Genomic DNA, 57671 nt, shown 5'->3' with positions numbered 1-57671 from the left:
AAAAAGAGAAGCATGCTACGCACCTAAGAACCTACTTTCAAACTGCAATGATATTATCAAGTCTCATACTGTTTCTAAATCTAGTGGCTTGTCTGACATTGCTGATAATAGCAACCATGTCTTAGGATTGAAGCAGAATCTAATAAACTTTCAAAAGAACAAGGACAGCCTTAGATTTGAAAAAATTGGTATTAATAAGGCTTCTACTTTTAAAGGATTTTGTGCAAGACATGACAAATTACTATTTGCTTGTTTTGAAGATAAACCATTTATAGGTACAAAAGAGCAATGTATGGCCTTAACGTACAGGTCTGTGGCAAAAGAGATTTATGCGAAGGAAAATGCTTTAGAAACTACAAAACTTATGAAAAATATGGATAGAGGAACATTACTTATTTTTCAGATAATGAAGCAACAAGACCTTTATTATTATGAGCTAGGTCTAGAAACATCGGCTAATGAGCTATACAAAATTAAGAGCAGTTTAGACGCCGAATTATCAGATAACAGTGATAACTCTTATAGCTTTTTAGTCATAGAGTCTTCAAATCCTCTACCAGTTGTAGTGTCATCTATAACTAACCCTACGCATGATTTCAAAGCCAAATATTTGCAAGACCTAGCAGATTTAGAGACGATACCTGACTATCTAATTTTCAACGCATTTACGAGCAGTGGCAAAGGCCTTGTAGTTTTCAGTTGGTTAAAAAAGGCAGAAGTGATAGATGAGTTCATAAACTCTTTACTAGAGATAGATAAAAAAGATATGTTCAGCTACTTAGTCAACTTCTTCTTTAGCTCTGCTGAAAATACTTTCATTTCTCCTGACTGGTGGAATACCTTAGGTACAGAACAACAGCAGAAAATAGAAGCGCTTTTCAAAATAGGTTCCAACCATACTGAAGAAAGACCAAAAAACGTACTTGCTGATAACAGCATCATTTTTACAGGCTGGGAGGTAGAAAATTTCTATAGAGTCACTTAATGATTTATAGTTTCTGTAAGAGTGCAAACCCGCCCTTTTCTCGTTACAATACGCGTATAACATGCACGCTGCATAACTGAGCAACGCACCGCCTTTTATTTATCCATTATTCGAGAATCCTATGAGCCATAGACCCCCTGCTGACCTGTTGAAAAGTGCCCAACATTGGCGCGAAGACATTAACTTTCGCCAAGATGTGCTAGGCAAGCCGTTTGATTTTTCGACCACGTGGGGTATTTTTTCACCGCAAAAGCTCGATGATGGTAGCTTGATGCTGCTTGATTATGTGGATTTTCAAGTGGATGATGACTCAATCGATTTGGGCTGTGGCTATGGCGTGCTTGGTATGACGGCAGCGCGTGAATGTCCAAACGGTCTGCATACGTTGATTGATAAAGACTTTATGGCGGTAGAATATGCGCGCCTAAATTGCGAGAAAAACGGTCTAAAAAATGTCGATGTACATTTATCAAACGGCTTCAATCACGTGGCAAAAGACAAAGACTTTAGCCTTGTGATGTCAAACTTGCCAGCCAAAGTGGGCAAAGAGCAGCATTATTTGTACTTCCTCGATGCATATGCCCGTATGCGTAAAGGTGGCCGCTTTTATGTGGTAACAATTAATGGTTTGCGCCAATTTGTGAAACGCTCGTTTACCGAAGTGTTTGGCAATAGCGACAAAATCAAGCAAGGCAAAACGTATACCATTACCATGGCGACCAAAGACTAGATTTTTGAATATGACGCAAATAAAGAAGCCCGCTAAAACATATAGTTTTAGCGGGCTTCTTTATGGCAAATGATATCTGGCTACATCTGCCGTTTAAGCAAATATCCACCCAATATCGCACTGGCAATAATCGGTAGTAGCACCATCAATAGTGGCGAAAATCCAGTCGCCAATGAAACAAAGCCAACCAAGTCTTGCACATAACTAAACAGCAAGCCGAACAATAATGCCACCACGATACGCAAGCCCAAGCTATGTGTCCGCAGTGAGCCAAAGACGAATGAGCAAGCGACAATCACCAACGACAATATCGATAATGGTGATAGCAATTTTTGCCAAAATGCTAACTCATGACTCAAAGAGCGTTGACCTTGTTGGCGCATAAACTGACGATGCTCGTACAATTGGGTCAATGACAGATCTTCGGCTTTGCGGGTGAGCAAATATACTGATTCAGGGGCAAAGGGCAGGCTTAAGGTATCTGACGGCGAGATCGCTTGGCTACTCTCAAAGCCTTGATTAATCATCAGCTTGGTCATGTTATTCAACGCCCACTCGTAACGATACTGCTCGCTCGGCTCGCTACTGACTGTATCCAAAGGTTCGCGACCAATATATTGCCCGCCCTCAGCGTGAACAGCCGTTTGTAGATTGCCATTATTGTCTAAATGCCAACGTTTGACCTCACCGATATTGCCTTGCACATCGGCATAATCGATATACAAAATATCGCTACCATCCGGCTTAGTACGACCAGCTTTTGTATTCTCAAAACGTGGTTGCACTGTCCAATAACCGCGCACCGATGTGACCAACGAAGTGCTGTCTTCATCGTTGATTTCTTTTGCCAATTGATTAGAGTGCGGCAAAATAAACTGATTGATGAGCAAGGCGAGCAGTACAAAAATCAAAGCGGGCTGTAATACCCAGCCAACGATGCGATAAACGCTGACGCCAGCGGCGCGCATGACGACCAACTCGCTTTTATTGGCGAGTAAACCCAAGCCCACAACCGCACCGAGCAATGCACCCGTCGGGATAAACTGCTCTAAAAAATAAGGCGATCGATAAAAGATATATTTAATCGCCTCACCCATTGTATAGCTATCATCTAACGAATCCAGCTCAGACAAATAAGAAAATACCAGTTGTAATGCCCACAGACCTATAACCGCTCCGACGATTGCTAGCAAAGCATTCAGTTTGACGTAACGGCTAAGGACTTTTAGATTGGCAGGTTTTTTGGCAAACTGAGCATTCGCGTTGTGCGAGTCAGCATTGGGAGATTTAGAGAATAAAGCACTCATGAGGACTGCCCTCCTTGTGAGCCACTGCTTTGATGATCGGCAACTGTTAGAGACCCATTCTCTGGTTTGCGAAAGCGCAATCGGTGCTGCACACGGCTACCCCAATTCATATAAAGTGCCAATACCATAAATCCTAAAATCAGCCAAGCATACGCCCAAACGCTCACACTGCCTTTGCTCACAGCGTTTTTGAGTGAAATGATACCCAGCGCACAGCTGACAAACAATAGAATTGAAGGAAATAGGCGTAACCAACGACCTTGGCGCGGACGTACTTGCGCCAGTGGTACAGCGAGCATCGGCGCGATAATCATCAGCCACGGCAAAGCAAAACGGTAGCCAAGCTCACCCTGTGCTGCACGCAGCGCATTTTCACCACCGAACTGGGCACTGCCAGTGGCCGCTTGCCATAACGGTCCGATTGCTTGGGTTTCGATATTGTCTTCGGTGATCACATCTTGTGAGGATTCCGTCAAGGTAATGCGATAGCGATCAAAGCCGACTTGATTATACTTCAAGCTGCCCGCACCGACCTCGTAACGACGCCCTTGGAATAAATCCAATTGGGTCACACCCTTGTCACCTGTCTGTACTTGCTCAGCTCTTTTGGCCAAAGTAATGGTGTCTTTACTTATGTTTTTATCGCCCTTGCTTATCAACGCTTGTGGCACGTCTGGAATCGCTAATTGTTCTGCGGTTTCAGGATCAATCCTATTATCGACATCCATGGCAGCCGCTTTGGCGTTGCTACCTTTATCTTTTGGCTCAGACTGAATGAGTATCACATCTTGTAGCTGTTTTTTGTCGTCGCTAAGGCTGCCAACATAAAGATGGTAATTGCCACTACTGATAAACTCATTGGGGCGAATCAAATCAAAAGCACTGGTAAAGGCTTGCTTCTGCCAAATAGCCTCAGATGAGCGTACGCCCCACGGCTTGCCGACGACTGATAATGCAGCCTCACCAACGAATAAGGCCAGTATCAAAGGAGTCATCAGCCGAGCCAGCTTGCCGCGGGAAACACCACTGGCATTGATAACCGCCATTTCTTGATCGACATATAAGCGCCCAAACACCAGCATTAGAGCAATAAAAAAAGCCAAGGGCAAAATCAGCTCTAAAAAATACGGCAAGTTATAACCAATGATGGTAAATAATAAGCTGATATCTAGATTGCCTTCTGCGGCAATGCCAAAGTAACGTATCAGACGGCCACCAAGCATCATAACCACCAAAAACCCCAATACCAAAGCGGTGGTTGAGGCAACTTGTTGGGTCATGTAGCGGCGTAATATCACAATAGGTACTCTTTAACAGTGGATATGTGGACGGTGTATCGCGTGCTGACTGACAGAGCCAAGCGCAATAGTATGGTGTTACCAGTTTAATGCTACTCAAATGCCTAAACAGACAAACACTTAAATAGATATCAACGTAACGGTGCCACTTATAAGTCAAATGATATAAAGATAAGCGATAAACGTAACCGCTAATGCTAGCATATTTTGATAAAAAATGACTGTGAAATGTGTGCTAAAAAATCACCCAAGCCTTGCTGATGACGCATGATTCAGCATGAATAAACACTGGTAGACGTTACCAGTAGTCAATAAATCACATAAATGGTAAGGCATGACTGGCTGCGGTATTGCGTCAATTTAATTAGCCAGTGTTTTTGCTTTTAGAAAGGTTTGTTTGTCATTCGTATCAAGTCACAAATATGAGTAGCATTAATTGCTAGACTGATTGATTGTCAATACTCATCTCTACCACAATTATTGGAGCATAAATAAAATGTCTAATCCCTCTACCCTACTTGAGCTGGCTGGTGGCGAATTTGATACCCTTGATTGGTCAAACTGCGCTATCGTATTTATTGATTATCAAAACGAATATGTCGATGGCGCCATGCCATTAGGTCAAGCAGGCAGCAAAGCCACTGCAAACGCGCGCCTATTGCTTGATAAAGCCCGTAAACAAGACGTTCCTATCTTTCATATCGCTCATCATGGCGAAGACAATGGCAATGTTTTTGACCCATTGTCTGCTAACGTCGCTATAGTGGACGAGCTAAAACCAATGGATAGCGAAAAAATAATCACCAAAAAGCATCCTAATGCCTTTCATGACACTCAGCTTCAAGCACTTATCTCAGCGACCGGAAAAAAACAGATTATTTTTGCGGGTTTTATGAGTCATATGTGTGTCAGCTCTAGCGTCAGAGCAGCGTTTGATTTAGGCTTTGATAATTTTGTTTGCCATGATGCCTGTGCCACTCGCGCACTTCCTAGTGCTAAAAGAGAAGGCATCAGCGCTGAAGTAATGCACGATACTGCTATGGCGGCCTTGCAAGATAGATTTGCGGCTTTGGTTGCGACTGACGACTTGGTTAATGGTTAATGGTTAATGGTTAATGTCACTGTCACTGTCACTGTCACTGTCACTGTCACTGTCACTGTCACTGTCACTGTCACTGTCACTGTCACTGTGCGTAATCGTCATACATTCGATAGTATGGCGGCTGCCTGCTTTTAGCTTGTTTCCAGATCGTTTTCAGCTACTGGTAGACTCGTCGTAGAACGTCCCATACGCCTTAGCAAGATAGCGCAGCAAATTTAAACGAAAACATTACCTAACCCTTGCCGACTGCGCAGCGATTCGCTGATATGCTACACTACAATAATAAGCAATTTAAAAAATAGTGAGGCGACACAAGAGCAGTAAAATGCTGATATTGTCTTCATCACTGATTTGCACTTCTAAATTTATAACTCTAATAAGGATAACTATATGAATATTAAATTATCTCAGCACCTGCCAAAAACTCATACTCAAAAAATTCTAAAAAAAGAAGCCAAAAACAAAGACGAGGCCTGCCTAGTCGTCCTAGTCGATGACAAAAAAAACATCCTTGCTGAATCGGTGTTGGCAGACTATAGCACTCGTATCGAGCAATTGATCGAAGTCTCGCACTTCAACGGTAAAGCTGGCGAAACGGTAGTTGATTATGCGCTAGCGGGTGATAAAAAAACCACTAAGCAAAACCCTATCCAGCTATTATTGGTCGGTGTTGGCAACGTCGATAAGCTCAACAATACAGTCTTGCAAAAAATCACTCAAACCATCTATAGCAGCACACAAAAACGGGTAGCCTCTATCACCGTTGCGTTAGGCGACACGCTTGAAGAAAACCAATTTGGTCAGTTTGCCCTCAATCTGTTGGCCGCTACCTATCGTTTTGACAAATACAAATCTGAGCAAAGCACGCCTGCGCTAACTGATATTTATCTACTAGCTGACGAATCACTACAGCCAGCATTAGAATTCGCAGAGTCAGTATTCGCTGGTCAAAGCTTGACTCGCGATGTAGCCAATGAACCAGGTAACATCTGCTTCCCAGCTTACATGGCAGAAAAAGCCCAAGAGCTAGCAGCAACCTACCCTGACCTATTAACAGTCACGGTACTGGGTGAAGACGAGATGTCAGCGCTGGGCATGAATTGCTTCTTAGCAGTCGCGCAAGGCTCCACCAAAGAAGGCAAGCTGGTACTCATGGAGTATCGCGGTAAGTCAAACTTTAGCGCCGACGCTGGTAAATCCACGACTAGCAGTGCCAAAGTTAGTGGCGGCCTAAAAGCCTTGACTGATAAACTACCCACCAAGACTGCTAACAAAAAAGCCTCTAAAAAGAACGATGACAATGTGCAAGCAGCAAATGATGACGCGCCTATCGTATTAGTCGGTAAAGGCGTCACGTTTGATTCAGGTGGTATCTCAATCAAGCCCGGTGCGGCAATGGATGAGATGAAATTTGATATGGGTGGTTCAGCTTCTGTACTCGGTACAATTAAAGCACTATGTGAAGCGCGTCTACCGATCAACGTCGTTGGTGCTCTCGCTTGTGCAGAAAACATGCCATCAGGTGATGCCACGCGCCCAGGCGATATCGTCAAAGCCATGAATGGCAAATCCGTTGAAATCTTAAATACCGATGCGGAAGGTCGCTTAGTATTGGCAGATACTTTATGCTACGTACAGCGCTATAATCCAAAAACCATCATCGATGTCGCGACATTGACTGGTGCTTGTGTGGTGGCATTAGGTCATGTCCGCTCAGCGGTCTTCAGTAATGATGAAGATGTCTTATTTGATTTAGAAAATGCCAGCAACCTATCTGGCGATCTCATCTGGCATATGCCGTTGGATGACGAGTATCAAGCACAGATCGACTCGCCTATCGCTGACATGCAAAACATCGGCGGTAAAGGTGCAGGTGCCGTCACTGCTGCATGCTTCTTGTCGCGCTTCGTCGAAGAAGGTCAAGCATGGGCGCATTTAGACATCGCTGGTACGGCATGGAACTCGGGTAAAGATAAAGCCGCGACTGGTCGCCCTGTGCCGCTATTTATGCAATACTTAAAAAACAGCGCGAATATGGTCTAATCCGTTGACGAAAACCAACTTATGAAAATCAGTTTATGAAAGTTAGCTTTTATGTATTAAGCGACAGTAAAGCCCAAGATTTCTTGGGCTTTATTTGTCAGTTGACCCAAACGGCACTCAATAAAAGCAGCCAATCGCTGCTCATTCTGGTGGGTGATGACGCAGAATTATCATCGACGCTTGATGAGGCGCTATGGGCACAAGAAGCGACAAGCTTTATACCGCATCAACGCCTTTTAGCTAACAATACTGAAGGCGATGATCCTGAGGTTGATATTAACAAACGATTAGCACCTGTATTGCTTGGCGGCTATATGCCAGCAGATTTCAACGGTATCGTTATTAATACAACAGCACAGCCCGTTAATGCTTTTATGCAAGCAACCAGCAATGCCCAACCTACCCGTATTCTTGAGCTGATTAAACCTGACGCGACCAGTGTTCAAGAAGGTCGTAATAAGTATAAAGCCTATCAAAAATTAGGCTATGAGCTGACTCATTTTAAAGTTTAAGTTGCAGCCTGCGCCCTAACTTCTCCTCATTTCTCACGAAAAGCACGATTTCTCATCAGAGAATCCACGTCAATTTTTCTCATATTAAGTCTCTACCTTCACCTGTCCCGCCTATGTCGGTTGGTGGTAAAGGTAGGCTCTTATCCTAAAAAATGCTACCATCCTTCGATTATTTTTCTGTTTTCACTATAAATGTCTTATTTACAGTCGAATTATTTCAAAATGGCAACCAAGCAACCGAGCCTACACTGCGTATTTTAAGCAAGGTTAATGCGGTCATCATTTATAAATAATTTGGAGTATTGACTAAATCGAGGATGTATAGATGCGTTCACTAATTGCGATGTACCAGCGTATAGGGCTGGTGCCGCTCATTATTATTGGTTTGATATTAGGCGTACTGATTGGTTGGCTAGCACCAGATACTGGTATAGCACTAGGCTTGTTAGGGACTCTATTTGTGGGTGCACTAAAAGCGGTGGCACCGATACTGGTATTTACTTTGGTCATCGCAGCGATTAGTCAGCATCGTAGCGGCAATGAAGTCTTCGTTAAGCCCGTGCTCATTATGTATATGTTCGGCACTTTTTTGGCCGCCCTGACTGCGGTGGGCGCAAGCTTCTTATTCCCGACCGAGCTGACGTTGGTGAATGCTACTATCGAGCAAGTACCACCGGCGAACTTAAAAGAGGTGTTGACCAATCTGCTGATGAATTTGGTGGCCAATCCTATCAGCGCCATTGCTGAAGCCAACTATATTGGTATCTTGGCATGGGCAATCATCATTGGCTTTGCGCTACGTCAAGCCAGCGATACGGCTCGTACTGTCGTCGGTGATTTCGCGGATGCCATCTCACAAGTGGTGAAATGGGTCATTGCCTTAGCGCCTTTTGGTATCTTAGGCTTGGTTGCCAATACCGTCGCGGAGACAGGCTTTGGCGCGTTGGCTGGTTATGCGCGTATTTTGATGGTGCTCGTCGGTTGTATGCTATTTATCGCCTTGGTCGCCAACCCTATTATCGTCCTTGTTAAGACTGGCAAAAACCCTTACCCGCTGGTATTCACTTGCCTGCGTGAGTCAGGAATTACAGCTTTCTTTACGCGTAGTTCCGCTGCCAACATTCCCGTCAACATGAACCTTGCACGTAAGCTTGGGCTGCACGAAGATACGTATTCAGTGACGATTCCACTGGGTGCGACCATTAATATGGCAGGCGCGGCGATTACTATTAACGTACTCACTCTCGCCGCTGCTCATACCTTGGGTATCGAAGTGACGTTTGCTTCAGCGCTTCTGCTAAGTTTGGTGGCAACGATTAGTGCTTGCGGTGCATCTGGTGTCGCTGGTGGTTCGTTACTACTGATTCCATTGGCGGCGAGCTTGTTTAGTATTCCAAACGAAATCGCCATGCAAGTGGTGGCAATTGGCTTTATCATCGGTGTGATACAAGACTCGGCAGAAACAGCACTGAATTCGTCAACTGACGTACTATTTACGGCAGCTGCTGATCCAACGTATTCTCGTTAATTGATAGATATTCAGATTGATAAATTAAGAACCACAAACAGAAAAGGGCCTTATTTAATCAGTGAGGCCCTTTTTATTGTCTATTTTTCAGCTTTATTTTCAGCTAGCAACGTCTACATCAATCATAGATGACTTAATGTTCCACTGACGTTTGAATTATCGATGATGCCCAAGCTCATCTAATATGTTTTTAATAAAAAAGCTTACCTTATCATCTATTTAATTATGAAACTAAAGGTCGTTGTATATGAATTCCATCATGGCTTTTGCATAATTTCTATCACCTTCAAGCGATCTGAGTTCTAATTCGTGTGATGGGATATTTAATGATGTTCTGTAATCATGAAGTAATACAGCCGCGCTATTGGTAATATGGCTATTTTCCTCCAAAGCTACTATACAGTCATTAAACGATGTTCTCTCATTCAAATTAAGTATTGTGAGTGGTAGCTTATAACGCTGCCTCATTTCATCTTCAACAAATTGTCGTAACTTAGTTATTTTGTTATCTCGTGTCCTAAACTCAACGAAATCCATAATCTCAGTGTATCTTTCGTCATGTGCAGTTGCTGTCATTTCAGCTTTAGTGGTTTCTTCTATTATTGAACCATTTACTGTTTGAACTATCTTTAAGGCTTTAGCCTCATTAAACTTTTTCATTACAGCTGAAGCCATTCCTTTGTAATGTGTAGTGATAATTATTTGTTTGGTAGAAGCCTCTAGGGTTTGCAATATTTGCAATATACTGGAGATTCTTTCATTATCAAAACTGGTGACAGGGTCATCCATAACTAGAATAGCTTTTTCTTTTTCATCAACAGAAAGTTGATTTATTTTAGCAAAGAAAATACAAAGAGCTAAAGATCGACGATCTGATTCACTAAATAAGCAGTGGAATTTAGTTTTATCTATATCTCTGCCTTTGAAAGATACTTTTAGATCATAGACGGTTCTAGCACCAACACGATTAATACTTCGGGATATATCGAAATCACTTGAACCAATACGACGAAAAAGACTGTTTATTTCATTAAAATAGGTATCCAAAAAAAGATCTTGATCAGCTTCTAAAGCAGTCTTTTCTGTATTATAAGCAGCTAAATCTCTGATAATGCTATCGTTTAAATTAGAAAAATTTATGCAATCTACATTTAGCACAAGCCGTCTCTTTTTATTGTCTAAAGAGACTTCTTTTCTGGCTTCAACATCCTTAGACTCTCTTAACGCTGTAGCATCTTGTGATTCTTTAAATTGAGTGAGTTCATTATTAATTGCTGTTTTTATTGTATTGTATTGAGTAATTGACTCATCGAACTCAGAGAATACGTTTTGTAGCTCAGTAAAGTCTATAGCGTCAATCGCGTTATAAGGAGCTTCTAGTTTAATCGTTAGTGCAGTATTAACAATCTTGGCAAACTTATCGTTAATAAGGTATAGGTTGGTCAATGTATGGTTTATATGCTCAAAACTGTCTGACAGTAGCTGTATGAAACTCTGTTCATTCAGAATTTTTCTGATATCTTCTTCAACGTATGTCTCTAGACATGCTAAGTTTCGTTCATGCTGCTCTTTGATGCTTCCTATATTTGAATTGATTAAAGTGTTTCTTTGAATTTGATTTACGTTAGTTCTAGTGCTAGATATAAAGGTCTGGAAGCTGTTATTAAAAGCTGTTTTATAACTGTCAATTAAGGCAGAAGCTCCTTCTTCTAACTCTTGTCCACAGAAAGGACAATCATCTTTTAGATGTATTACACCTCGAGCTGCCCAGCCATCAAAGGCATCTGTATTATCCACATTTGTTTTATGTGCATTTACAGCAGCTTTAGAGGCTTGATGTATATTTTCCATATTTAAATCTAAACATTGATTTATAGATTGTAAATCTGTATTAATAGCTTTATGTCTAGGGATAGTTTCAAGGTTCGTTCTACTAGTAACTTGAGTCACATTATAAATTTGAGTATTTAATTCTTGTTGCAATCGCTTAGAGCTTTGTATTTCTTCATTAAGCTCTTCAAGAGTTTTATCTGATAAAGGCAATGTTATAAACGTATCAATATTATTAATATTATGTGAGTTGAATCTATTGGTAATAACAGCTAATGACTTTTTATCATCTCTAATTTTTTGATTTTTTGATTCTAGCACGACAAATTTTTCTGAATTTTCACCTAAAATAAAACTTGATATATTGGTGGAGTTTTCTCGACTATACGACATACCAGTCATGACGTTACGATGAATAAAATTTTGATCGAAAACGTGTAACACAGAACACTCAGGAATCTTGGATGTCCAAGCATTATTTAGGAACTCTACAGGCTCTCTCTGACCACTAAACTTAACTCTTATGTTTTGTTGTACTTGAGAGGGCTCTCTTCGCGGGATAATCGATTTTCTGTCAATTATTAGTTGCGGCTCATCTAAACAAAGTGAATAAAATATATCGCAGAGTGTACTTTTACCATTTCTATTTTCACCGTAAATAATATTTACATCAGAAAATACAATTTGACCAGCTTGAACTCGGCAGTAATTACCGGTATTTTCTATTAATAGGATTCTCTCTAGCACAATTGCTTTCCTAAATATAATTTGGGTTTATACTATAGTCAGTTCAAAATAAAACTGTTATGGCCAGGACAAATATCATAAAATAATTTAGATAAGTCATTTTGCATCCAGCCTTGACGTAGAAACTTCACTTGTGCCCATTTCTTTTCAATGGGATTTAGGTCAGGGCTATAAGGTGGCAGCCAAAGAATACGATGGCCATGCCTGTTCAGTAATTTTTGGATACGTCTACTTTTGTGAAACCGAGCGTTATCCATGACAATCACGCATTTTGTTTTAAGACTTGGGATCAGTGTTTGTTTGCACCAATCGTAGAATATGCTGCCGTTAATGTTGTACTCAAAGTAATCCAGCGCAAACAGCATCTTCTCATAAAGAGCACCAATCACATTGGTTCGCTTTTTACCTTGCCAGTTGTCGCTATCAATACAAGGTTTGCCTATCGGTGCATAGCCATAAGGTCTTATAGTCTCAGCCTCAAAGCCACTTTCATCCATGTACACAATGGGGTAGCCTTGCTGCGTAAAGCTATTAAGCTTACTGTGATATATCGCTCTTTTTATCGGACACGCTTTTGGATGTTCCAAGGTCTTTTTTTTGACTGATACCAAGGCGCTTTAAGGCATGATAAATGCCTGTTTTACTACAGTTTAAACGACGTGCTCGCTCATACTGGTAATCATCAGGATATTCTTTGACATCATTAAGTAGCACGTCATCAGGTATTTTATAGGGTTTGGTTTGCCTTGTCGTTTTGCTATGAACACGTCTCTTCCAGTTTTGTATGGTGGTTGGGCTGAGATTATAGAAAATAGCAGCTTCAGCAAAGGTCATACCGTCATCTATACTTTTAAGAACTTGTTTACGAAAATCTAATGAGTAAGTCATGGTCTTTATAATAACAATTAAGTTTGATAATTAGTTTATAACACTTTTAAGTGGGCTTGACTATAACATGTATCTGATAAGTATAAACTATTGCCCAATATTTACTAGTAACTACTAGAATTTAGTAAACAGCTATTCTTAAAAACAAAAAACGGCATCTATTGCTCTTTTTATTTCGTACTCTAATCATAGATATTTTTTGAAATACTTTTTAATATATATCTGGACGCAATCTCAGTCATGCTAATAAGTTAATTTGAGTTGAAAGACTATTTTAACGTGCTGACATCCACTTCAATTACGGGTGCTTGCATATCTAGCTGATGTTTTAATTGGCGGAGTTGCTCCACCTCACCTAATAGCTCCAGTATCAAACCAATCGCTGGCACGCTGGCTTCAAAATCACGACTCAAACGCGATGCGCGGCGTACAATCGTTAGCTGATAGCCAGTAAATTGCTCACGTTCTGGCACATCATACTCAATGATATTTTCTTCAATCAATTCGATAACCCATTGGCGCTCTTGGCCACAGGCCGATACTAGCTCATCTAAGCTCATGATAATATCGGTAAATTCAGGCGAGTGTTTCATAGCGATTATCCTCGTTTGCTCTTTATTTTATTGTTATCGTATGGTCTTTATCTCTGCTTCGATTTAAGTATTTCTTGGCGGTCATTAACGACTGATATTGGTGTCAGAAAAAGCTTGTTTCAGCTGCTCATAAGCTTGGGTAGCAGTTTCGGTACTGATATCAGGGTTGACCATGTTTAAAGTTAAATACAAATCGCCTGCTTGCTTGGCAGGGATGCCCTTACCTTTTAAGCGCAAATTGCTACCGGATTTGCTGTTTTTAGGAATCGTCACACCAAGCGTACCTGCTGGTGTCGTGAGGTTGATTTTTTCACCCAAGGCGGCTTCCCATGGGGCGATGTTGACGGTTTGATAAACATCAACACCTTCGATACGAATATTGTCTGCATGACGGATTTTCACTTTTAAAAATAAATCGCCGTTTTTACCATTACCGCCGCCAGCCGCACCTTGACCTGTCAAACGAATTTGTTTGCCATCAGTGATGCCTTTAGGAATTTTAATTTTGAGGGTTTTATTTTCGTAATCGACACTGCCATTAGGCTGACGAACCGGAACATTTAATTTAATACTGTAGTCGTCACCGCTATATACCGAAGACAAATCAACGGTAATCTCTGCATGTTGGTCTTGACCTTTGCTATCTTGCGTCCCAAAACCGCCACCAAATTGGTCAAAGCCACCATTTTGAGAGCGACCACTTGCCTGCCCATTCGCTGAACCACGTGCACCGCGACCAAATGCCGAAAAGATATCATCAAAGCGAAAGCTACCATCGCCAAACGCTTCACCCTCACCAAACTGGTCTTTGATGTCCTCCCAGCGGAAACCACCTTGCCCGCCGCCCGCTGATTGACCACCAAAACCACTAGCGCCACCTTGACCAGCAAACGGATTGTTTAGCATCGCATCGTATTCAGCGCGCTTGTCTTTATCGCGGATGGTCTCATAGGCGTTATTAATCACAGCAATCTTATTGTCAGCGTCTGGATCGTCACTGACATCAGGATGGAATTGACGGACAAGCTTACGGTATTTTTTCTTGATATCGGCGTCTGAGGCGTCTTTTTTGACCCCTAAAATGTCATAGTAATTTTTCTCTGCCATATTGTTTTTCCTTATCGTATTTATTTCTAATAAATTCAGTTAATACATAATATGGGAATAATGAATAAATATTTAATTTTTCGCCTGCGTCATTATATTGATAGATGTCACGACGATTTTGGCATTATTATTCTTTGACAACTGTTGCCATAATGTCACTTTGATTGGCATGGTTTTATTGCTCAATGCAGATGGCACCTTATCTGACTGCTCATTCTTAAAATATAGCATATGTTGTTCAAATAATGCTGTCTCCAAAAACTCAATATCATAAAATCTAAAATTCTCTCTAATCGCACACATCTCGCCATGGAAACTGCTGAAATTCTCGCCAAAAAAATCATGGCGGCAGTGAATAAAACCATCGCAACTTATTCAACATACCACTTTTGAGATGAAGATACGCCCTAGAATAATATCCCAGTTGATACGCTTTACAAAAATGTAAGAATCTGGCAAGTTTTATTTACATCAACTTATGCTCAATTACTACTAAAAACGTAACAACGTTAAGTTATTTCAATAAATTGATGGAAAATTCAGCCACAGCCACTATTTTATAAGGCCTAACCACTATAAAAATGTTGCTCAAATCACTGCTAATATCGTCTACAACACAATAGTTTTTCTTTGGATTTCGTGCTGTATTTTGAACTTTAACGGTCCATTTTCTTAATTTTCGATATGTGAATATGTGACCTCTAGCGTTCTTTTACAGAACGGTAAGGATATGACAAGCTATGTATTGTAAAATGAATATAATGTTTATACTCATAGGGAGTATGAATAATATAGGCAAGCTTATCTGTCTATTTTATAAATCGTTTAAAGGTATTAAATGTCTTATTTCATCAAGTCTTTAGTTATCACTTTATCACTACTGCTGACTACCACCGTTTTTGCCGGTAACACCAGCTATTATGGTAATAAGTTTCATGGTAAGCGCACAGCCAGTGGCAGTATCTTCAACATGAACTCCTTGACTGCGGCGCACAGAACGTTGCCATTCGGTACGAAGGTACAAGTGACCAATAGAAAGACAAAGCAGAGCGTGATAGTAAAAATTACGGATAGAGGACCTTTCATCCGAGGACGCATTCTTGATTTATCTAAAGCCGCTGCTGGTAAGATAGACTGTCAACTTTGTACGACCAGTATGAAGATACTCTCTTATGGTGATGGTAGATACCGTAAGGAATAATGTAATGAAAAAGGGAGAGCTAACGCTCTCCCTTTTTTATGTCTGATTTTATCAATTAGCGACCATACAATAAGCCGTTAATTGTGCTAACCGTATTGCTTAACGAGCATTTGCTTCCATTTCCTCTAGCGTGGTCATCGCTAGCAATAGCTTTTCTTCATGGTCGCTGTGCTGCTGCTGTAGCGCGGTTTGCTCATTGAGCAACACCAATAAATCGGACTTTCGGCTGTCTTCATAGAGATCCGTGTTGGCCAGTTTTTCTTCTAGAGCAATTAACTGCGCATCAATTTTAGCCAGTGCCTTTTCTGTATTTTCAATCTCACGACGAATTGGTGCGGTCAACTTACGTTGTTCGGCGGCCAGTTTGCGCTGCTCTTCTTTACTAAGCGTAGGCTCAGCGGCTTTGTTTTTTGAGGGTGCATTAGAGGCTTTATTACTCGTCTGACTGTCAGTTGTTTCACGTGAAACGAACTTCTTGCTCTCTTTTTTGCTTTTTTTCTTGCCAGTGTTTTTATCTGGTGCATTCTCTTGTTTACGCTTTTCTGCCAGCCACTTGCCATAGTCGCTGATGTCACCATCAAACTCTTCGATAATACCATCATGTACCAAAAACAGATCATCACAGACATTCGCAATCAATTCGCGATCATGCGAAACCAGTACCACTGCCCCTTCAAAGCCCTGTAGCGCGATGGTCAATGCTTGGCGCATTTGCAAGTCTAAATGGTTGGTTGGCTCATCGAGGACGAGGACGTTCGGACGTTGCCAAACAATTAATGCTAGCGTCAAACGCGCACGCTCACCACCAGAGAATAATTCACTTGGGGTATCAATGCGCTCTCCACGGAAGTCAAAGCTACCCAAAAATGAACGTAGCATCGCATCAGACGTTTTGCCTGCTAGACGACGCAACATCTCTATTGGGGTTGCCTTTGCATCAAGAATATCCATTTGATGCTGGTTAAAATAGCCAAGTTTAAGGGTATCAGAGACACGATACGTTCCTGTTAATACGCCAAGCTCGCCCACCAATGCCTTAATAAGTGTTGATTTACCTGCGCCATTCATGCCTAGCAAGCCGAGACGCGTATCCGGCGTCACCTGCACATTGGCATTATGCAGCAGTGGTACGTCGCTATAACCAATATCTGCTTTGGTCAACTCAATCAGCGGTGAACTCATATTTGCTGGCTCATAAAAGCGGAACGAGAACGGGTTGTCCGCCATCATTGGTGACAGCTCAGCCATACGCTCAAGTTGCTTGATACGGCTCTGCGCTTGCTTGGCTTTACTGGCTTTGGCACGGAAACGACGAATAAAGTCATCCAAATGCGCCTTAGTCGCTTCTTGTTTTTCAAATGCTTGCTGCTGCTGCGCCATACGCTCATGACGGGTACGAATAAACTGCTGATAGTTACCCGTATAAAGGGTGATTTTTTGTTGTTCTACATGAAGAATATGACCAACCGTCGCATCCAAAAATGCTTGGTCATGCGAGATGACGATCACTAGACCGGTAAACGCATTGATCCACGTTTCTAGCCAAAGGATCGCATCCAAATCCAAATGGTTGGTTGGCTCATCGAGTAACATAAGATCAGCACGGCTCATCAGGGTTTTGGCAAGGTTCAAACGCATACGCCAGCCGCCCGAAAACCCTTCTACCGGTAGCTCATGCTGACTCGTATTAAAGCCAAGACCTGCCATGATTTGCGCGGCTTTGGTCGGTGTGCGATACCCATCAATTTCGTCGAACTGCTGATGCAACACCCCAATCTGCTCATCACTAACACTACTCAAATCATTCAAAGAGGCATTAATCTCATACCATTGCTCATCACCGCTCAATACATAATCAATCGCAGACTGGCTACTTGCACCAACTTCCTGTGCCATATGCGCCACATGCCAGCTATCAGGGATGCTCACTTCGCCCCTATCAAGTGTGACCTCGGTATCGCCAGTGCCCATTCGAGTCAGCAGTAAAGCAAACAAGGTCGATTTACCAGTGCCGTTGTTGCCTGTTAAGCCAACTTTGTGGCCCGGATGGAGCTGGAAGCTTGCACCTGCAAACAATTCACGACCATCACGGCGAACACCAACGTCTTTAAATTCGATCATATAATTTCTTCATCTCAACAGTAATATAAAATATAAGGCAATAAGAAAAACACACATCTGGCATGCTGACTGGCGGCTATTATTTCAAACGCTTGCCTTATAGGCAAACGATTAAATAACTATTTCAAAACCAATCAGTTATTATGCTAAAAAACCCTGTCATAAAACCCGCGTTGACGACTGTCACTCTTGACAAACGAATCGTCACCCCCATTATGATATACTGCCAAAAGATTAATGCCAGCAGACTATTAATTAGTAGTAGCCCGAATAGTAGTAGCCCAAATACCAACCTTATAATATTGCAACGACTTTGCCATAACGACAGCACCCAATCGAATCAAACGCCGCGCGTATCTTTATTTGCAACGATGTCAGTTGCAAACCCAAACAGGACGACGACCGCATTTGATCCTAGCAACTGAGGTAGATATGAACGAATCAGCCAACCAATTTAGCCCAAGCTCAAGCCAGCCAGTAGATCCAACGATATTAAGCCTAACCGATAGTGCCGCACAAAAAGTACGTCGCCTACGTGAAGAAGAAGGTGATAGCGATCTTATGCTACGCGTCTATGTGACTGGCGGTGGCTGCTCAGGTTTCTCTTATGGCTTTAATTTCGCCAATGAGTTGAATGAAGATGATGCCAACTTTGACAATGACGATGTAACCTTGGTTGTCGATTCGCTAAGTTATCAGTATCTGCAAGGCTCTACCGTTGACTATACCGAAGGATTAGAAGGCGCACGTTTTGTCGTGACCAATCCAAATGCAACCACGACTTGCGGCTGTGGGTCGTCATTCTCTATTTAATCTGAATAGACTGTAGCACTATGTTAAATAGCCCGAAATATGACAGTCGAAGCATCTATCTCTCGGGTAGATGCTTTTTTTATAAAGACCTAGTAGTAATAACCAAGCTGTATTCTTGACCAGTTTTCCTAAAAAAAAGTGCCGAAATCCAGACAAATCACTTCGCCTAAAGCTTATTGTATTTGTAATTGTCCGTGGTTTTCAGGGTCGCTTTGAGCTAAACTGACGTCATTATCAACCTAAATACCCACCTCTTTGATGGTCATACACCAGTCGTGTTTTGAGCCGCCATAACAAATAACAATAGATGACTATTATGAGTAATTTTGTGCCTAGCTTTGTTAGCTTTGAAATCCCCAATTGGTTTGATACTCAGCATTTAACGGGTATGCTCCGCGGTATCGAAAAAGAGGGCTTACGCGTTAAGCCTGATGGTTTTTTGGCACAGACCCCGCATCCAGCCAAACTTGGCTCAAAACTTACCCATCCCTTTATCACTACTGATTATTCAGAGAGCTTGCTTGAGCTCATCACCGACCCAAAAGCCACCCCAAAAGAGACGCTAAACATGCTGCGTCAGCTGCACGTATTGGTGTATCAAGGTATGCCTGAGGGTGAGCTGATGTGGCCACTGTCTATGCCATGTATGCTGTCGTCCAAAGATGAAGATATCCCGCTGGCGAATTATGGCAGCTCTAACACTGGTAAGCTGAAAACCCTATATCGCAGTGGTCTAGGCATCCGTTATGGTCGCCGCATGCAGACCATCGCTGGCCTACATTACAACTTATCTTTCGGTGATGGTCTGTTTGAAGCGTGGCAAGCGAAAGCACCCGCCGCCCCAACCCAAACGTTGACAGATTTCAAGAACGAGAAATATTTAGGGCTTATTCGCAACTTCAAGCGTTTGACCAGTCTCGTGTTGTATTTGTTAGGTGCCAGTCCAAGTGTGTGTCCTTGCTTTATATCAGGGCGCGAGCACGATTTGGAGCTGCTGAACGATTCAACCTATTATAAGCCTGCCGCCACTAGCCTACGTATGGGCAAGCTTGGCTATACCAATAGTGTGCAAGAACACCTCGATATCCGCTATAACTATCTACCAGAATATGTCGCTGGACTGCGCCGTGCGATTCAAACGCCACATGAGAGCTTTGAGAAGCTTGGTTTAAATGACGCTGATGGCAATCCTATTCAAATCAATAATCATATTCTGCAAATAGAAAATGAATACTATAGCCCGATACGTCCTAAACAAATTGCGATGAGTGGCGAGACGCCTACCGAGGCACTTGAGCGTCGCGGGATTGCTTACGTCGAGTTCCGCGCCATCGATCTTGATCCGTATAGCGATATCGGTATCCGTCTATCTAGCGCTTGTTTCTTAGAAGTGATGGCGCTGTATTGCTTGCTAAATGATTCGCCTGAATTGATGCCTGAAGAGGAAGAAGCTTTGGCCATCAATCTTGAGCGCGTGGTCAATGAAGGTCGCCGTGACAATTTGCACATCATTAACAATGGTGCGGAGCAGTCACTAGAGAGCTGGATGCTGATGCACTTGGGTCGTATGCAACCACTAGCAGCCCTACTCGATGCGCATTATGGTGGCAATGATTACCGTGCGGCGGTGGCGTTGATGCAAGGCAAAGCAGGACATTCTGAGTCGACTATATCGGCGCAAGTAAACTCTGATAGCAAACGTCTAGGCAGTTTATGGCAGCTGGGCTTTACCCTAGCGCAGCAGCATCGTGATTCTCTATTGCAGCAAACCCTTAGCCCCAATACCCAAGCCAAATATGAAGTATTGGCTGAAAAATCAATACTACAGCAAGCAGAGATTGAAGTGGCTGAAACAGAAGACTTTATGGACTTCTTACAACAGTACCGCTAATTAACCTTTGTTATTGTTGATAGTGTTTTATTGATTATATTATAAGAGTATTCGACCAATGCAACAGCTAACCACTTATCGTAACTTGCAAGTATTTTTAGTATTAATGGCAGTGATAGGAATGAGTTTTGCGCTGTTCTATTTACAGCGCCATCTGGGTCTATCACCTTGTCCACTTTGTATTTTTCAACGTGTTGGCCTCATAGTAATGGGCGGTTTTGCCTTAATATCAGCACTGTTTAATCCAAAATCTAAAGTGGCAAGACTCATATTATGGCTTGGTAGCTTAGCAGGTATTGGCTGGGCGACTGCGGTTGCTGCGCGTCATGTCTGGTTACAACATCTACCTGCCGATCAAGTCCCTTCGTGTGGTCCAGGTCTGAACTATTGGATGGACACCCTTCCTATTCTGCAAGTGTTTAAAGAAGTTTTTGCAGGTTCTGGCGAATGCGCCTCTGTCGACTGGACACTTATGGGCTTAAGTATTCCTGAGCAATCACTGATTCTTTTTAGTATTCTATTAATCGTACACGTACTGATATTGTGGCGTATCATCCGCCCTACCGCAGCTGTTCGTCGTGCTTAATGATAACTGAAGCGGTTGACGGTTCAATGAAACGGTAACCCTCTATCTTTTCATAAAATGGCAACTCTCTAGATATAGAGGTTTGCCATTTTTTTATTCTTTCTTTATCGTCATTACTAATTCTAAACGCCCTTGTTCACTGTCCCTTCATCCCACTTATCCTCTTTATCATACCGCTTGATAACAAAAAGTCCACATAGGCATCTGTGATGCTTTGATATTGTATGACAGCTTATGTTCTCAGTTGGCATAAGGATATGCTTTGGCTATCCTGTCATTAACTGCAAGCCATTGCCTAATAAGTACCATGTCCAATAAGCTTAACCCTATTATTGATCGATACCAACCGATAAACGCATACTATCAGCGCCTAATGCTGATTTAGTCTCGGTGAGCTTGTCCGCTTTTGTCTCTGATAATAGCGCCAAATCGATCTTAACTGACAGTACTCGTAACGTTTCTAGAATCTATATTAAAAACTGTTTTTGGTATGCCATGATATATCTTACGTCTATTTTCTCTACTACTTCTAAAACCATAAAACGCTCTGGTCGACTGCTGTTAGCGGTGCCCATCTGTTTGCTACTTCTCGGTTGCGACAGTTCTTCGTCTACGACTAATAAAGGGGTGAGCACTAAAGTTGCCCCCGTCGATAATGCGGAGCGCTCTGACCTGCAAGGGGTCGCCGATGACTCGCAAGACAATGAGCAAGCGAACGCTGATGCGCTGGCTAATGCAGATACTGGACAATCCCTTATTAGCGCCGCACAGCCCACTGATGACACGCATGCACGTAGCGCACCGATGATTTCAGAGTCAAATAATGATAGTGCGCTACAAGCTACATTGATGGGCGATTATGGTGGTATGGTTCCTTGCTCGTCTTGCAACAATATCGACATTACTTTGAACTTGTTTGCTGATGGCTCAGTACTAAAAAAGAGCCTCTATAACAATGCTGAGCCGCCGCGCCAGCCACTGCTTGAGTCGGGTATCTATAGACAAGACAATGATACGATTACGATTGTTTATGAAAGCAAGAATATCGAAACTTACCATATCCAAGACAACCATTTGGTGATGATAGATGAGTATAAAAACCCTGACAACGACTACACGCTGTCACGCAAATAAAAAAGCAGCGGCACAAAATATTTAGGGCATGTTGAACAGCCATAAATAGGCGCTTTTAATACCATCGTCGAAGGATCAAACACACCCTAATATCGCGGCATCCAATGATGCTAAATAAGCCAAACCATCCGTTGAATGACGCCTATCTATCGGGCGTTTTTTATTGGTCATCCAACAGTGTTTACTTTACAATAAGCCCTTGTCTGCCCTCCTGATTGGTTGGCGATTACTTTTAGTTCTTGCTACAGTAATATAACCAGTCATAGCGACATTTAGGTTAAGTATGTCCTAAAAAGCCACGGTTGATATCGGTAACTTTTGGGATAATACTGTATTTTCATTCTCTTCATTTAAGCTCGCACGGAACGTCTATGCATATTCATATTCTTGGTATTTGTGGTACTTTTATGGGCTCGTTGGCCTTGTTGGCGCGCGAGCTTGGACATACGGTCACAGGCTCAGATGCCAATGTCTATCCGCCGATGTCCACCCAACTTGAAAACGCGGGCGTGACCATTGAGCAAGGCTATCTGGTGGCGCATTTGCAACCAGCGCCAGATTTGGTCGTCGTTGGTAATGCTATGAAGCGCGGCATGGATGTCATCGAATATATGTTGGACACCGGACTACGCTATACTTCAGGGCCACAGTTTTTATCTGAGGAAGTGTTGCAATCGCGCCACGTGATAGCCGTAGCAGGTACTCACGGTAAAACCACGACGACGACCATGCTCGCTTGGATATTACATTATGCAGGCATCGACACTGGATTTTTAATCGGCGGTGTGCCACTTGTCGATACCACTGATGAGCGTTTACAGCAGGTCTTCGCTCACAGCAGTTATTTGGGTGCTGACAAAATTGATAATGACGATTCGGCAAATACTGGCTATTTTGTCATTGAAGCAGATGAGTATGACTCTGCATTTTTTGATAAGCGTTCAAAGTTCGTTCATTACCGCCCGCGTACGGCTATTTTAAATAACCTTGAATTTGACCATGCTGATATCTTCGCAGATCTCAATGCTATTCAGACACAATTTCATCATATGGTGCGCATGATTCCGAGCACTGGTAAAATCATTATGCCCACGGCGACTGCCAGCTTAGAGGATACGTTGGCAAAAGGCGTTTGGACACCCGTTTGGCGAACCACCGTGCTCGGTTCAGCAGCAAACGCTACCAGTGTAGAAGATGATAATTTAGACAATAGCAGCGAGTGGCAGGCTGAGCTTATCAGCGAAGATGGTGGTCAGTTTAGCGTAAGTTTTGTGGCTGACGCTGCTGATAAAAACGCCACGGGAGTCGTCGATTGGTCGATGAGCGGTATTCATAACGTGAATAATGCGCTGGTGGCTGTTGCGGCAGCTTATAATGTTGGTGTGTGTGTCAAAACGGCTTGCGCTGCATTGTCTGCCTTTGCTGGTATTAAACGTCGCATGGAGCTGATCGGTGAGGTAAATGACATCTTAGTCTTTGACGATTTCGCCCATCACCCCACTGCCATTACCACTACGTTAGATGGTGCCAAAAAGAAACTGGCGAACAGACGTATTTGGGCCATCATTGAGCCACGTAGTAACACCATGAAAATGGGCATTCATCAAGACAGCTTGGCTGAGTCTGCTGCCCTCGCTGACTATACACTGTGGTATGAGCCGACAGGACTAGAATGGGGTCTAAAAGACGTCATTGATCAGGCCACTGCTACAAACTCTACTATGAGTAACCAACAAGTGCTCTCTAGTGTCGATGCCATTATCGAACATATCGACACGCATGCAACAGCTGGTGATGCCATTGTGATTATGTCTAATGGTGGTTTTGAAGGTATTCATCAACGCTTATTAACTGCGCTACATAACAAAGCAACGTAAAAAGGCTATGTAAAATGTATCAATGTGCTAATTGATGACACGCCCTAGCCAGTAAAGATTTAGTCTTGAATAAGAGCGTTGCTTATTATCAATGAGCAACGCTTTTTTATTATCAGACTTTTTTATTATTTTGGAATGTCTCAGCATTTGCAATAGCCATAACTCATAAGCCATGAGTTGCGTTTGCGACTTCGCTACCTTCTTAACCTTTCATTTACTTATCCTACGTGTATCTTAGCAAATCGAGGGTTTTCCTCACACAGCTCATACACTGGTAACATTTCGCGCTTACCTTTAGTTCTAGACAGTCCCTACAATGTAGTTATCGAAATTAATAAACGAATTAATAAATAACATATAATTGATAATAAATTTAGGAGAATGATATGAGCTTTATTTGGATGATTATTGTAGGTTTGGTCGCAGGTTTATTGGCACGAGCTATCAAGCCAGGTAGCGACCCTATGGGTTGGATAATGACCATTGTATTGGGTATTGTTGGTGCTTTAGTAGGTGGCTTCTTGGCCGGACTAATCGGCATAAATGCTGATGGCGGTTTTACTGGTCTAATATTCTCAGTAATTGGTGCCATAATCTTGCTATTCATCTATGAGATGATTATGAGCAAGCGTCGTATCTAATCACGTTTAATGTGATATACGATTGACAAAAAAAGGTCTGGCGATAAGCGAGACCTTTTTTATTGTCTGGCTGTATTGCGCTTATCCATAGCGACATAAACACAGCGATATCAACAGGTGGCATTGATAAGCATTACTTTTGTCCCCATTTATCTTATAATAGCTCCACTATTTTATATTTATTATTGAGGTGAGCCGTATGGCATTACTCCCTATCTTAAGCTATCCAGACCCGCGATTACGCACCATTGCAAAGCCTGTCAAGGAAGTCACTGCTGAAATAAAAACCTTAATCGCTGATATGATTGAGACCATGTATGATGCCCAAGGTATTGGTTTGGCTGCCAGTCAAGTAGATCGTCATATTCAGCTCATCGTTATCGATTTGTCAGAAGACAAAAACGATCCTAAAGTCTTTGTTAACCCGAAAGTCACGCCATTGGTGGAAGAAAAGCAACCGTACGAAGAGGGTTGCTTGTCCGTACCTGAAGTCTATGACAGTGTTGAGCGCCCAAACAAAGTGCGTATTGAAGCCTTAGATGAGAATGGTGAAAAAATCGATGAAGAAGTAGAAGGCTTACTTGCCGTCTGTATTCAGCATGAAATGGATCATTTGAATGGGGTCATATTCGTCGATTATTTGTCACGTCTCAAACAAACTCGAGCGCGTGATAAAGTTCGTAAAGTGCTCAAAATACGTGAAAAACAGGGCGAGCAATCCGCTGAAACACAGCCGCAAACCACCAATGCTTGATACAACCCGTCTTTAGAGCGTTTGGGTTTTTTTTGCTCGATTATTCTAAAGCGACGCTATTTTTTATTATCCACCACATATTGTTTTTATTAAAGGTTTCCTACCATGACCATGATCAAAATTGACCAATATTTTGACCCTGCCGGCTGGCAGAAATTCACCAAAGCTGCCGAAGGTCGCGAAACCCCATTCTTAGTGGTGGACATTAGCCGTATTAAAACCAAATATCATGAAATGGTTGGTTTTTTTCCGAATGCCAAGTTGCATTATGCGATGAAAGCTAGCCCTGCAGTTGAGGTCATTAATTTACTGGCCGAGCTTGGTTCAAACTTTGATTGTGCGTCCATTTATGAGCTTGACCGTGTCCTTGACTGCGGCGTTGAGCCATCGCGTATTTCTTACGGCAACACCATCAAAAAAGCAGAACATGTCAAATATGCATTTGAGAAAGGCATTGATTTGTATGCGACTGACTCAGAAGCCGATCTAAAAAATATTGCCAAGCATGCCCCTGGTTCAAAAATCTTTGTGCGTATCTTAGTACAAGGCTCTGAGACCGCTGAATGGCCATTATCACGCAAGTTTGGTTGTCATCCGAATATGGCGATTGAGCTGTTGATTCAAGCCCGTGATCTGGGTCTGGTGCCTTATGGCATCTCGTTCCATGTGGGTAGCCAACAAAAAGACGTTGCCGCTTGGGATGATGCCTTAGCCAAGGTCAAATATATGTTTGACTGGATGAAAAACGAAGAAGATATTAAGCTACAAATGATTAACCTAGGTGGCGGCTTTCCAGCCAACTATATCAGCGAAGTCAATCCTGTAAAAGTCTATGCTGAAGAAATCACTCGTTATTTGACGGATGACTATAATGACGAAGACATGCCAGAGATTATCCTAGAACCAGGTCGTTCATTGGTTGGTGGTTCAGGGGTGCTGGTCAGCGATGTGGTGCTCATTTCGCGTAAATCGAACACCGACTTGACGCGTTGGGTATACACCGATGTGGGCTTATTCCAAGGCTTAATTGAAACCTTGGGTGAAGCGATCAAGTATCCGGTTTATACGCCTAAGATGGAAACGTCAACCAGCGAAGGTACGGTCGTGTTAGCCGGTCCAACTTGTGATTCAACGGATATCATGTATGAAGAAGCAGGCTATCAGTTGCCAGAAGAGCTGGAAATTGGTGATAAAATCTTTTGGCTAACCACTGGCGCTTATACTAACTCGTATTCGTCTGTTGAGTTCAATGGTTTTCCTCCGTTAGAAGTGATTTATATTGACTAGCATTTCGTCAGTATTATTTAAAAAAAGCGCGGTACTGTGATTCGCAGTGCCGCGCTTTTTTATGTCAAAAACAAGATTAATCCATGCAATGCTATTGCACCATTATCCAGATTGGCATGCTGTTAGTATTATTCATAGCGCGATTACTTGCATAAGTTGAGCGTTGGGTTTGGCTATTTTGTGAAATCTGACCGATAGTCACCCACTGTCCACGTGGCACGATAAGGGTACTATTTAAGCGCTGACCTTGAGTGGCTTGATGACTATTTTGATCATAAGACGAATTAGAGCGCACAAGCCTCTCTTCAACTTGTGATAACTGCACTTCGACTTGACCATTGGCAAGCAGCCTTGGCGTAACGGCAATACCTTGCGTCGTTGGCAATAATACTTGCTGCTGAATAATAATCTGTCCCGACGAGCGATTATAAGTTGGGTAGGTATTAGTCTGAGTCAGCGCATAGAGCGTGCCTGTGCTGATACTCGCAGCACTGCCTGACAGCGTTTGTACTTGATATAAATTATTTGTTTGCTGTTGGCTGTTGCGCTGGTTAATCACGCCTGCGCCTTGGATACCTCGATTGGTGATAATAACCTGCCCTTGCTGGATGCTACCTTGGGTACTGCTATTATTGCCCACACGCACAGCGACCGTTAACGCTTGTGGTTGGCGGTCAATTTGGCTCAATAGCTGCTGTATTGCTTGATAATTAGCGGTAGTCGTGCGGAGTACCAGCTTATCCTGATAAGTTGCAACTGTGCCACCATCGCGACTGGTATTTAGCTGCTGACGGACTGATGGCAGTAATGCATCACCACCATAAGTATGAATAACGTAGGTTTGGTAAGTGGCCGCGATAGCCGACGTATTCAGTACAGAGCATGCGGCTGTAACCAATAATGGAATCATTACTTTTTTAATAAGAGCGTCCATAAGCGGTTAAATCCGAATCAAGTGACCAAATAAACACATCTACATGTTTACGTTTATTCGCTTTGTTCTTCGCCTGAATATCTTCGTATTCTTTGATAATCGATAAGTCTGTCAAGCTCATACCTTCATTAGGTTTATCAGACGTTTTATTCTGTCCAGCTTTATCAACAAAATCAGCGATCCATTTCTGCCATTCTAGTTTCAATTCAAAATCACTTATTTCAAATGGTAAATCACCATTAAACGTACTTTGCATCATATCAACAAATCTTTGAGCAGTTTGTCGCCGTATGGTTCCATCACCATTTTGACTAATATGATTACCAACTTCAACCGCCACTACGAACGGTATAATAAATCGACAATCCGATTCTATGTAGGTTTTGAAATCGGCCATGACATTACTTTTCTCATTATTCCGATTGGGTACATCTAAAATATTCAATAATATGGTGGTATCCATCAAACAAATATCTACCATTTAATCAGCTCCTTGTAGCTGATTTAGCCAATTCAATGCTTGTTTTTTACGCTGCTCTGGTGTGGTTGGGTGCTTCACAAAGCGCTCAACGATACCTTGAGTGACCAAGTCTCCTAATGAGCCCTGAGCGACTAAGCCAAGATAATCATCTAAGTCCCCTAACCGCACCAACCTACTATCGCCCTCTTTCGGGTCTCTATAGCAAAATACGACATCTGCGAGTGCTTCATCTGGTAGTGCATCCATTAAGGCAGGATTATGCGTCGATAATAGTAAATTAAGTTTACGTTCTTCGGCATACTGACGCAGTAAGCTTAAAATAATATGCGCACGTGTGGGATGAATACTATTATCAATCTCTTCAATGACTACCGTTGAACCTTCTGGCACAGACAGTAAAGCAGCAGCAATGCCCAATACTTTTAACGTACCGTCTGATAGTAAGTCCATCGTGCGCTCAACTGAAACGTTTCCGAAGCTTTCCACTAGAGCGAACTCAATACGATCGCGATGATCTTTGTAGAATTTAATATCCGTAATATCTTGTTCTGGTAAGCTTTGAACCAGTGATAACAGCTTAGATTTCTTTTTTTCTTCCTTACAGATATTGTATAAGACTCCTGCGATATTAGAGCCATCTGGCCTCAAACTATTATCTAGAATGCTGTCAATGCGCATATTATTTGGTATAAAATCGAAGAAGAAAGACGTCTGTAGAAACTTTCGAATATCATCGAAGTCAATCCAAGCATTATTTTTCTTTTCATCAAGATGGTCTAAAATAGCTATATGCTTATCAACCATCAGAAATTCAGATATATCGCTGTCCTTATTTTTATAAATAGTAATATGATTATTGATATCAGAGCTGAGAAAGTTATCTAATCCATTAGTACGTTTTCCAATTTCATCTATTTCATATATTAAGTCTGTAGTGCGAAATTTTGAGATATTAGGAAAGTAAGGATGCTTTAGAGATTTTAGTATAAATATTTTATCTTCTTGTGACCGTATAATCTCGCTCTTAAGTTCTATACTATTTAAACTTACATCAAAAACACCTTCATATTCTATATCTTCGTTTTGAAATATTAAGGCGAATTGCTCCATCGAGTTAAAAGCCAAATCTCTGACACTGCCTCGAACCACCTTATCACTATCATTAACCCTGTTTTTGAGTGTCGATAAGCGCTCACCACCAGCCACCCAACTTAGAAAACGAAACGCTTCGATAGCATTACTCTTCCCTGACGCGTTCGCCCCTATTAATAGCGTTAAAGGTGATAATGGTAAAGTTGCATCCTTATAGCTTTTAAAGTTTTTGATAGTAATACTGGGATTATCTGTCATATCAACCTCACTCATATTAGATGACTCAAACACTAGTCATTTAAGCCTAAAACATCCTGCATGTTATATTGCCCGACTTTTTGCTGAATAACCCAAGTTGCGGCACGTACAGCGCCAGCAGCGAAGGTCATCCGTGCGCGCGCGCGATGGGTAATCTCGACGACTTCACCGTCAGCAATAAACATCACGGTATGATCACCAATGATTTCACCACCGCGAATGGCATGAATACCAATAGTGCCTGCTTCGCGCTCGCCTGTTTGTCCTTCACGACCATAGACAGCAACGTCCTTTAAGTTTTGTCCACGTGCTTCTGCGACCGCTTCTGCCATCATGTAAGCCGTACCCGATGGTGCATCGATTTTATGCTTATGATGCGCTTCAATGACTTCTACATCTGCATCATTGCCAAATGCTTTTGCCGCCATGCCGAGCAACTTTAATGACAGATTAACGCCTGTTGAATAATTACCCGCATAGACGATGGCAATTTGTTCACTTGCCTTTGCCAATACTTGCTCTTGTTGCTCATTGAAGCCAGTCGTGCCGATGACCATCGCCACATCGTTGGCCGCGCAAATCTGCATATTTTGTTCAGTGGCATCAGGCAAGCTAAAATCAATCAGCACATCAATGTCATTAATGACCGTTTTTAAGTCATCGACAATCTGTACCTCTAAACATCCGATAGCAGCGACTTCGCCAGCATCTGCACCCACAAGGCTAGATCCTTGGCGTTCAATCGCGGCGTTAAGCGTGGTTTGCGTGTTATCTTGTACGGCTTCGATGAGCATACGCCCCATACGACCACCAGCACCGATGACACCGACTTTGATGGCTTGTTTATTTGTATTTTCTTGCGCTGTTATCTGTTGGCTCATATTTTTACCCTAAAAGCTCTATATTAATAAGAAAGGTTTTGAATACTATTTGTCGTAAGTTTAGCAAATATCACCGCCTGAATGGTTTTTTATACTTCCAATAAAAACCCCCAGTGTTTCATGTGAAACACTGGGGGTTTTGTATCTAGTCATTCAACCAAACGAGTTATTAAAACAATTCAGTTAATCGAATAAGTCACCAATCTTTTTAAAGAATGATTTTTTATGCGGTGACTGTTGATGCTTGCTATCACCGTCGAGCGTATCTTGGAATTGACGTAACAAATCTTTTTGCTCGCGAGTCAGATTAACTGGCGTCTCGATGACCACACGGCAGATCAAATCACCTTTCATGGTCGTACGTACTGGCGTCACACCTCTGCCACGGACACGTAATAATTTACCACTTTGCGTCCCTTCTGCGACCTTGATTTTGACTTTGCCATCTAGGGTTGGAATCTCAACTTCTTTACCCAATGCCGCATCGGTAATGCTCACTGGCACGTCCATATAGAGATCGGCACCTTGGCGGGTAAAGACATTATGCGGTTTGACGCGTACTTCAACGTATAGATCGCCATTTTGCACGCCTGCGCCGCCAGCTTCACCTTCGCCCGATAAACGGACGCGATCACCATCATCAACGCCTGCTGGGATAGATACTTCCAACGTGCGTGATTTGTCTTTGACGCCATTTCCATGGCAGTCAGAGCAAGGGTTTCTAATCTGTTTTCCAGAGCCGCCACACTGTGGGCAAGCTTGCTGAACGGCAAAGAATCCTTGCTGCATACGAACTTGACCTTGACCATGACACATCTGGCAAGTCACAACATCAGAGGCATTTTTTGCGCCCTTACCATCGCAAGTATCGCAAGGTGCAGGTGCGGTAAAGCTGATTTCTTTTTTACATCCGCGCACCGCTTCTTCTAGGGTCAGCTCTATGACATAACGCAAGTCTGAGCCGCGACGTGAACGCCCACCGCCGCCGCCACGTGATTGACCAAAGATATCGCCAAAGTTACCAAAGATATCGCCAAAGATGTCTTGGAAGTTGCCGCCACCAGCACCGCCAGCGCCGCCCATGCCGTTTTCAAAGGCTGAGTGCCCCATGCGATCGTAAGCGGAGCGCTTGCTTTCATCGCTAAGCACTTCATAAGCCATCGACGCTTCTTTAAACTTGTCTTCGGCATCAGGATCATCAGAATTGCGGTCTGGATGATATTTCATCGCCAGCTTGCGGTAAGCTCGTTTAACTTCCTTGCTATCAGCGGTTTTATTGACACCTAATACTTCATAAAAATCGCGCTTACTCATGGGCTCTCCTATCGTCTTTACAGTGCCGCCTGCTGGTCGATTCACCAAACCAAATCAATTATCGCCTTGTTTCTGCACTCGATTGTTCTGTTAGGTTTCACATGAAACATAGCAGAACACGAGCGAATGGAAGCAATAATGGTATGAATCTTTAAGCGAATACGGCGGGATGCTGCTTAGCCAAATCAATTATTAAAAGTTTGCGCTATTTATGGAGATAGCTGAGTAATTTATCAAGCTTTGACGTCATGAAATTACCGACTCGCTAGGTTTGGTCAGATTAAAAAAGATTCTAGGCCGTGTCCTCATTTTAAAAATGGGTATAAAAATGAGATAAATTGCAGTCAAACGAGGAAAATAGCGCAAATAATATTGGGATATTAATCAGCTGTTTGACGATGTTTGGTAAAATTTAGACATTTTTAGCCCATTTAGATACAATCGCTTGAATTGAGGACACGCCCTAGTAGTAAATGGACAAAGCTTTTTATACCCGCCCAAGGTTAAGTCGTGCTAATATTTAGCGCCATATTGATGCCGATTAAGTTTGCGATAAGGTAAGAATTTTTATGAAAAAACTGCTGGTTTTATTGATCATAATTGCTGTGACCATCTATGCGGGCTCACCTTATTATAGTGCTTATCAGCTCAAAAACGCTTACGATGCCAAAGACGGTGCCGCTATCGCTGCCGCCATCGATTATGAGCAGCTGCGTCCAAGTATCGAAACTCAACTGACCGATCAATTTGCCAATACCATGACTCAATATCCATTGGTTGCTGAGCTGGGCGGTGCGCCATTAACTGACGCAGCCAATGGCTTTATCATGCAAGCAGTTGCGGGCGCCATCACCCCGCAAAACATCGAAAAAGTCATCAATACTCAAGGTCAAGCCAATAGCGCAACCAAAGAGCTGGCCGCTGCATGGGCTATCGCGAGCAATCAAGTCGACCTTAAAAACCTGATTCAAAACTTAATCATCCAGCGCGGCGATGTCAATGCAGTGGTTCAAAACCAAATGCAGCAAATCATGAAAAAACAAGCAGCGGAACTCGAGCAGCAGGCGGCACAAGGATCAGACAGCGACAAGCCGACATTGAGCTATTGCGGTATTAATTGCTTCACTATTAGCGGTCAAGTAAAAGGCTACCCGCTCACGATAGAGATGCAGCGCGACGGCCTGATTCATTGGAAAATCGTTGATATCGTGTTGCCTTGATACGCCTGCTTTACTATTGCACTATCTTAGAAGTGAGACTGTCATGCCAACTCAAATAATGCCTCAGGGCATTCGCGCTCAATCTGACGCTCATCCTCCAACCACGTTGTTAGATGGTGGAATGGGACGTGAGCTTGAGCGGCGCGGTGCGCCTTTTCGGCAGCCTGAATGGTCGGCGCTGGCACTGAGCTTGGCACCAAAGAGCGTTCGTGATATTCATTTAGATTATATAAAAGCTGGTGCTACTGTCATCACGGTCAATAGCTACGCGGTGACCCCTTATCATTTGGGCGATAAATTCTTTAGTGAAGGCGAACAGCTTATAGGAACAGCCGCTAAGCTCGCTTTTGAAGCTGTACAAGAAAGCAAAAAGCTTATTAGCATAACCTCTATTGCCAATGCTGCCTCTATAATAGCCCCCGTAAAAATCGCTGGTTGTTTGCCGCCATTGTTTGGCTCTTATCGACCCGATCTATTCGACCCAAAGCAAGCACCGGTAATAGCCCGTCCATTATTAGCCGCACAGATAGCTTATGTGGATATTTGGTTGGTGGAAACCCAAAGCAGCATTATAGAAGCGACAACATGGCAGCAGTTGATTACCGAATTTACAGAGAATGAAAACGAGGCGACGCCAAAACCTATTTGGATTGCCTTTACGCTAGACGACAGTCAGCTAGACATCACTGATAACAGCAACGAAGAAAAATCAGGAAAACCTACACCCACGCTACGTTCTGGCGAAACAGTAGCAGAGGCCGTTCGCGCCATGATGGCTATGGATGTGACGGCAATACTCTTCAACTGTAGTCAACCTGAGGTCATGGATTCAGCACTGCAGGTCGCCAAAGCCATTGTCAACGAAGCAGGAGGCACGCAACAACTTGGTGTCTACGCCAATGCCTTTGCTTCCAAGCAAGTCCATAAGCAAGCCAACGCCCAACTGCGCCAAATACGCACAGACACCACACCTGAGCATTACCTAAAATGGGCCACACTTTGGCAAGCATCTGGCGCGGATATCATCGGTGGCTGCTGCGGGATTGGCGTCGAGCACATTGCCTTACTTGCCCAGCATATAAAAGATACACCGTAAAAAAGTGACGCTGGTATTTATACTGCTGTAGTTGCACCCGCAGCACGTTCAATTAATTGCGCCACTGGTGCGTCGGGGCTCAAGGTGCCAAAGGTCAGGCCGTGTTCACCTGCAATGCGCGAGCGGCAAAATTCTGTCGCGATGTCTGTATGATCTCCCAGCAGAAAAATCGACGCCTGTAGCATCAATGCCAAGCGCTCAATCACATAGCGACTTCGAAACTCAAGCGTCTCAAGATCCTCGAAACGTTCTGCCAAGCATTTAAGTTCGGCATCATAATGCGCATTCTTGCCAGCAGCATTTTGCAATTCGGCGAATAGGGCTTCGCGCGTTTCTGGCTCTTTGCGCAAAGCGCGCAGTACGTCGAGGCACTGCACATTGCCACTGCCCTCCCAGATAGAATTCAATGGCGCTTGCCGATAAAGGCGTGGCAAAATATTCTCTTCTACATAGCCAATACCGCCCAAACACTCCTGCGCTTCATTGATCAATACGGGTGCGCGCTTACATATCCAGTACTTACCAATGGCGGTCGCAATGCGTGCCAGCGCAGTCTCATGTGGGTCTTTGCCGCTCATTTCAACCGCGCGAGCAACGCGCATGGTCAGAGCGATGGCGGCTTCTGACTCCAACGCCAAATCAGCCAACACATTGCGCATCAAAGGCTGATCGACCAGCAGTTTGCCAAAAGCCTCGCGCTGGCTGGTATGATGAATCGCTTGCACAACGGCTTGGCGCATCTGCGCTGACGAGCCAATCATACAATCCAAACGGGTTAACGCTACCATCTCTAAAATTGTGACGATGCCGCGCCCTTCTATACCAACCAATTCACCGAACGCACCATGAAACTCGACCTCGGATGAGGCATTGGACCAATCGCCCAGCTTATCTTTTAAGCGCTGTATCCGAACCGCGTTGCGCGTGCCATCGGGCAAAAAGCGCGGTACTAAGAAACAGCTAAGCCCGCCTTCTGTCTGTGCCAGCACCAAATGCGCGTCACACATCGGCGCTGAAAAAAACCACTTGTGACCGATGATCTCATAGCTTCCATCCTTTTGACGAAGCGCTCTGGTGGTATTGCGCCGTAGGTCTGAGCCGCCTTGTTTCTCAGTCATGCCCATACCGATGGTACAGCCCGTCTTTTGTTCCATCGGCAGGCTACGTGGATCATATTCTGCTGATAACAGCTTGGGCAACCATTTTTCTGCTAGAGCAGGTGCATGGCGTAGCGCAGGAATCGCTGCATAAGTCATCGACATCGGGCAACCAAAGCCAGCATCTGCCTGCGAGCCAAGATACATCACCGCCGCCCGTGCCACATGGGCCCCTTCACGACTTTCATGGCGCCAAGCAAAGCTACTCATGCCATATCCCATCCCAGCTGCCATCAGCTCATGATAGGCAGGATGAAACTCGACCTCGTCTATCCGATGACCATAGCGATCAAAAGCGCGAAGTTTAGGAGGATTTTCATTGGCAGCAAAACCACTATCAATCAAATCGCCACCAGTACGAGCGCCAAATGCGCTCAGATGATCCTGCGCCCATGATCCGCCCTCGCGAGCAACCGCTTCCATCAAGGCTATGTCTGTCTGCCATGCATTATATTTTTCTAGCGCAACCGGCTGATTGCACACCTCATGTGTATTGAATTGATTCATCATCGACAACATCCTTATTTGATAGATCGCTTTGGCTTGTACCTTCCATAGTACAATGTTAATATTACATATGAAATCAAATATTGTCAAAAATAGTAATACTTCTTGGCCAACACCGCGTCTTCTCCTTTTGCGACTACTGACTGTAGCGGATGAGGAAACTTTGACGGCTGCTGAGGCAGTTCGCGCAGGTGCGCTATTTGATATGACCGAAAATAGCGTGCGCGTGACCATGGCACGGCTGACGCAAGCGGGACTGGTCGAGGCAGTCGATGCTGCTATTTATCGCTTGGGTGCTGAAGGGCAAAAACTGGGTGCTGATGTAGCGGCATGGTCGACGGCTGATCAGCGGGTGACAGAGTGGGACAACTCATGGATTGCCGTTACCACGGGCGGCCTACCACGTAGCGACCGTAAAGTGCTCCGCGCCCGTGCTCGCGCGCTTTCTTTGTTAGGTTTCCGCGAGCTGGATATCGGTCTTTATCTGCGCCCCAACAATCTATCGGGCGGCGTCGAAACCGTACGCGCGCGACTGTTAGATCTTGGCTTAGGAGAGGAGGCTGCCGTCTTTAAAGCCAGCGCCTTTGATGGTGTTCGACAGGACAAGGCGTTGTCACTCTGGTCCGATATGCAGCTGGAAGCAAGCTATAAAGAAATCTCGCAACGGTTGCATGACTGGTTGGCTGCTAAAGATACACTACCGCGTGATACTGCTCTACGTGAAGTCTATATGCTCGGTGATGCTGGTATCCGCAGTGTGATTTTTGATCCATTGCTGCCTGCACCGCTGGTCAATGAGCGCGCACGGCAACAGTTTTTTGATACCGTCAGGCATTTCAATAGTGAAGGTCGTCGCCTTTGGTATGCGTTTTTTAAGGAAGGTAACTTATAAAAAAGGTCATTTTAAAAGTAACTTATGAAAAATAACTTATGAAAATTGACAGACGATAAGTTACTTGATGCCCAAAGGTTATTTAATACCTAAAAACTCTAAAAATTCAGGACTCTCAAAGCTCGCTTGGTAGAGTACGCCGTCCTCACGGTAAATAGCAGGCGTGGCTATGACTGCCAGTCCCGCCGCTTTTTCGCGATTGGGCGTCACATAATCAACATTACAGCTGGCAGCGGCTGGCGTCATTTTTCCACTTAGCATGGCTTTATTAAGGGCTTTGCGACGGCTGTCCTCATCAGCTTGACACCAGATACCACGCATTTGCGCAGGTGACTGCTCATATATCGGATAGGCGATGGTTTTTACTGTGACGCCTTTGGTATTGAGCATAGGAAATTGTTGATGTAGCTTACGGCAATAAGGGCAATTGACATCGGTAGCCACATAAATAATGGCTTTTTCCGCGCTGATGGCTGGATAAGTAATCAATTGCGACTCGTCTAAAGCGGCAAACACCGATTGATTTTTGCGTTTTTCAAACGTTTCATCAAGCCCGATAAACTGACCGTTTTCGATGACGGATATCTCACTGTCAGTGATGTATTGCGCATCGTCCGATAGCAAGAAAGGCACTCCTTCTAGCGTTGCTCCCCAGATAACGCCCGGCACTGCCGTATAAAAGAAAGGCGTTTTAGCGCTCATATTCTTCAGCGCACTCATATTGGCAAGTAACGATGATTTGACGGCAGCACTAACTGGCTTGCCTATTTGGTCACGATTACTGCGTACTGGCATTTTGGTTACTACGCGCTTGCTGGGGTTTTTCTGTAGCTCGCCTTGGATGACATAGCGGCCATCCTCAGTGATATGCAATGGCAGCTGTCCTGCTAGGTTGACTTGATACATATTGGGCAACTTAGAAGGCTCAATTGAGGTTATCTGCGTCTTAATCCCTGCTTGCGTTAGCAACTGGCGCAAGCGCTTGTCCACCGACTGGCTTACCGTGCCAGCGGCTGGCGTGGTTTGCGCGCTTGAGCTGATTTTATTATTGGTAGCATCAGTGGCGCTCGGCTCGGCACAAGCTGTCGTCGCCAATAGTATCGCGCTCATCAAACCAGCAGACTTTAATAAAAATTGTTTCACGGAGACAGTCCCATTTGTTATAAAAGAGATGTTTTAACAGACGTGTTCGGCAAGTTTCTCTAACAAGCATCCACTTCATTATGCAAAAACATAGATTAAAAAGATAACGGGACTTTAGCATATGCGCTAACTTTGACAGCGATTAAAAGGCCAAATTTGCAAAATTGCTACTGAGCTTTAAGAGACAGGCAATACAAATATAGATAGGTCAATATAGATAGGTCAATATAAAAAGGATAAAGCGAGGCTGGGATAATTTTTTGCAGCCTCTGTCGGCGTAGGCACAGCAAGCAAGCAAAATTTGTATCAGCTTCGTGCGTTATATCGTGTATCTACTTTATTCAGTATCGACTATAGCTGAAAGAAATAACAGACAGCAAAAAGCAGCACACTTTAACAGTGGCTGCTTATGTTAAATCTTATTTTCGCGACTTATCTTAAAGTTCAATAATGCGAAAATTTAGAATTTGGCAACTTCTTCTTCGGTTAAGAAGCGGCTATCCCCTTTATCGAGACCGTCTAAACTGATATGGCCGATACTGGCACGATGCAGCTCCGTCACTCTATTGCCAAAGTAGCCCATCATCCGTTTGACTTGATGATATTTGCCTTGCTCTAGGGTCAGACGGGCATGCGTCTCATCCATGAACTCAAGGACGGCAGGTTTGGTCTCTTCGTGATCGCCTTCTAGTAGAATTCCTTCAGCGACTTCTTTGACTGCATTTTCTTGCGCTGCGCTATCCATCGCATCAGCTAAAGTCAGCTCATAGACTTTGGCATGCTCATGCTTGGGGCTAGTGACACGGTGCAACCAGCCGCCATCATCACTGATGAGCAAAGCACCCGTGGTATCGACATCCAAACGCCCCGCGATACGTAAGCTACCCAATTCTGGTACCGAAATCAGCTCAGTGACGATGGGGTATTCTTTCGCTTTTAAGGTACATTCAAAGCCTTCAGGCTTGTGCAATAGAATATAGCGATTGCCCGCCGCGACCGACAGTGGCTCGCCTGCCCACATGACATCATCATTGACGATATCGACATGGACGCCAGGATCTTTGATTATCTGATCGTTGACCGTGATTTCACCCGCGTGCATAATCTTTTTGGATTCTTTGCGCGACAGCTCGGTGGCTTTACTAATAAATTTATCTAAACGCATACGATTGACTACCATCAGTGTTATGTTACCACTTCCAACCCTGCCGCTAACGGGATGAACTTAACGAAACCGCTAATTCTATCCGCCACGCCAAGGCTACTAGATTAGCACTTAGGCGCGACTCGCTCGTTATCTTTAAGCGTGAGAAATGGTACTATAATGAAAAATTAAATGAACACTGCGCCCAATATGGCAACAGTGAAAGTTAGACAAGTTTACCATATCCTACCTAGACCTGATGAAATATGAGCTATCAAACGCTAAAACGTGCCGTCACTGCGCGCCTAGAAATCAAGAAATCTGATTTTATCGCTTATGCGTATCCAGTGCACTCACGCGAGCAAGCAATGTTTCACGTGGAACAACTGCGCGTACAATATGCGGATGCCCGTCACTACTGCTGGGCCTATATCATTGGCGATCCTGATAACACCACCAGTGCAGGCTTCGACGACGATGGCGAGCCGAGTGGTACCGCAGGACGTCCGATATTAAATGTCCTACAACACAAATCTATTGGCAACGTCATTATCATCGTGGTGCGTTATTTTGGCGGGATTAAACTGGGCGCTGGCGGTCTAACCCGCGCCTATGCTGGCTCCGCACAAGCAGCCGTCGATCAAATGACGTTAAGCCCTTATGTAGCAATGAGCCAAGTACAGATACTCGCAGAGTTTGCCACCGAAGCGCAATGCCGCTATGTGGTCGAGAGTCTAAACGGCAGCATCGATGATGTAACTTATAGTAAGCAAGTCACCCTGACCGTGACGCTCGCTGAGGCAGATATTGAGACTTTAAAAGAACGTCTTGCGATGGATGGACGGGTATTGGATGACCCTTAAACTATGGATGATTTTGAGTAACCAGACGTTCACTGAAAACCATTGGTTTTCGCCATTGCTAGCGTTATGATAAGCCATTGCTTTTCAATGATAATTAAATAAGACCACCCTATGTCAACTTCAAAATCCACCAAACCTTTCTCACCTGCCCCTTTTAACCCCCCATTTTGGCTGACCAATCCGCATTTACAAAGTATCTTGCCCAAGTTTTTTGCGCCAAAAACGCCTACTTATCGTCGGATGGTGATGCAAGACTCACTAGGTGAGACTGATATCGCTTATGACTTTTATGACGCGCATCCTGTAAAAGCAACCGAAAATGGCGAGCGTGAACAGACACCCTTAATTGTGCTATTCCATGGCATGGAAGGCAGTAGCGACAGCCACTATGCGCGCGCTTTAGCGTATCAAATGCATGCGCAAGGCTGGCATTTTGTGGTGGCGCACTTTCGCAGTTGTGGCGGTATTCCAGCCAATGGTCGAGTGTTTTATAATGCGGGCGATACCAATGAAGTGCATCACGCGCTACAAAATCTCAGCGAGCAATACGCCAATATTTATGCGGCTGGGGTGTCACTCGGTGGCAACGCCTTGGCAAAATACATGGGCGAGTATGGAGATAAAGCCATCTGCAAAGGCTCGGCAGTCATCTCTGCGCCCGTCGATATGTCATCAGCTGCGCTCAGTATGCACAGCTTTTTGAGCCATCGCATCTACACGCCTTACTTACTCAACCCCATTATCAAAAAAGCGTTGGCAAACGACATTACCAAAGAAGAAATCGATGCGATCAAAGCGGTCAATCGTATCAGCGACTTTGATGATATCTTCACCGCGCCGCGTCATGGCTACCGCTCCAACAATCACTATTATCAATCTTCTTCTGCCCTCCCTTATTTGATCACTGTAACCAAGCCTTTACTATTAATCAGCGCCAAAGACGACCCTTTTATCGGTTTTACCGCCACCCCAAATGATGTCTCTGACAGCGTCACCATCCTCGACACTAAGCACGGTGGTCATATCGGCTATCTGCGTTATCGCTCAGACAAAAAACAGTCACAGAGTGAGCAGGCAAAGGGTAAAAAAGGCAAAGTCTCAAAATTCGATATCAATTGGATACCCGAAACCGTCAGTGCTTATTTCAACTCTATTGGCGTACTTTCTAATAATAAATGATAATCTGACACGCTAAATCCTACCTGTTAACTTTTGAGACTGCTCTATGTATCCTTTTCTTCGCTATGCCAGTACCATCGCCTATGCCGCGCTGCAAGTAAAGAGGGGCAATACCTTAACGTTTAAAGATACCAGCGAGATTAAGTTGCGCTGCCGGTTGTCAGATATTGATAACTTCTTAGAGATGAATAATGGGCGCGTGCTAACCCTCTATGACATGGGGCGTACGGACTTTGCAGTACGTACCGGACTGGGCAAACAGCTGTTAAAAAATCGCTGGGGCTTGGTGGTCGCAGGCAGTACCATTCAGTATCGCAAGCGTATTCGCGCCTTTGATAAAGTCACGATGAAAACGCACATTGCAGGCTTCGATGAACGCTGGATGTATATCGAGCAGTCGATGTGGGTCAAAGGCAAACCCTGCTCGTCTGCCCTATTACGTACGGGCGTGACCGAAGGCGGTAAAGTCATCGAAACGGCACGTGTGCTTGCGGCGTTAAATCAGTCTGATTGGAAGCTACCGCCAACTGGCTATGTCGCTGAATGGATTGAAAGTGACAGTGATCGCCCGTGGCCACCGATAGGCTAAGTAACTTAAGCAATACTATTTGATAACAATACACTATATAAAAAAGTATAATAAATGGTAGTCTATTAGTCAGTCAGTTATTTACTATGACAAAACGCTAATAGGAGAACCATATGATTAACACAACAGATTATGTCGGTACATTATTTGATAATAGTGAATCAAACCCAAGCAAAATTACCCTAGCCTTCACGATGGCAGGCGTGGCGCTTAAAAAAGGTCATTCTGCCTCAGTGATATTGATGGTAGATGCGGTACATTTGGCATTGCCGAACGCTTTAGATAACGTCAATATTGGCGCACCATTTGAACCTGCTGGCGAGTTGCTAGAAGCCTTTATCGAAAAAGGCGGTCAAGTATTGGTCTGTAGCGCGTGTATGAAACATGGTGGCGTAGAAGAATCGGCCATTGATAAGCGCTTCACGGTCATCAGTGGTGATGATGTGGTTGAGCTGCTGATGAATGCGAAAGGGTCGTTGCAGTTGAATTAAGCGTTTAAGCTAAGCAATTATTTTATAAAAATGGGTCAGTCTTCTTAATTATCGTTTTGATAGTTTGGAGGCTGACCTATTTTTTTATTTGTCAATAGAAATGCTCGTAACTTAAATCAATACATAAACTTTAGTGTGCTAATATCTCATTATAAACTGTAAAGAACGAGTGGATTTAAAGATGACCAACAGGAATAATGAATATGAAAGCTTCTTGGACGCATGGCAAGAAGTGATAGAAGTAACTGAAAATATATCTATAGTAGATACCGATAATGAAAATGAAAATATTGATTCCACTCAAGATTTTGCCAGACTAATAAAAGTCACTACTTATATAGATGAAGCGATAAAAAGTATTGATAGTGAGCTGGTTCCTTTGACCTTATGGAGTGAATGCAAAAATCATTCTATAAGTTGCAAACCAAGTGTTGAAGAAGCTGTTAATACCCGTACTGAAGCAACTATTCTAACAGCCAATAATCAAGTAGATATCTTACTTTCTAAACTTGCTCCCTATTTTCAAGACTCTTTGGTAAAAATCAAGGCACTGAAGCCTGCTTTTAATGCCTATATTAAATACATCACAAATCAGCTAGATGCTTATAAAAAGAAAAATGACGATTTGGTGAAAGATCTTGAGCAAAAACTAACTATTTCTTCAGATATTAATGATGAATTACATGGATACAAAGAAAATCTTTCAAAGTTATACGGTGAGCTTGTAGTAGGTACAGATCAAGAAACATCATTACAAGAAAAATTAAAAGATTTAGAGCAATCCATAGATGAGCAACATTCTAAAATAGACGATTTTTATAGCTCTCTTTTAGTAGATGAAGGTTCAATAAAATCTAAAATTGAGGAAGCACAAGAACTAATAATCACCACAAACTTAGAGACTCAACAAATTAGTGACGATTTATCTGAAAAGCTAAGTGAGCTTAAAGATTTTCACAAGAAAGTATTTGGTGAACCCAATGCAGAAGGAGATGTGGAAAACGGACTTAAATTTGAAATTAATGAGAGAAAGAACAACTTAGACTCACTTATAACTACGCAAACAAATCAGTATCAAGCTATAAAAGCAAATATTGAAAGTTTGTTGCCTGGTGCCACAAGTGCGGGACTAGCAAGTGCATATCATGATCTAAGTGTTTCTTTCGTTAAGCCGATAACAATATATACATGTTTGTTCTTTCTATCTATAGTTGTACTTCTAGGACTAGCCCTATATTTTACTAATCAAAATGCAATTTTAACTAATGTTCCTACTACTACTTCTGATATCACTATTTTGAAAGATATTGGTATCTTTTTACTGCAACGATTACCGATAGTTCTACCAGTAATATGGCTTGCAATATTCGCCTCAAAAAGAAGAAGTGAAGCGGAAAGATTAAAACAAGAATATGCACATAAAGAGGCGTTAGCTAAATCGTATCAAAGCTTCAAGCTTCAAATAGAAGAGCTTGATGGTGAAAACAAAGAGCCTTTATTAGAGAAACTTTTGGCTGTTGCTATTGATACTATAGCTACAAATGCCTCAAGTACATTGGATAAAAAGCATGGTGATAATGTCCCTCTAATTGGAATGTTTGACAAAACTATTGATAAATTACCTTCTATCAATTCTAAGGAATAAAAATTACTTAGTATCGATAGTTAACTACAAAACTGTAGCCAAAACCTACCCCTTCTATTTAGCAACTAAATACACATTATCTAACACGCACGCCATCCAGCTTTGCTAAAGTAAGTCATGAAAATTTTCTAATAATACCATTCCTAAAAATCAGAGTAGCAAGGAAAACGAGTGCAAGTACTACATTTGGTAGACTAAGCGAGTTTGACACCGCTAATCGTATTTTTGGGTTTGGTATAAAATAAAAAGGCGGCCCATCATGACCTTACTTAACACCCTTGATTTAACCTACCCTATCGTTCAAGCGCCCATGGCAGGCGCAACCACACCTGAGCTGGCGGCAACGGTCAGTAATTTCGGTGGACTGGGGTCGTTAGGGAGTGGGACGACGGCACCAGATGTTTTGCATGAGCATATCAATACTCTGAAATCGCTCACCGATCGCCCTTTTATGATCAACCTAATGGTGTTATCTGAGCGCGATTCTAATACCTTGGATAGCGAAATTCCTGCTTGGTTGAGTCAGTATTATCAAGTAAATGATATAGACATGGCGTTACCTGAGCGCCCAGCGCCAAACTTTGCAGAGCAGCTACAAGTGCTCTATGACAATCCTGTCCCTGTCGCCAGTTTTACCTTTGGCATTATCAGCGCCGAGCAAGTTGAGCGCCTGCAAAGTCTAGGCACGCGCGTCATCGGTACGGCAAATCATCCATTAGAAGCGAAAGCATGGGCAGAGGTTGGTGCAGATGCGGTATGTGTACAAGGGGTCGAGGCGGGTGGACATCGCGGTGGCTGGCTCGCGCAAAGTGAAAATGATCCATTGGGATTATTGACGCTGATTAGTCAAACGCGCGCGTGTACCGATATTCCGTTAATCGCAGCAGGTGGTATCATGACTGGGCAAGCCATCAAAGCGATTCAAGCAGCTGGTGCTGAGCTGGCGCAAATCGGTACGGCTTTTTTGACCACCGATAAATGCGGTATCAATGATATCTATAAGCAAGCGCTACTCGATGCCAGTCAAGATAAGCGCAGTGCTGAGACACGCTTGACGAGACTGTTTTCGGGTAAGCAGGCTCGTGGTTTATTAAATAATTATCTGCGTGACTTTGCGCAATTTGAAAGCGCGCATGAGCTGCCGCCTTACCCACAATTAAATGCGATGACCAAAGTTTTACGTGCGCATGCGACCAATAATCTTGACCCAGAGCATCAGTCTTTATGGGCAGGACAAGGGGTCGCTTTGGTCAGACAAGAAAGAACGATTGAATTGCTAGAGCGACTGGTGGGAGAGAGATAGTTTGATTGACGTAAGTTAGATTCTAGCCCAGCATTTTAATTTTGCCATTTTTTAATAGGGTCTGTTGAACATTCAAATGTGGCATTGGCGGTGGCTATTTTTTAGACAATACGCAGTGAAATTTTTGACGCCTAGTCATTCTAGGTTAGACAATTTCGCCATGTATTGGCAAAAAATAGTCCCGCCCCGAAGGGCTGATGCTAAAATCACCCCAAACGTTGTTATAAACCTAGCTAAGGTCTCGACATTATCGTCGGTTTACGCCTAGTTTGATGCGATTTTAGCGATCAGCAGTCCTAATATTTGAATGTTCAACAGACCCTACTTTTCAGGGTTAAAAACCCAGCTTACAATAGCTAAATCTCAGGCCTCACTATATCCAGTGGATTCACTTTAAAACAGATACAGTGCGACTAGGATGAATTTTTCGTAGCCTCTGTGATATAGTCAAATCACTCAAATTATTACCCTAAACAAAAAAAGGAACACCAGACATTGATTCTAGTGTTCCTTTTTTTGAGCACAATTTTTCTAAATCACTACTTTTTTAGTCCTGCACGAAACTTCTTATAATCTTTCGCCGTATCTTCCACCGCTTCTACCATCGGCACGTGACCCACTTCCGACATCATGATGACCTGTGCTTGTGGCATCAGCTCGCTCATTATTTTAGCAGTCTCAGGTTTTATGACCTTGTCCTCTTCTCCCCAAACGATTAGCGTCGGAATATTGTATTGAGCGACCACTTTGGCGCGTGCCTCTACATTGTCTTCGATGATCTGTTTGAGTATCTTAGTATTTAGCGCCCGATTGGCGATGCTTTCTTGGGCAAAGACCGCTTGCACGCTTTTTGGAACATAAGGCGGCTTGTACATGACCGTCTTATACATCGCAAAATACTCTTCAGTGTTGTCAATCAATAACGGGCTATTATCAAGGTCTGATGCTTTGAACTCTCGTTGCGTCTCGGCTGACCAAAATCCGCCACTGTCCAATAGCCATAGGCTTTTGACACTATTAGGATACATCGCTGCATAGGCGACACTGATAGCACCGCCCATCGAGTTGCCCCCGACATGAATAGCGGATGCCAACCCTTTTACTTGTAGCAGTTCGTGCAGGCGCTTTGCTTGAGCATCTGCGCGGTAGTCTCCCTCTGATGGCTTGCTAGAGTTACCAAAACCTAATAGATCAGGGACAATCAGATGATAATCTCCTAATTTATCGGCGATACGGGTAAAGTTGTCTTTATTACCACCAAAACCATGAATCAATAATAAAGGCTCGCCAGCTAAGTTGCCGCCCTCTAGATAAGTCATCTGCTCGCCAGATGCCAGCGTCATAGCTTTGGTCTCAAGATCTGATTTATTGCGCTCATACTGTACGAGCTTTTGGGTCGTGGCGACGGTAAAACTATTGGGCGTCGTACATCCCACGACAGAAAGAGTCAGTAGAGCAGCTAAACTCGTGCGCAGTAATGTCATTGAAACATCCTCGTTTATGGTTGGCAAAACATCTTGAATACTTAATCTTAGCATAAGCCCATTTATGGCAAATTGGTTTATGATTACGCGCAAGTCAATGTTTTTACGACAACGAGGATATTAAGATAGCTACTTTATTCAATCGACAATGTTCTATGCAATTGATAGTGTTTTAAATAAGCGAATGGATGAAATGCGTTAGTCTTCACCCAGCAAGAATGTTACCGCCGCTGCCGCATGAATGGCAGTAGTATCAAACACTGGTATTGGGCTATCGGCTTGTTTAATCAGCAAACCAATCTCAGTACAGCCTAATATCACGCCCTCTGCCCCTTGTGCGGCTAAATCTTTAATGACTTGGCTATAATACTGACGCGAGCTGTCTTTAAATTGACCGACGCATAGCTCTTTTTTGATAATTCGATGTACCTCCGCGCGCTCGTCACTTTCAGGGATAAACACTTGCAAGTCTGCATCGATTAAACGCTGTTTATAAAAATCTTGGGTCATCGTAAACTGCGTACCTAATAATGCGATTTTAGTTAGATTCTGCTTTTTGATAGCGTCAGTCGTCGCATCAGCGATATGAATCACGGGTACACTGGTCACGGCTTGCACGTCATCGATCAATTTGTGCATCGTATTAGAAGCAATCATTATCCCGTCTACGCCAGCGGCTTGTAGACGCTGAGCACTATTGGCCATTATTACACCCAGCTCAGCCCATTCATCTTGCTCTTGGAGCTCATTAATGGGGCCAAAGTCTACGCTATGTATGAGCAAATCTGCTGAATGTAATCCGCCCAGCTTATCCTTTATCCCTTCATTAATCAGACGATAATAGCTCTCGGTACTCTCCCAACTCATACCGCCGATGATCCCTAAGGTTTTTTGTTGAGAGTGTCGTTGCTTTTGAGCGGTCATGATATTCTCCTAGGTGTTTTTTATTTTACTTATCGTAGCAAAATCGACTGCCTAAATTGATATTTCTTTAAGGACATAGTCATTATTATTAAGATATAACAAAGCTTATGATTGATAATAATCGTTTTCTCAATAGCTTTACACGCTATATCATAGCCTCTAATAGAATGTCGCTAATAAAATTTAGAATAATGCTTTACTCAACCCTTTACCGAACTATAAAGTCATGCTGGTATTATTATTTGAGCGTGGTTTTTCATGTAGGACAACCGAATACTATGGCCAACTTCCCAACTATTAGAATACGCACGCGCCGTAAGTACTACCGACTTATCTTTACGGGTTTGATGGCGATGATGATGTCGCTCATTATCTCGACGGCATTGATATTGGTCAAAGTAGGCTTTATAGATGGTTTCTTTATGGAGCTACTGCACTCGTGGGGACTGGCCTTTGTTTTTGCGTGGCCCAGCGCTTATATCTGCGCCTACCTAGTGCAAGAGCATGTGTTGAGTAAAATTGAGTTTTATTGAGAAACCATTTAACCGTTATCAAACCGCTATAGCGTCAACCTTATTCTTTAGACAAGCGACCCTATGGTTTAACGTGCCTTCTAGCTCAGGTTTGATTTGAGCACACTCGCTGTCTGCGATCGGGCAGCGGGTACGGAATACGCAGCCTGAGGGTGGATTGATCGGACTTGGCAAGTCGCCTTCTAACAACTGAATGGTTTTATTACGCTCAGCGATAGGGTCAGGTAATGGCACCGCAGACATCAGCGCTTGGGTATAAGGGTGCGTCGGATTGCTATACACAGCCTTGTCTACCCCTAGCTCAACAGCATGACCTAAATACATGACTAGTACCCGATCGGCGATATGCTTAATCACTGACAGATCATGAGCGATAAAGATCAGCGCCAAGCCCATCTCTTGCTGTATGTCTTGCAATAAGTTAATGACCTGCGCTTGAATAGAGACATCAAGGGCAGAGACTGGCTCATCACAGATGATGATTTTAGGCTTTAGTATCAATGCACGCGCAATACCAATGCGCTGGCACTGACCACCAGAAAACTCATGCGGGTAGCGGTTAATCTGATTGGACAGCAGCCCAACCTTTTTCATCAGGGCGCGTACTTCATCTTGTACTTCCGCTTTTTTCATGTTTGGATAATACGTCCGCAGCGGTTCTGCGATGATATCACCTACGGTCATGCGCGGATTGAGCGACGCTAGCGGATCTTGGAATATCATTTGAATGTCTTTGCGCTTCATTCTCATGGTTTTTTTGGAAGCGCCAACGATCTCTTCATCACCGAATTTAATACTGCCAGAATTGGCTTGTATGAGGCCGATGATCGTTCTTGCCAGCGTCGACTTACCGCAGCCCGACTCGCCTACCACACCCAAAGTCTCGCCAGCGAATAGCTCAAATGAGACACCATTGACAGCTTTTAAGGTGTCAGGTTTTTGCCAAAAGTACGTGCCCTTTTGCTTGATATTGAATGTCGTATGTACATTTTGCACTTGTAATAGCGGGGCTTGGCTGCTGTTTTTGACCGTCGCTGCACTTGCCATCTCTGTATTTGCCATCTCTGAACTTGATAGTGTCATACTCTAGCCCTCCAGCTTTGATAGATTATTGGTGCCCGTATCAATATCAGCATCAGTGTCTTTATCTGTTTCTGCTGACATGCTATTTTCAATGACTGCTGACTCATCGACTTGCATCTCAGGCTGCCAATGGCAAGCGCGTTGACGCTCATTAGGCAGAAACTCAAGTGGCGGCGGTACATCACGGCAGATATCCATCGCATGCGTACAGCGCTCATGAAAAGGACAGCCAGTGGGCAGGTTAAGTAGATTGGGTGGACTGCCAGGAATGGTTTCAAGCTTGCCTTTATCATCATCCAGACGCGGAATAGCTTTCAATAGCCCGATGGTATAAGGGTGCGTGGGTGTATAAAAAATCTCTTCCGTCTCTCCATATGCCATGGTACGACCAGCGTACATCACGAGTACCCGATCACAGATACCTGCCACCACACCCAAATCATGTGTAATCATAACAATAGTGGTGCCAAAATCACGCTTTAGCTCATTCAAGAGCACCATAATCTGTGCTTGTACGGTCACATCAAGCGCTGTCGTTGGCTCATCGGCAATCAGTAGTTTAGGACGACAAAGCAACGCCATCGCAATCATGACCCGCTGACGCATACCACCTGAAAACTCATGCGGATACATGCCAATACGGTTTTTTGCCTCAGGGATTTTGACCGCATCGAGCATACGTATGGACTCTGCCCACGCGTCTTTTTTGCTCATACCTTTGTGCAAGATCAACACTTCGGCAAGCTGATCGCCTATTTTCATATAGGGGTTTAGGGAGGTCATCGGATCTTGAAAAATCATAGCGATTTGCTCAGCGCGGATTTTATTAAGTGCCTTTTGCGATAATCCCAGTAGCTCATTGCCTTCAAATTTTACGGAACCTTTGGTACGACCATTCTTTGCTAACAGACCCATGATGGCAAATGCCGTCTGCGACTTGCCAGAGCCTGACTCACCGACGATGCCCAACGTCTCACCCTCATGCAGGTTAAAATTTAAACCATTCACGGCGGTCACCAGGCCATCTTCGGTCGTGAATTGCACGGACAAGTCTTTGACTGCTAGCAAGCTGCTTTCTTGATTAGCCAGATTGCCCTGATTATTGAGCTCTGACTCAGCGCCTATCTTACGGACAGTAGAATCTATTTTTTCAGGTGCACTATTAATATCTTGAGTTGCCATGATGTCGTTCTCCTAGCGAGCTTGAGCCTAGCGGTCTTTGGGGTCAAACGCATCACGCAGACCATCGCCAATAAAGTTAAAGCAAAATAAAGTAATGACCAAAAAAACCGAGGGAATCAAAATCTGCCAAGGGGCGACTTGCATCGTTTGCGAGCCTTCTTGGAGTAGCGCACCCCAACTGGTCATTGGCTCTTGTACACCAAGTCCTAAGAAGCTCAAAAACGACTCAAATAAAATCATCGTCGGTACTAGCAAAGAGGCGTAAACCACCACCACGCCAAGCACGTTGGGCACGATATGACGCAGGATAATATTAAAGCCAGATACCCCGCCGACGTGTGCCGCTTCAATAAACTCTTTGCTCTTCAGACTCAGCGTTTGACCACGGACGATACGAGCGACATCTAGCCAAGAGACCAATCCGATAGCGACGAAAATTAAAATAAGATTACGACCAAATATCGTCACGAGCAAAATCACAAAGAACATAAAAGGAAAGGCGCTAAGGATTTCTAAAAAGCGCATCATAATCATGTCGACTTTGCCGCCCAGATAGCCTGATGTTGCGCCATATACTGTACCAACCAGTACCGCTACCGTTGCACCAGCAATACCCACCAATAGCGATATTCGCCCGCCGACTGCGGTACGCACGAGCAAATCTCGACCAAGCGAATCAGTACCAAAATAGTGCTTGTTTTCAATCGAGGGCGCGGACTGCATAAAGTTCCAATCGGTATCTGCATAACCAAAAGGCGCTAGCATGGGCACAAAGATGACAAACATACCGACGAGCAATAAGATAAAAAAGCTCGTCACTGCTGCTTTGTTTTGATAAAAACGTCGCCACGCATCTTGCCACAGGCTGCGACCTTTAATCTCTTTAACAGGCGTATCCATAAGCTCGGTTGGCTGGTCTACGGTCAGGCTCATAGTCGTCCTTTTACTTATCTAATTGAGGGTCTAGTTGAGAATCTGATATTTATTTTCAAGCAACAATTGGCATTTATACGGTGTTCTTTAAGTGGCTATCAACATCAACATCAATACTGGATTTTTGGATCAATGATGGCGTATAAAATATCGACGATGGCATTAAAAGCAATCGTCAATACACCAACCAAAATGGTCAAACTAAGCACGACCCCATAATCACGATTGAGTGCCCCGTTCACAAATAACTGCCCAATACCCGGCAAACCAAAAATAGTCTCGATCACGATAGAGCCAGTAATAATGCCGACAAAGGCAGGACCTAGATAAGAGATGACAGGTAATAAAGCTGGTCTGAGCGCATGCTTCATCACGATTTGACGCATCGGTAAGCCTTTAGACCGGGCCGTGCGAATGTACTGGCTGTTCATCACCTCAATCATAGAACCACGCATAATCCGCGCGATACTGGCGACATAAGCCAATGCCAAGGCAGTGACGGGCAGTATCAGATTTCGCACTGCCCCATCGTTCCAGCCACCTGCTGGCAGCCACTGCAAAATAATGGCAAAAATAAGCACCAATAGCGGGGCTTTTACAAAACTTGGAATCACGACACCTGTCATGGCAAACGCCATCAGTACATAATCCATCCACGAGTTTTGCTTGAGCGCCGCTATCACACCAAGGATTAGTCCTAATACCAGTGCCAATATAAAAGCGTACATCCCGAGTTCCATAGACACGGGAAACGACTGCGACAATAGCTCATTGACCGTATAATCTTTATATTTAAAAGACGGGCCAAAATCACCTACTGCTAGCTGCTGTAGATAGTGGATATATTGCAACCACATAGGATCGTTAAGATTGTATTTGGCTTCGATATTGGCCAATACCGCTGGCGACAAGCTGCGCTCACTACTAAAAGGACTGCCGGGCGCTAACCGCATCATAAAAAAGGACACGGTTATCAAAACAAACATGGTCGGAATGGCTTCTAAAATCCGCCGAAAAATAAGCTTTAGCATAATGCCTCTTTATAATATTACCTGTACAACGATGCCTGATTTTAAAATGCTCGTTTTGAGTATTTACGCCGCTTTCAGATTTTCTCTGATCCATAGCAGACCGACGCTATCAATCGGAATCTCTCCTTTTCATAGCGCCTGCTGATAAGACGATTGGATGGTCATTCTTTGATGGTCAGTACTTGGTGGTTAATGCTTGGCGATAGAGATATCTTTACCTTGCCAATTGTCTAGAGGATCGTTCTTTGAAAAGCCAATGACGTAAGGTTTTACCAAACGAGGGCTGACGTAATGATAGATATTGAGTAGCCCCATATCTTGATCTAACTGTGCCTCGGCTTTTTGATACAAGCTTGCACGCTGTTCAGGCGTGACGCCCGCTTTTAACGTTTGAGCCATCAAGTTGTCAAAATTGGTACTGGCGTACTTACCGTAGTTACCGCTATTGTCAGATTTGGCAATATTCAAAAAGGCTGAAGGTTCGTTATAGTCCGCACACCAGCCAGCACGAGCGATTTGATAATTACCGTTGCGACGCGTATCAAGATAGGTTTTCCATTCTTTATTGGTCAACGTCACATCAACAAAACCAAGCGCCTGTGTCCATAATGACGTGGCGGCAACTGCGACCTTTTTATGATTGTCATTGGTGTTGTACAGCAGCTCAAACGCGAGTGGATTGCTCTCGTTGTAACCGGCTTCGTTCAATAGTTTTTTGGCCTCAGCGATACGCTTGTCCTTATCCCAAGTCGACCATTCTGGTGTATTTGCCACATCTCCATTCGCAGCGGTAGGCGTGAGCTGATAAGCCGCCGTCTGTCCTTGACCAATCACTTTATCTGCAATGGTGTCACGATCCAATGCCAAGGCTAATGCGCGACGTACTTTTGGATTGTCAAAAGGCGGTTTGACGGTATTAAATTCATAGTAATACGTACAAAGATAAGGAGAGACTCTGAGCTCATCGCCATTGCTCTCTTTTAAAGACGCAAATTGCTCGGTTGGAATCTCGTTATAAGTGACATCAACTTCACCCGCCTGATAGCGCGCAACATCGGTCGTGCTAGAAGGAATCGGTAGCATCGTGATGGTATCTAGTGTCGTATTGGCATCGTCATAATAAGAAGGATTACGTGTTAGAACGAGTTCATCGTTGATCTTCCACTTACTGACTTTGTAAGGGCCATTGACGACGATATTGGCAGGATCTGTCCATTTATCACCGAACGCTTCGACAGTTTTTTGATGCACAGGTTTGACAGAGTTATGAATCAGCATATCTGGGAAATAAGGTACGGGCTCTGATAACGTGACTTGCAGTGTTTTGTCATCGATTGCTTTTACCCCAAGCGTCTCAATGCCAGCAGCGCCTTCGACGATTTTGTCAGCGCCGACGACCTTGGCATCCACCAAATAGCTTGAATAAGGGGATGCGGTATCTGGATCGACCAAGCGGCGCATACTATAGACAAAGTCTTGCGCCGTCACAGGATCGCCGTTTGACCACTTAGCATCACGCAGTTTAAACGTCCAGACTTTGTTGTCCGGACTCTCCCACTCGGTTGCCATTCCTGGAATGGTTTTGCCATCTGCATCGGTATTGGTCAACCCTTCAAATAGTTGACGACCGATATTAGACTCCGGTACACCAGACACTTTATGCGGGTCTAGCGACTCAGGTTCCGTCCCGTTATTAATGACCAATTCTTGAGTTTCAGACAGTACACTAGGATCAATATCGGATGATGAGCTGGCATTATTGTTTGCCGTATTGTCACTACAACCGGTCATAAACATAGCGAATGCAAGGGATGTTGGTAAAAATACAGCAGTACGAAGGGAGAGAGGCTTGTGGGTCATATAGCGTCCTAGCGGGCAGATGGCGAACAGATTAATCAACCAGTTCATAAATCCATTTAAGTTGAATGTTTAGCGTTTTCATATCCGTTATTACGTTGTTAGAGGTCATAGTCTGACCATCTGTAAATAATGAACATTAGAAAACTATTGGTAATAGTAATAATAAAAAAAGTTATATATGTCAATAATTTTTCAGTTCATAGAAGAAACATAAGTTTAGTCAAACATCTGCATATACTAATAATGAGTAAAAACGAACAAAAAACATCCTAATTCGCGGAATTTTACAAGGCTTTATATACTTTTTTCATAAAAGATGCATCACTCGTTAAAATCCTGCTCTGATGTTATTAATTGTATCTGACATGTATTTAACAGTTTTTTCGCATCTATGAATGCAGGCGAATATAGACGGTTTCACATTAATGATAGAGGTGAGTCGCTGTTAAAAAATCGCGTGAAATCAAAGTGTAGTTAATACTAAATAAAATGGATACGTTATTTAATAACGCGAAACTGGTATAAATTTTTTTGGCTTGCTGTACCTATGCCGATAGGGGCTGCAAAACCAACATTAAAAACTAAGCATCCCAGTCCTGCTGTATTTTCTTCATCTTGGGATGACTATATCAAGTGGTCGAGACAAAAGAGGGTGACATTGATAAAGCAAAAGCTGATGAGACGCAACGCTATATAGTTAGTGCTGTACAACGGTGGGTAACCGACAACATCACTTAACCAAAGTAATATTGAGGTACTTAAGCATCCCTTGTTACTGTAGGTCTTGGCTTATGACTAGGGTGCATCCTCATTTTTAATATGAGGACACGTCTTAGCAGCCATGACCAATCCCTATACATAATCAAAAAAATATAGTTGATTCAACATAATTTGGATACAAGAAAGGCGAGTGAAAGTACTACAAGTAGTAGACTAAGCGAGCCTGACGCTGTATCTGATTTATATAGGATTGACTACACTCAAAAATAAATAAAGGAATACCTTATGCGTAGTGCAACTTATAACGAATTTGGCAAACCAACAGAAGTCCTCAATTTAGGCGACAGTCCTACTCCAGAACCCAAAGCCAATGAGGTACGCGTTAAAACTACCCTCGCCTCTATTCACAACCATGATCTGCTCACTATTCGCGGTCAATACGGATTCAAGCCAGAATTGCCAGCGATTGGTGGCTCTGAAGCAGTTGGCGTCATCGATGCGGTTGGCAGTGAAGTCAAAGACTTAAAGGTCGGACAGCGCGTGGCAGCAGCGAGCGTACAAGCGACATGGGCGGAATACTTCGTAGCGTCAGCCGATATGATATTTCCTGTACCCGACAGTCTGAACAATGAGATGGCCGCGCAACTTATCGCGATGCCGCTCAGCGCTCTAATGATGATCGAATTCCTAGAATTACAACCGGGTCAATGGGTCATCCATAACGCTGCTAATGGCGCAGTCGGCAAGTCGCTTGCGATGCTGGCAGCGGCGCGCGGTATCAAAACCATTAACGTGGTGCGCAGTAGTGACGCAATAAAAGAATTGGAAGCGTTGGGGATCAAAAACAATATCAACACCTCAGACGAAGACTGGCAGGATCAAGTCCGTCATATCGTCGGTGATGAAGCCATCAGTGCAGCGGTTGATTCCGTCGGCGGTGAGAACAGTGGCGAGCTATTATCCTTGCTAGGTCACTATGGTACTTTGGCCTCTTTTGGTCTGATGTCAGGTAAGCCTATGGCCATCAATCCTACTGATATGATTTTTAAACAAGCCATAATGAAAGGCTTCTGGGGCAGCAAGCTCAGCCAAGAGATGAGCGTCAAGCATAAGCAGCGCCTAGTGAATGAGCTCATCGAACGGGCAGTCGATGGCAAATTAAAGCTACCTGTTGAGGCCACTTTTGATTTGGCTGATATCACCAAAGCAGTCGATGGCGAATTGCAATCAGGCAAAAAAGGTAAAGTACTGCTAAAACCTTAAACTGTCGTTAACTTGTCATTTAGCCAGCCTTACTTTTATTGATAATGGCAGCGTTCTCTACAGTGAGAGCGCTGCCATTTTTTATGACAGTTTTTTATAGCTTACCGCTTATAACTTACCTAGTAGTATATTGATAAACAGCGGGCAACGTACATTTACCAAAGTCAGGTTGCGGGTATCAAGCCCTACTTGTTAAGGTTGATGAGTGATTAATCACCATCATTTAAAGATTAATAATTAACGATAGCTATCTAACAATAAAAAAGGATATAAGTATGCGCAGCGTAACCTACAACGAATTTGGCAAACCGTCAGACGTACTAACGATCACTGACAGCCCAATGCCAGTGCCAAAAGAAAACGAAGTCCGTATCAAGACTATTTTATCCTCCATCCATAACCACGACCTCATCACTATCCAAGGCCAATATGGCACCAAGCCAAAACTGCCCGCTCTTGCTGGTAGCGAAGCCGTGGGTACTATTGATGCTATCGGCACTAGCGTCAAAGGTATGCAAGCGGGTCAACGTGTGGTGGTCACCGGTGTCGAAGGCACATGGGCCGAGTACTTCACCGCGCCTGCCAGCAGCGTCATCCCTATACCGGACGCCATCGATGATGAAATGGCTGCGCAGCTTATTGCCATGCCGATGAGCGCCTTGATGCTCATTGAGTTTTTAGAACTAGAAAAAGGTCAATGGGTCATTCAAAACGCCGCCAATGGCGCAGTTGGCGAATCGCTTGCGATGTTGGCAGCTGAGCGCGGTATCAATACCATCAACGTCGTGCGTAGTAAAGAGTCAGCAAACGAGCTGACCGAAATTGGTATCACCGAAAACAACGTGGTGAGCGATGATGACGACTGGAAAGATCAAGTCCGTCAACTTATCGGTGATGCAAAAATCAGCGGTGCGGTCGACTCTGTCGGCGGTCAGTCTGGTGGTGACTTACTAAGCTTGCTCGGTCATGGCGGCATCATAGCAGCAGTGGGTGCGATGTCTGGTCAGCCACTCGCGCTCAATCCGACTCATCTCATCTTTAAGCAAGCGACACTCAAAGGATTTTGGGGCGGTGCATTAATGCAAAAGATGGATGCAGATAATAAAAGCCGTTTAATAAAAGAGCTTATCGAGCGCGCCGCTAGCGGTAAATTAAAGCTACCAACAGGCGGCATCTATACGTTGGACAATATTAACGAAGCGGTATCTGGCAAGGTGCAATCTGGCAAAAAAGGCAAAGTATTGATTAAGCCTTAAGCTGCTGGTTTAAGAGATTCGTTGAAAATACATTCAATACAAAAGCAATAAAATAGGAATAATATAATGTCTAATAATAAAACCTTTAAAGCCTTGGTCGTCGAAGAAACCAGCGATGGCAAATTCGATAAAAGCATCCAAACCCGTAACGTCAGCGATTTACCTGAGAACGATCTGTTGATCGAAGTGCATTATTCTTCGTTGAACTTTAAAGATGCGATGTCAGCATCAGGTAATA

The 57671-nt window shown here is 43.6% G+C and carries 53 protein-coding genes (2 of these 53 running past the window's edge); 29 read left to right on the top strand and 24 right to left on the bottom strand.

The window, feature by feature from the left end; all coding sequences use genetic code 11:
- Positions 1-985, top strand: partial view of a YecA family protein gene (locus ACTQ9T_RS06810; protein ID WP_440464570.1) — the 3' portion only. 155 nt of this gene lie to the left of the window's left edge; 985 of the gene's 1140 nt are visible here — the last part of the coding sequence; the start codon falls outside the window, past its left edge; the stop codon is at positions 983-985.
- Between the two features lie 121 nt (positions 986-1106).
- Positions 1107-1715 carry a class I SAM-dependent methyltransferase gene (locus tag ACTQ9T_RS06805; RefSeq protein WP_440464569.1) on the top strand — a complete coding sequence of 203 codons (609 nt, stop codon included), beginning with the start codon at positions 1107-1109 and terminating at the stop codon, positions 1713-1715.
- Between the two features lie 80 nt (positions 1716-1795).
- On the opposite strand, the gene lptG is transcribed toward ACTQ9T_RS06805, so the two are convergent.
- Together lptG and ACTQ9T_RS06795 are read right to left on the bottom strand one after the other, a co-directional pair.
- A complete protein-coding gene (lptG, locus tag ACTQ9T_RS06800; RefSeq protein ID WP_440464568.1) occupies positions 1796-3022 on the bottom strand; it encodes an LPS export ABC transporter permease LptG in 1227 nt (408 codons plus the stop codon).
- Positions 3019-4302, bottom strand: coding sequence for an LPS export ABC transporter permease LptF (locus ACTQ9T_RS06795; RefSeq protein WP_440464567.1), 1284 nt, complete (start codon positions 4300-4302; stop codon positions 3019-3021). The genes lptG and ACTQ9T_RS06795 overlap by 4 nt, the downstream gene beginning before the upstream one ends.
- A gap of 514 nt (positions 4303-4816) precedes the next feature.
- Between ACTQ9T_RS06795 and ACTQ9T_RS06790 the strand changes: the two genes are divergently transcribed.
- The 5 genes from ACTQ9T_RS06790 to sstT all read left to right on the top strand — a co-directional run bounded on the left by ACTQ9T_RS06790 (position 4817) and on the right by sstT (position 9505).
- Complete coding sequence (locus ACTQ9T_RS06790) at positions 4817-5422, top strand: cysteine hydrolase family protein (RefSeq protein ID WP_440464566.1); 606 nt, start codon at positions 4817-4819, stop codon at positions 5420-5422.
- 6 nt (positions 5423-5428) lie between these two features.
- Complete coding sequence (locus tag ACTQ9T_RS06785) at positions 5429-5557, top strand: hypothetical protein (RefSeq protein WP_440464565.1); 129 nt, start codon at positions 5429-5431, stop codon at positions 5555-5557.
- A gap of 255 nt (positions 5558-5812) precedes the next feature.
- Complete coding sequence (locus ACTQ9T_RS06780; protein ID WP_440464564.1) at positions 5813-7465, top strand: leucyl aminopeptidase; 1653 nt, start codon at positions 5813-5815, stop codon at positions 7463-7465.
- 35 nt (positions 7466-7500) lie between these two features.
- Positions 7501-7977: a DNA polymerase III subunit chi gene (locus tag ACTQ9T_RS06775; protein ID WP_440464563.1), complete on the top strand. Its 477-nt coding sequence runs from the start codon at positions 7501-7503 to the stop codon at positions 7975-7977.
- A gap of 325 nt (positions 7978-8302) precedes the next feature.
- The gene (gene sstT / locus ACTQ9T_RS06770) at positions 8303-9505 is read left to right on the top strand and encodes a serine/threonine transporter SstT (protein ID WP_189583694.1); all 1203 of its coding nucleotides are present in this window, start codon (positions 8303-8305) and stop codon (positions 9503-9505) included.
- Between the two features lie 231 nt (positions 9506-9736).
- On the opposite strand, the gene ACTQ9T_RS06765 is transcribed toward sstT, so the two are convergent.
- From ACTQ9T_RS06765 to ACTQ9T_RS06740, 6 genes are all read right to left on the bottom strand, one after another.
- Positions 9737-12082, bottom strand: coding sequence for an AAA family ATPase (locus ACTQ9T_RS06765; protein ID WP_440464562.1), 2346 nt, complete (start codon positions 12080-12082; stop codon positions 9737-9739).
- Positions 12083-12120: 38 nt separating this feature from the next.
- Entirely contained in the window at positions 12121-12669 is a 549-nt protein-coding gene (locus ACTQ9T_RS06760; RefSeq protein WP_440464561.1) for an IS630 family transposase, read from the bottom strand.
- Positions 12620-12970 (bottom strand): IS630 transposase-related protein, encoded by a 351-nt coding sequence (locus ACTQ9T_RS06755; RefSeq protein WP_197174663.1) that lies wholly within the window; start codon positions 12968-12970, stop codon positions 12620-12622. Before ACTQ9T_RS06755 ends, ACTQ9T_RS06760 begins: the two co-directional genes overlap by 50 nt.
- A gap of 269 nt (positions 12971-13239) precedes the next feature.
- The gene (locus tag ACTQ9T_RS06750) at positions 13240-13563 is read right to left on the bottom strand and encodes a chaperone modulator CbpM (RefSeq protein WP_440464560.1); all 324 of its coding nucleotides are present in this window, start codon (positions 13561-13563) and stop codon (positions 13240-13242) included.
- A gap of 84 nt (positions 13564-13647) precedes the next feature.
- Positions 13648-14670, bottom strand: a complete 1023-nt coding sequence (locus ACTQ9T_RS06745) for a DnaJ C-terminal domain-containing protein (RefSeq protein WP_440464559.1) — start codon at positions 14668-14670, stop codon at positions 13648-13650.
- A gap of 72 nt (positions 14671-14742) precedes the next feature.
- The gene (locus tag ACTQ9T_RS06740; RefSeq protein ID WP_440464558.1) at positions 14743-14901 is read right to left on the bottom strand and encodes a hypothetical protein; all 159 of its coding nucleotides are present in this window, start codon (positions 14899-14901) and stop codon (positions 14743-14745) included.
- 607 nt (positions 14902-15508) lie between these two features.
- Between ACTQ9T_RS06740 and ACTQ9T_RS06735 the strand changes: the two genes are divergently transcribed.
- Complete coding sequence (locus ACTQ9T_RS06735) at positions 15509-15871, top strand: septal ring lytic transglycosylase RlpA family protein (RefSeq protein ID WP_189583719.1); 363 nt, start codon at positions 15509-15511, stop codon at positions 15869-15871.
- 99 nt (positions 15872-15970) lie between these two features.
- Here the strand turns inward: ACTQ9T_RS06735 and ACTQ9T_RS06730 are convergent, their stop codons facing one another.
- Positions 15971-17992, bottom strand: a complete 2022-nt coding sequence (locus ACTQ9T_RS06730; RefSeq protein ID WP_440464557.1) for an ABC-F family ATP-binding cassette domain-containing protein — start codon at positions 17990-17992, stop codon at positions 15971-15973.
- A gap of 432 nt (positions 17993-18424) precedes the next feature.
- Between ACTQ9T_RS06730 and erpA the strand changes: the two genes are divergently transcribed.
- The 8 genes from erpA (at position 18425) to ACTQ9T_RS06690 (ending at position 26975) form a co-directional block, all read left to right on the top strand.
- Positions 18425-18805, top strand: a complete 381-nt coding sequence (erpA, locus tag ACTQ9T_RS06725; RefSeq protein ID WP_227669969.1) for an iron-sulfur cluster insertion protein ErpA — start codon at positions 18425-18427, stop codon at positions 18803-18805.
- A 307-nt stretch (positions 18806-19112) separates the two neighbouring features.
- Positions 19113-20696 carry a glutamate--cysteine ligase gene (gene gshA / locus ACTQ9T_RS06720; protein WP_439292551.1) on the top strand — a complete coding sequence of 528 codons (1584 nt, stop codon included), beginning with the start codon at positions 19113-19115 and terminating at the stop codon, positions 20694-20696.
- A 58-nt stretch (positions 20697-20754) separates the two neighbouring features.
- On the top strand, positions 20755-21282 hold the full coding sequence (locus tag ACTQ9T_RS06715; RefSeq protein WP_440464556.1) for a disulfide bond formation protein B: 528 nt from the start codon (positions 20755-20757) through the stop codon (positions 21280-21282).
- Positions 21283-21777: 495 nt separating this feature from the next.
- Positions 21778-22416 carry a copper resistance protein NlpE N-terminal domain-containing protein gene (locus tag ACTQ9T_RS06710; RefSeq protein ID WP_440464555.1) on the top strand — a complete coding sequence of 213 codons (639 nt, stop codon included), beginning with the start codon at positions 21778-21780 and terminating at the stop codon, positions 22414-22416.
- Positions 22417-22787: 371 nt separating this feature from the next.
- Positions 22788-24293: a UDP-N-acetylmuramate:L-alanyl-gamma-D-glutamyl-meso-diaminopimelate ligase gene (gene mpl / locus ACTQ9T_RS06705; protein WP_440464554.1), complete on the top strand. Its 1506-nt coding sequence runs from the start codon at positions 22788-22790 to the stop codon at positions 24291-24293.
- A 386-nt stretch (positions 24294-24679) separates the two neighbouring features.
- Entirely contained in the window at positions 24680-24934 is a 255-nt protein-coding gene (locus ACTQ9T_RS06700; RefSeq protein ID WP_010197661.1) for a GlsB/YeaQ/YmgE family stress response membrane protein, read from the top strand.
- Positions 24935-25133: 199 nt separating this feature from the next.
- The gene (gene def, locus ACTQ9T_RS06695; RefSeq protein ID WP_440464553.1) at positions 25134-25688 is read left to right on the top strand and encodes a peptide deformylase; all 555 of its coding nucleotides are present in this window, start codon (positions 25134-25136) and stop codon (positions 25686-25688) included.
- A gap of 111 nt (positions 25689-25799) precedes the next feature.
- Positions 25800-26975 (top strand): type III PLP-dependent enzyme, encoded by a 1176-nt coding sequence (locus ACTQ9T_RS06690; RefSeq protein WP_440464861.1) that lies wholly within the window; start codon positions 25800-25802, stop codon positions 26973-26975.
- 91 nt (positions 26976-27066) lie between these two features.
- Here the strand turns inward: ACTQ9T_RS06690 and ACTQ9T_RS06685 are convergent, their stop codons facing one another.
- From ACTQ9T_RS06685 to dnaJ, 5 genes are all read right to left on the bottom strand, one after another.
- Positions 27067-27909 (bottom strand): hypothetical protein, encoded by an 843-nt coding sequence (locus ACTQ9T_RS06685; protein ID WP_440464552.1) that lies wholly within the window; start codon positions 27907-27909, stop codon positions 27067-27069.
- Positions 27893-28390: a hypothetical protein gene (locus ACTQ9T_RS06680; RefSeq protein ID WP_010197656.1), complete on the bottom strand. Its 498-nt coding sequence runs from the start codon at positions 28388-28390 to the stop codon at positions 27893-27895. Before ACTQ9T_RS06680 ends, ACTQ9T_RS06685 begins: the two co-directional genes overlap by 17 nt.
- Positions 28391-29740, bottom strand: coding sequence for an AAA family ATPase (locus ACTQ9T_RS06675; RefSeq protein WP_440464551.1), 1350 nt, complete (start codon positions 29738-29740; stop codon positions 28391-28393).
- A gap of 32 nt (positions 29741-29772) precedes the next feature.
- Positions 29773-30621 (bottom strand): 4-hydroxy-tetrahydrodipicolinate reductase, encoded by an 849-nt coding sequence (gene dapB / locus ACTQ9T_RS06670; RefSeq protein ID WP_440464550.1) that lies wholly within the window; start codon positions 30619-30621, stop codon positions 29773-29775.
- Between the two features lie 183 nt (positions 30622-30804).
- Positions 30805-31935, bottom strand: coding sequence for a molecular chaperone DnaJ (gene dnaJ, locus ACTQ9T_RS06665; RefSeq protein WP_189583758.1), 1131 nt, complete (start codon positions 31933-31935; stop codon positions 30805-30807).
- A 569-nt stretch (positions 31936-32504) separates the two neighbouring features.
- Between dnaJ and ACTQ9T_RS06660 the strand changes: the two genes are divergently transcribed.
- The gene (locus tag ACTQ9T_RS06660; protein ID WP_440464549.1) at positions 32505-33155 is read left to right on the top strand and encodes a DUF2939 domain-containing protein; all 651 of its coding nucleotides are present in this window, start codon (positions 32505-32507) and stop codon (positions 33153-33155) included.
- A 43-nt stretch (positions 33156-33198) separates the two neighbouring features.
- Positions 33199-34251, top strand: a complete 1053-nt coding sequence (locus ACTQ9T_RS06655) for a homocysteine S-methyltransferase family protein (RefSeq protein WP_440464548.1) — start codon at positions 33199-33201, stop codon at positions 34249-34251.
- Between the two features lie 17 nt (positions 34252-34268).
- Here ACTQ9T_RS06655 and ACTQ9T_RS06650 read toward each other — a convergent pair whose 3' ends face one another.
- Complete coding sequence (locus tag ACTQ9T_RS06650) at positions 34269-35918, bottom strand: isovaleryl-CoA dehydrogenase (RefSeq protein WP_440464547.1); 1650 nt, start codon at positions 35916-35918, stop codon at positions 34269-34271.
- Between the two features lie 67 nt (positions 35919-35985).
- Here ACTQ9T_RS06650 and ACTQ9T_RS06645 point away from each other — a divergent pair, with 67 nt between their 5' ends.
- The gene (locus ACTQ9T_RS06645; protein ID WP_440464546.1) at positions 35986-36807 is read left to right on the top strand and encodes a PaaX family transcriptional regulator; all 822 of its coding nucleotides are present in this window, start codon (positions 35986-35988) and stop codon (positions 36805-36807) included.
- 78 nt (positions 36808-36885) lie between these two features.
- Here the strand turns inward: ACTQ9T_RS06645 and ACTQ9T_RS06640 are convergent, their stop codons facing one another.
- Positions 36886-37950 carry a disulfide isomerase DsbC N-terminal domain-containing protein gene (locus ACTQ9T_RS06640; RefSeq protein ID WP_440464545.1) on the bottom strand — a complete coding sequence of 355 codons (1065 nt, stop codon included), beginning with the start codon at positions 37948-37950 and terminating at the stop codon, positions 36886-36888.
- Between the two features lie 460 nt (positions 37951-38410).
- Positions 38411-39115: a pseudouridine synthase gene (locus ACTQ9T_RS06635; RefSeq protein WP_210540969.1), complete on the bottom strand. Its 705-nt coding sequence runs from the start codon at positions 39113-39115 to the stop codon at positions 38411-38413.
- 245 nt (positions 39116-39360) lie between these two features.
- On the opposite strand from ACTQ9T_RS06635, the gene ACTQ9T_RS06630 reads away from it, so the two are divergent.
- The 6 genes from ACTQ9T_RS06630 (at position 39361) to ACTQ9T_RS06605 (ending at position 45164) form a co-directional block, all read left to right on the top strand.
- Positions 39361-39957, top strand: a complete 597-nt coding sequence (locus tag ACTQ9T_RS06630) for a YigZ family protein (protein WP_440464544.1) — start codon at positions 39361-39363, stop codon at positions 39955-39957.
- A 111-nt stretch (positions 39958-40068) separates the two neighbouring features.
- Entirely contained in the window at positions 40069-41136 is a 1068-nt protein-coding gene (locus tag ACTQ9T_RS06625) for a YheT family hydrolase (protein ID WP_440464543.1), read from the top strand.
- 46 nt (positions 41137-41182) lie between these two features.
- Complete coding sequence (locus ACTQ9T_RS06620) at positions 41183-41725, top strand: acyl-CoA thioesterase (RefSeq protein ID WP_010197633.1); 543 nt, start codon at positions 41183-41185, stop codon at positions 41723-41725.
- A 113-nt stretch (positions 41726-41838) separates the two neighbouring features.
- On the top strand, positions 41839-42216 hold the full coding sequence (locus ACTQ9T_RS06615; protein WP_010197632.1) for a DsrE family protein: 378 nt from the start codon (positions 41839-41841) through the stop codon (positions 42214-42216).
- Between the two features lie 214 nt (positions 42217-42430).
- Entirely contained in the window at positions 42431-43861 is a 1431-nt protein-coding gene (locus ACTQ9T_RS06610) for a hypothetical protein (protein ID WP_440464542.1), read from the top strand.
- 259 nt (positions 43862-44120) lie between these two features.
- The gene (locus ACTQ9T_RS06605) at positions 44121-45164 is read left to right on the top strand and encodes an NAD(P)H-dependent flavin oxidoreductase (protein WP_440464541.1); all 1044 of its coding nucleotides are present in this window, start codon (positions 44121-44123) and stop codon (positions 45162-45164) included.
- A gap of 539 nt (positions 45165-45703) precedes the next feature.
- Here the strand turns inward: ACTQ9T_RS06605 and ACTQ9T_RS06600 are convergent.
- Together ACTQ9T_RS06600 and ACTQ9T_RS06595 are read right to left on the bottom strand one after the other, a co-directional pair.
- Positions 45704-46648, bottom strand: a complete 945-nt coding sequence (locus tag ACTQ9T_RS06600) for an alpha/beta fold hydrolase (RefSeq protein WP_440464540.1) — start codon at positions 46646-46648, stop codon at positions 45704-45706.
- 198 nt (positions 46649-46846) lie between these two features.
- Positions 46847-47572, bottom strand: coding sequence for an aspartate/glutamate racemase family protein (locus ACTQ9T_RS06595; protein WP_440464539.1), 726 nt, complete (start codon positions 47570-47572; stop codon positions 46847-46849).
- Positions 47573-47850: 278 nt separating this feature from the next.
- Between ACTQ9T_RS06595 and ACTQ9T_RS06590 the strand changes: the two genes are divergently transcribed.
- Positions 47851-48105: a DUF2798 domain-containing protein gene (locus ACTQ9T_RS06590; protein WP_010197607.1), complete on the top strand. Its 255-nt coding sequence runs from the start codon at positions 47851-47853 to the stop codon at positions 48103-48105.
- Positions 48106-48123: 18 nt separating this feature from the next.
- On the opposite strand, the gene oppF is transcribed toward ACTQ9T_RS06590, so the two are convergent.
- The 5 genes from oppF to ACTQ9T_RS06565 all read right to left on the bottom strand — a co-directional run bounded on the left by oppF (position 48124) and on the right by ACTQ9T_RS06565 (position 54194).
- Complete coding sequence (gene oppF, locus ACTQ9T_RS06585) at positions 48124-49188, bottom strand: murein tripeptide/oligopeptide ABC transporter ATP binding protein OppF (RefSeq protein ID WP_440464538.1); 1065 nt, start codon at positions 49186-49188, stop codon at positions 48124-48126.
- Positions 49189-49191: 3 nt separating this feature from the next.
- Entirely contained in the window at positions 49192-50370 is a 1179-nt protein-coding gene (gene oppD, locus ACTQ9T_RS06580; protein ID WP_440464537.1) for an oligopeptide ABC transporter ATP-binding protein OppD, read from the bottom strand.
- 27 nt (positions 50371-50397) lie between these two features.
- Positions 50398-51303: an oligopeptide ABC transporter permease OppC gene (gene oppC / locus ACTQ9T_RS06575; RefSeq protein ID WP_440464536.1), complete on the bottom strand. Its 906-nt coding sequence runs from the start codon at positions 51301-51303 to the stop codon at positions 50398-50400.
- 110 nt (positions 51304-51413) lie between these two features.
- Positions 51414-52334: an oligopeptide ABC transporter permease OppB gene (gene oppB, locus ACTQ9T_RS06570; protein ID WP_194363336.1), complete on the bottom strand. Its 921-nt coding sequence runs from the start codon at positions 52332-52334 to the stop codon at positions 51414-51416.
- A gap of 189 nt (positions 52335-52523) precedes the next feature.
- Positions 52524-54194: an ABC transporter substrate-binding protein gene (locus ACTQ9T_RS06565; protein WP_440464535.1), complete on the bottom strand. Its 1671-nt coding sequence runs from the start codon at positions 54192-54194 to the stop codon at positions 52524-52526.
- A gap of 1005 nt (positions 54195-55199) precedes the next feature.
- Between ACTQ9T_RS06565 and ACTQ9T_RS06560 the strand changes: the two genes are divergently transcribed.
- The 3 genes from ACTQ9T_RS06560 to ACTQ9T_RS06550 all read left to right on the top strand — a co-directional run.
- The gene (locus tag ACTQ9T_RS06560) at positions 55200-56177 is read left to right on the top strand and encodes a zinc-binding dehydrogenase (RefSeq protein ID WP_440464534.1); all 978 of its coding nucleotides are present in this window, start codon (positions 55200-55202) and stop codon (positions 56175-56177) included.
- Positions 56178-56452: 275 nt separating this feature from the next.
- Entirely contained in the window at positions 56453-57433 is a 981-nt protein-coding gene (locus tag ACTQ9T_RS06555; RefSeq protein WP_440464533.1) for a zinc-binding dehydrogenase, read from the top strand.
- A 66-nt stretch (positions 57434-57499) separates the two neighbouring features.
- Positions 57500-57671: the start of an oxidoreductase gene (locus ACTQ9T_RS06550; protein WP_440464532.1), read on the top strand. It continues 833 nt past the right edge of the window; 172 of the gene's 1005 nt are visible here — the first part of the coding sequence; it begins with the start codon at positions 57500-57502; its stop codon lies off the right edge, out of view.

This window comes from Psychrobacter sp. ASPA161_6 (genome assembly GCF_051970285.1).
GTDB classification, from domain to species: Bacteria; Pseudomonadota; Gammaproteobacteria; order Pseudomonadales; family Moraxellaceae; genus Psychrobacter; species Psychrobacter glaciei.
Note: the sequence above shows the minus strand (reverse complement) of the source record. Positions and strands in the feature narration are given on the sequence as shown.

Bases quoted from the DNA above. Each gene is read 5' to 3' on its own strand.
- ACTQ9T_RS06560 (WP_440464534.1), top strand. From the start codon at position 55,200: ATGCGTAGTGCAACTTATAACGAATTTGGCAAACCAACAGAAGTCCTC.
- ACTQ9T_RS06735 (WP_189583719.1), top strand. From the start codon at position 15,509: ATGTCTTATTTCATCAAGTCTTTAGTTATCACTTTATCACTACTGCTG.
- ACTQ9T_RS06645 (WP_440464546.1), top strand. From the start codon at position 35,986: ATGAAATCAAATATTGTCAAAAATAGTAATACTTCTTGGCCAACACCG.
- ACTQ9T_RS06715 (WP_440464556.1), top strand. From the start codon at position 20,755: ATGCAACAGCTAACCACTTATCGTAACTTGCAAGTATTTTTAGTATTA.
- gshA (WP_439292551.1), top strand. From the start codon at position 19,113: ATGACTATTATGAGTAATTTTGTGCCTAGCTTTGTTAGCTTTGAAATC.
- lptG (WP_440464568.1), bottom strand. From the start codon at position 3,022: ATGAGTGCTTTATTCTCTAAATCTCCCAATGCTGACTCGCACAACGCG.
- ACTQ9T_RS06730 (WP_440464557.1), bottom strand. From the start codon at position 17,992: ATGATCGAATTTAAAGACGTTGGTGTTCGCCGTGATGGTCGTGAATTG.
- sstT (WP_189583694.1), top strand. From the start codon at position 8,303: ATGCGTTCACTAATTGCGATGTACCAGCGTATAGGGCTGGTGCCGCTC.
- ACTQ9T_RS06660 (WP_440464549.1), top strand. From the start codon at position 32,505: ATGAAAAAACTGCTGGTTTTATTGATCATAATTGCTGTGACCATCTAT.
- ACTQ9T_RS06680 (WP_010197656.1), bottom strand. From the start codon at position 28,390: ATGGTAGATATTTGTTTGATGGATACCACCATATTATTGAATATTTTA.
- ACTQ9T_RS06630 (WP_440464544.1), top strand. From the start codon at position 39,361: ATGAGCTATCAAACGCTAAAACGTGCCGTCACTGCGCGCCTAGAAATC.
- ACTQ9T_RS06590 (WP_010197607.1), top strand. From the start codon at position 47,851: ATGGCCAACTTCCCAACTATTAGAATACGCACGCGCCGTAAGTACTAC.
- ACTQ9T_RS06750 (WP_440464560.1), bottom strand. From the start codon at position 13,563: ATGAAACACTCGCCTGAATTTACCGATATTATCATGAGCTTAGATGAG.
- ACTQ9T_RS06745 (WP_440464559.1), bottom strand. From the start codon at position 14,670: ATGGCAGAGAAAAATTACTATGACATTTTAGGGGTCAAAAAAGACGCC.
- ACTQ9T_RS06685 (WP_440464552.1), bottom strand. From the start codon at position 27,909: ATGGACGCTCTTATTAAAAAAGTAATGATTCCATTATTGGTTACAGCC.
- oppF (WP_440464538.1), bottom strand. From the start codon at position 49,188: ATGACACTATCAAGTTCAGAGATGGCAAATACAGAGATGGCAAGTGCA.
- dapB (WP_440464550.1), bottom strand. From the start codon at position 30,621: ATGAGCCAACAGATAACAGCGCAAGAAAATACAAATAAACAAGCCATC.
- ACTQ9T_RS06625 (WP_440464543.1), top strand. From the start codon at position 40,069: ATGTCAACTTCAAAATCCACCAAACCTTTCTCACCTGCCCCTTTTAAC.
- ACTQ9T_RS06795 (WP_440464567.1), bottom strand. From the start codon at position 4,302: ATGACCCAACAAGTTGCCTCAACCACCGCTTTGGTATTGGGGTTTTTG.
- ACTQ9T_RS06780 (WP_440464564.1), top strand. From the start codon at position 5,813: ATGAATATTAAATTATCTCAGCACCTGCCAAAAACTCATACTCAAAAA.
- def (WP_440464553.1), top strand. From the start codon at position 25,134: ATGGCATTACTCCCTATCTTAAGCTATCCAGACCCGCGATTACGCACC.
- ACTQ9T_RS06555 (WP_440464533.1), top strand. From the start codon at position 56,453: ATGCGCAGCGTAACCTACAACGAATTTGGCAAACCGTCAGACGTACTA.
- ACTQ9T_RS06690 (WP_440464861.1), top strand. From the start codon at position 25,800: ATGATCAAAATTGACCAATATTTTGACCCTGCCGGCTGGCAGAAATTC.
- ACTQ9T_RS06615 (WP_010197632.1), top strand. From the start codon at position 41,839: ATGATTAACACAACAGATTATGTCGGTACATTATTTGATAATAGTGAA.
- ACTQ9T_RS06775 (WP_440464563.1), top strand. From the start codon at position 7,501: ATGAAAGTTAGCTTTTATGTATTAAGCGACAGTAAAGCCCAAGATTTC.
- ACTQ9T_RS06565 (WP_440464535.1), bottom strand. From the start codon at position 54,194: ATGACCCACAAGCCTCTCTCCCTTCGTACTGCTGTATTTTTACCAACA.
- ACTQ9T_RS06650 (WP_440464547.1), bottom strand. From the start codon at position 35,918: ATGATGAATCAATTCAATACACATGAGGTGTGCAATCAGCCGGTTGCG.
- ACTQ9T_RS06655 (WP_440464548.1), top strand. From the start codon at position 33,199: ATGCCAACTCAAATAATGCCTCAGGGCATTCGCGCTCAATCTGACGCT.
- ACTQ9T_RS06700 (WP_010197661.1), top strand. From the start codon at position 24,680: ATGAGCTTTATTTGGATGATTATTGTAGGTTTGGTCGCAGGTTTATTG.
- ACTQ9T_RS06620 (WP_010197633.1), top strand. From the start codon at position 41,183: ATGTATCCTTTTCTTCGCTATGCCAGTACCATCGCCTATGCCGCGCTG.
- dnaJ (WP_189583758.1), bottom strand. From the start codon at position 31,935: ATGAGTAAGCGCGATTTTTATGAAGTATTAGGTGTCAATAAAACCGCT.
- oppB (WP_194363336.1), bottom strand. From the start codon at position 52,334: ATGCTAAAGCTTATTTTTCGGCGGATTTTAGAAGCCATTCCGACCATG.
- ACTQ9T_RS06635 (WP_210540969.1), bottom strand. From the start codon at position 39,115: ATGCGTTTAGATAAATTTATTAGTAAAGCCACCGAGCTGTCGCGCAAA.
- ACTQ9T_RS06605 (WP_440464541.1), top strand. From the start codon at position 44,121: ATGACCTTACTTAACACCCTTGATTTAACCTACCCTATCGTTCAAGCG.
- erpA (WP_227669969.1), top strand. From the start codon at position 18,425: ATGAACGAATCAGCCAACCAATTTAGCCCAAGCTCAAGCCAGCCAGTA.
- ACTQ9T_RS06805 (WP_440464569.1), top strand. From the start codon at position 1,107: ATGAGCCATAGACCCCCTGCTGACCTGTTGAAAAGTGCCCAACATTGG.
- ACTQ9T_RS06600 (WP_440464540.1), bottom strand. From the start codon at position 46,648: ATGACATTACTGCGCACGAGTTTAGCTGCTCTACTGACTCTTTCTGTC.
- ACTQ9T_RS06710 (WP_440464555.1), top strand. From the start codon at position 21,778: ATGATATATCTTACGTCTATTTTCTCTACTACTTCTAAAACCATAAAA.
- ACTQ9T_RS06755 (WP_197174663.1), bottom strand. From the start codon at position 12,970: ATGACTTACTCATTAGATTTTCGTAAACAAGTTCTTAAAAGTATAGAT.
- ACTQ9T_RS06595 (WP_440464539.1), bottom strand. From the start codon at position 47,572: ATGACCGCTCAAAAGCAACGACACTCTCAACAAAAAACCTTAGGGATC.
- ACTQ9T_RS06790 (WP_440464566.1), top strand. From the start codon at position 4,817: ATGTCTAATCCCTCTACCCTACTTGAGCTGGCTGGTGGCGAATTTGAT.
- oppC (WP_440464536.1), bottom strand. From the start codon at position 51,303: ATGAGCCTGACCGTAGACCAGCCAACCGAGCTTATGGATACGCCTGTT.
- ACTQ9T_RS06675 (WP_440464551.1), bottom strand. From the start codon at position 29,740: ATGACAGATAATCCCAGTATTACTATCAAAAACTTTAAAAGCTATAAG.
- ACTQ9T_RS06785 (WP_440464565.1), top strand. From the start codon at position 5,429: ATGGTTAATGTCACTGTCACTGTCACTGTCACTGTCACTGTCACTGTC.
- oppD (WP_440464537.1), bottom strand. From the start codon at position 50,370: ATGGCAACTCAAGATATTAATAGTGCACCTGAAAAAATAGATTCTACT.
- mpl (WP_440464554.1), top strand. From the start codon at position 22,788: ATGCATATTCATATTCTTGGTATTTGTGGTACTTTTATGGGCTCGTTG.
- ACTQ9T_RS06740 (WP_440464558.1), bottom strand. From the start codon at position 14,901: ATGCTATATTTTAAGAATGAGCAGTCAGATAAGGTGCCATCTGCATTG.